This window comes from Citreicoccus inhibens (genome assembly GCF_019039035.1).
Taxonomy (GTDB): Bacteria; Myxococcota; Myxococcia; order Myxococcales; family Myxococcaceae; genus Citreicoccus; species Citreicoccus inhibens.
In genome coordinates this window covers 172,864-230,534 of sequence record NZ_JAHNZT010000010.1, presented here as the reverse complement: position 1 = coordinate 230,534, position 57,671 = coordinate 172,864, and the positions used below count along the sequence as shown (strand labels likewise).

2 protein-coding genes (both only partly in view) are annotated in these 57,671 nt (G+C 70.0%); both read left to right on the top strand.

The genetic code is table 11. The features are described from left to right. Positions 1–38,740: the 3' portion of an amino acid adenylation domain-containing protein gene (locus tag KRR26_RS15205; protein ID WP_217080173.1), read on the top strand. The gene continues 3,788 nt to the left of window position 1, outside the view; 38,740 of the gene's 42,528 nt are visible here — the last part of the coding sequence; the start codon falls outside the window, past its left edge; the stop codon is at positions 38,738–38,740. 1 nt (position 38,741) lies between these two features. Then, positions 38,742–57,671: the 5' portion of a non-ribosomal peptide synthetase gene (locus tag KRR26_RS15200; RefSeq protein ID WP_217080172.1), read on the top strand. It continues 4,134 nt past the right edge of the window; only the first 18,930 of its 23,064 coding nucleotides appear in the window; it begins with the start codon at positions 38,742–38,744; the stop codon falls past the right edge of the window.

Genomic DNA, 57,671 nt, shown 5'->3' with positions numbered 1-57,671 from the left:
GCGGGTCGATGCCCAGATCAAGCTCGCGGGGTATCGCATCGAGCTGGGGGAGATTGAGGCCGCGCTCCAGCGGCTGGAGTCGATCGCGGAGGCCGTGGTCGTCCTGCGCCAGGCTGATGGCCAGGATGATCGGCTGGTCGCCTATGTCCGGCTGGCGCGACCGCGCACGGTGGACTCGCTGGGAGAGGAGCTGCGCCGGTGGCTGCCCGAGCACATGGTGCCCTCTGCCTTTCATGCCGTGGCGCAGTACCCGTTCACGTTGAACCGGAAGATCGACCGCGTCCGGCTCGCGAGAGAGGCTCCCGAGTCCTTTGGCTCCCGCGCGGACGATGGTCCTCGGGCCGCTGACTCGCGGCACTGGGCCGAGGTGCTTCGTGTGCTCGCGCAAGAGGTGGTGCCGAGCGCGGGGGGCATCGCGCTCGATCGGCCCTTGGGTGAATATGGATTCCGCTCGCTTCGATTCACCGCGCTGGCATCTCGGATTCGCGCGCGCTTGGGGGTCGAGCTGTCTCCGACGGCCTTCTATCGCTACACGACGCTGCGGGCGATGGCGGAGCACCTGTCGGGCATGCCTCGCGCGGCGCGCGCGCCCGTGGCCCCTGTGCATTCGCCGGAGCCGAAGGTCGTGCTGCCCGCGCCTCGCGTGACGCCTTCGAAGCCTCGGGAGGGCGAGCCCATCGCCATCATTGGCCTCTCGGGACGATTGCCCGGCGGGGAGGATGTCCCGGCCTTCTGGGCGGCCCTGGCGCGCGGTGCGGAGGGGGTTCGTGAGCCTCCGCGTGGACGACCTGGGATGGAGTCATTCCGCGCCGAGCTGTCGCGCCTCGGTGTCGAGCCTCGCTTTCGCGCGGGGTTCATCGACGACGTGGAGCGCTTCGACGCGGCGTTCTTCGGCATCTCTCCCCGCGAGGCGGAGTTGTTGGATCCGCGCCAGCGCTTGTTGCTGGAGTCCGCGTGGCATTGCATCGAAGACGCGGGCTATGCCCCTACGGCACTGGCCGGCAGCCGTACCGGCGTCTTCATCGGGTCGGCGGGCTCCGAGTATTGGGAGGTCCAGTGCCGCGAGCAGCAGGCCATTGACGCCTACACGCTCTCGGGAGTCTCCGATGCGGTCCTCTGCAATCGCCTCTCGTACTTCCTGAACCTTCGGGGCCCGAGCGCGCCCATCCACACGGCGTGCTCCAGCTCGCTCGTGGCGTTGCATCGTGCACGTCAGTCGATGCTCGCGGGGGAGTGCGAGCTCGCACTGGTGGGAGGTGTCAACCTCCTGCTGGGGCCGCTGTTCCATGCGAGCCTCGCGCGCGGCGGATACCTCAGCCCGCGCTTTCGCTGCGCCACGTTTGATGCGTCCGCCGATGGCTACGTGCGCGGCGAGGGCGTGGCCATGTTGCTGCTCAAGCCACTGCGCCGCGCGGAGCTGGACGGCGACGCCATCCACGCGGTCCTGCTGGGGTCGGCGGAGAATCATGGTGGGCGCGCGCAATCCCTGACCGCGCCGGACCAGGGCGCGCAGGTGGAGTTGCTCCGCGCCGCGTACCGAGAGGCCGCGGTCGACCCAAAGACTGTCTCGTACGTCGAGACGCACGGCACGGGCACGTCGCTCGGGGACCCCATCGAGGTCAATGCGCTCAAGGAAGCCTTCTCGGGCCTCTATGCGGAGTGGGGGCACGCGGTGGAGCGGCCCGTGTGTGCCCTGGGCGCGCTCAAGTCCTCCGTCGGCCACCTGGAGGCCGCGGCGGGCATCGCGGCCGTCATCAAGGTCATCGGGGCGCTGCGCCAGGAGCGCATTCCTCCGAACCTGCACTGCGCCGAGCAGAACCCCCACATCGACCTGAAGGGGAGCCCCTTCTTCCTCGCCACGCAAGCCGTGGAGTGGCCAGCGGGGACCGACGGTGGGCACGTCATGGCTCGACGCGCCGGGGTGAGCTCCTTTGGCTTCGGGGGGTCGAATGCGCACGTCGTGTTGGAGTCACCGCCCGCGTTGGCTCCGACGCCCCAGGACGTAACCGACGGGCCGGAGCTGTTCGTCCTCTCCTCGCGAGATGCCGAAGGGTTGCGCGGCCAGGTGGCGCGCTTGGAGGAGTCCCTGGCCCAGTCTCAAGGGGCGCGGCTCCTCGACGTGGCATACACCCTCCAGGTCGGTCGTGCGGCGATGGAGGAGCGGCTGGCCTTCGTCGCCTCGTCGCGAGCGCAGGCCGTGGAGGCCTTGCGGTGCTTCCGTGAGATGGGGAGCGCGCCTGCGGTGGTGACGGGCAACGCTCGGGCCGCGGGCGGCCTGGCTTCGATGCTCGGGGATGCGGCGGGGCGTGGCTTTGTCGCGGAGGTTGCGGGGCGTGGCGACTTGGAGCGCCTCTCAAAGCTCTGGGTATCAGGCGTTGAGCTGGACTGGATGGCGCTGCCTCGGCGCGCGGCGCCGCGACGGGTGCACTTGCCTGGGTATGCCTTTGCTCGCGAGCGCTACTGGTTGCCTCGGACCCGAGAGCCGTCCCGGGTGGAGATCCGGCTGTCGCGCGAGGACGCGTTCTTCGCGGACCATGTCGTCAAGGGCGAGGTCGTGCTTCCCGCGGCGGCGATGGTCGAGCTGGCGCGCTCAGCCGCGTCGTCCGTGACCGGGAGGCCCTGCACCTGTCTGGAGGGACTGGTCTGGTTCCGCCCGGTGCGAGCCGAGGCGAACGAGACAACGCTCGCCCTCCAGTTCCAGCGCGAGGGCGACGCTTGGTCCTTCGTCATTGAGACGACGGGGCAGGACGGCGGCACCAGACGTCATGCGCAGGGGCGCGTTCCCGCCCCCTCGGCGGATGAGGTGCCACGTCGGCTGGACCTGGAGGGCTTGCGCGCGCGGGTTCAGCCGAGCGTGCAGCAGGCCGAACTCTATTCGAGCCTCCGCGCCTATGGCCTGGAGTTGGGGCCCGCGTACCGGCCGGTGGAGCGGGTGTGGCGGGGCACGGATGAGGCGCTCGGATTGTTGGTCACGCCTCGGCTCGAGTCCGGGCGCGAGGTCGGTGAGTTCTTGCTGCACCCCGGGATGATCGACGGGGCCTTGCAGGTCGCGCTCGCGGGCGTGTGGAGCCACGATACGAAGGAGCTTCATCTCCCGTTCACGATGGGCGAGGTGCGGCTCTCGGGGCCGCTGCCGGAGCGAAGTTGGGTTCACGTCACGCGCTCCAGCAGCGGGGGCGGGATTGACCTCGCGGTGGCGGACGCGAATGGCGAGGTCTCGTTGGAGATTCGAGACTTCTTCCTCCGCCCGGCTCACACGGAGCGCCCGCGTGCCTCGGCGAGTGACATCCTCTACTTCGCGCCGGAGTGGCGTGAGTCCTCGCTGTCACGGGCTGGCGACGAGCCGGACCTCATGCTGTTCGATGACGGGTCCGCGCGCGGGTCGTCGCTGCAAGCGCGGTGGCGGGGGCGCATCGTGCTGGTGGAGTCTGGGAAGCAGTTCCACCGCGCCGATGCGCGCCATTACACGCTGCGGCCCGAGGCACCGGAGGACTATCGGGCGCTGCTCGACGCACTCGCCCGTGATGGCTTGGTGCCCCGCGTGGTGGTGCATGCGTGGCGCGGGCCGGTCGATGATGTCGACCGTGAGCTGGCCGCGGGGCTCGGTGCGTCGCTGTGCCTGATTCAAACGCTGGCGGCTCGCTCGACCGCGCTGGAGCTGCGCCTGCTGTATCTCCATGCCTCCGAGGCCGGCCGACCCAGCGCGTGGACGCGTGCCCTGGTGGGGTTTGGCAAGAGTCTCGCGCTGGAGCACGCGGCTTCGTCCTCGACGGTGCTCTCGGCACCGGACGCCGAGCTGCGCGGAGTGGGGCTCGCGGAGCTCGTTCGGCGTGAGCTTCCTGCATCGGAGGAAGAGGTCCTCTACGCGGAGGGGCGGCGGCACGTTCGCGTGCTGCGGGAGCTGGTGGCGAGCGAGCCAGCGCCTTGGCGAGCGGGCTCGGTGTATCTGATTTCTGGAGGGCTGGGGGGCCTCGGCCGACTGCTCGCCTCTCGCCTCGCGGCGCGGGGAGTCCGGCTCGTGCTGGCCAGTCGGGCTCCGCTGGATGCGGACGGCGAGCGCTTCGTGGCGTCGCTGGCGCGGCATGGCGTTGGGGCGCTCCATGTCCAGGGGGACGTCGGGCGCGAGGCGGACGTCGCGCGATGGGTCGCCGAGGCCAGGCGCTGCTTCGGACGGTTGGATGGCGTGATTCACGCGGCGGGCGTCATTCGGGACGCGCGCTTGACGCGGAAGCAGGCCGCACAGGTCGCGGAGGTGGTTGCCGCGAAGGTGCGTGGGGTCGTCGCGCTCGACCGGGCGCTGCGTGCCGAGCCGCTCGAAGCGTTCCTGGTCTTCTCGTCTGTTGCCGCGCTGGTGGGCAACGTGGGGCAATGCGACTACGCGTTCGCGAATGCCTTCATGGATGGCTTCGTCGAGGACCGCGAGGCCCTGCGCGCCCGAGGCGAGCGCTCCGGAGTCACCCAGTCCATCAACTGGCCACTCTGGCGCGCCGGTGGAATGGCGGTCGATGGGCCCACGGAGACCTGGCTGTCCGAGACCCTGGGCCTCCGGCCCTTGACGACCGAGGCCGGCCTGGACGCGCTCGACGCGGTTCGTGGCCAGCGGGCGTCTCAGGTCTTCGTCGCGGCGGGCGAGGTGGAGCGCATCCGAGCACGCTTCTTGCCTGCTCGCGGAGACGACGCCGCATCGCCCGTGCGTCCGACGCCATCGGTTGGTCGCTCCGAGGAGCTTCGGGAGCGTTTGACCCAGATCGCGGCGCGCATCCTCAAGCACGACCCTCGGAGGATTCATCCGGCCCGCGAGCTGGGCGAGTTTGGCTTCGACTCGTTGTCGTTCACCGAGCTGGCGAACCAACTCAACTCCGAGTTCAAGCTCTCCCTCACGCCCGCGCTGTTCTTCGAGCAGTCGACCGTCGAGCGACTCGTGTCGTACCTGGCTCCGCGGGTCACGAACTCGGCGCCCAAGTCTCCGCCCATCGCGCCGCCCGCCGCTCCCGCGGTGGCTCCTCGCGGGCCTGCTCGGCGCTTGTCGGTCACGCGTCGCGAGGAGCCCATCGCCATCGTGGGCGCGGCGGCGGTGCTCCCTGGCTCGGATACGCTCGATGCGTTCTGGCGCAACCTGGAGGCCGGCAAGGACCTCATCCAGGAGATTCCCCCCGAGCGATGGGATTGGCGCTCGCTGCGGAGCGCGCTGCGTGACGGAGCGAACCCGGAGGCTCTGCGATGGGGCGGCTTCATCGCGGGCGTGGATCAGTTCGATGGTCGCTTCTTCGGCATCTCGCGTCGCGAGGCCGAGCTGATGGATCCGCAACAACGGGTCTTTCTCCAGACGGTGTGGCGGGCAATCGAGGATGCAGGTTGGAACCCCCGCCGCTTGAGCGGCAGTCGCACGGGGCTCTTCGTGGGGGTCTGCACGTCCGACTACGCGGAGCTGCTCGCGCGGTCCGGGGGGCGCGTCGAGGCGCACACGTCGACGGGCAACGCCCGGTCCATCCTGCCCAATCGCATCTCACATCACCTGGGCCTGCGCGGCCCGAGCGAGCCCATCGACACCGCGTGCTCCAGTTCCTTGGTGGCGGTGCAGCACGCCATCCAGTCGCTGCGCAGTGGTGCCTCAGAGGTGGCGATCGCGGGTGGGGTGAACCTCGTGCTGTCCCCGTTCTTCCATCTCTCCTTCGCGCACGCGGGGATGCTGAGCGCTGGGGGCCGATGCCGGACGTTCGACCATCGCGCGGATGGCTATGTGCGCGGAGAGGGCTCCGTCGCCGTGGTCCTCAAGCCCCTCTCCCGCGCCGAGGCGGATGGGGATGCGATCCACGGCCTCATCGTGGGGAGCGCGGTGGGCCATGGCGGCCATGCGAACTCGCTCACCGCGCCGAACGGTGCCTCCCAGGCCGAGCTGCTCGTGGAGGCCTATTCGCGCGCGGGTGTCGATGTCCGCACGGTGGGCTACATCGAGGCGCACGGCACGGCCACGCGCCTGGGTGACCCCGTTGAGGTCCGAGCGCTGCGACAGGCGTTTCGGGAGCTAACGGGCGAGGACTCGGTCGCGACGCCCTGGTGTGGATTGGGCTCGGTCAAGAGCAACTTCGGTCATCTCGAAGCAGCGGCTGGCGTGGCGGGCTTGCTCAAGGTCGTCTTGTCCATGCGCGAGCGGACACTGCCCGCGACGCTGCACGTCGAGCAGCTCAACCCGCATCTGGAGCTGCGTGACAGTCCATTCCATGTCGTCACGCGCACCACGCCGTGGCCTGCGCCGGAGGGTGGGGCGCCTCGTCGCGCGGGCCTCAGCTCCTTTGGATTCGGAGGCGTCAACGCGCACCTCGTGGTGGAGGAGTACCCGCAGGCTCCACGTGAGGACGATGGATGTGAGCAATTGCTGGTGCTGTCGGCTCGAAACGCGGAGCGGCTGAGGGTGCTCGCGGGCGAGTTGTCCGAGTCGCTTCGCGTCCAGGCGGCGGAGAGGGCGAGCCTCGATGACGTCGCCTTGACCCTTCAGACAGGTCGCCCCGAGTTGAGCGTGCGGTTGGCCTTGGTCGCTTCGGATCGGCACCACGCTTCCGCGGTTCTGGAGCGGTTCTCGCGTGGCGATGTCCCGGAGTCCATCTGCTGCGGAGAGGTTCGGGAAGTCTCCTCCGCGGCGACCGAGGCCCTCGCTCCCCAGGTGCGGAAAGGCCAGCTCGGTGCCATCGCGGAGGCGTGGGTGTCGGGGACCGAGGTGGATTGGGACGCGCTGCCTCGGGCTCGGAGACCTCGGCGTGCCCACCTGCCGTCCTCTCCCTTCGCGTGCGAGCGGTACTGGTTCCCCCAGCAAGAGGCGGTGTCGAGCGTGAAGCCCTCCGAGACCGAGGCTCCCACACTCACGCCTCGCGGTGAGGGATTGACCTTCCTTCGTCCCGAGTGGGCGGAGCGGGCCGCGACCGAGACCTCGTCGGGCTCCGACACGTCTTCACGGGTCCTGGTCGTGATGGATGCGGGAGCCGTGGAGCTGGGCCTCGCGTTGGTTCGCCTGCACGGCGCGGGGACGCTCACCGTTCACCTGGGTTCGGAGACGCGCGCGTACTCCGACCGGGTCTGGCACGTGGCCGCGGAGGAGGAGTCCGCGTGGGAGCAGTTGCTGCCTCGATGGGGCGACGTCCATCGGGTCTACTTCGTCGCGAGTGCTGCTGCCGCGCTGACTGAACCGCTCGTGTCGTTACTGCGGTTGTCTCGCGCGCTGATCCGAACCGGGGTCCGCATCGAGTCCCTGACGGTCGTGTCGGCGGGTGCGCATGGGCTTGTCGCCCGTGAGCAGGGAGCGCCGAGCGGCGCGGCCTTGTCGGGCTTCTGCAAGTCGCTGGCGCAGGAAGTGCCTGGGCTGCGGGTCGCCACGGTGGACGTGTCCCACGACGAGGTAGGACCGGGCGCCGCGTTCGAGTCTCGCGAGGCGGTGGCTCGCGCGTTGATGATGGAGCCCGCGAGCGAGCGACCGGTCGAGGTCGCGCTGCGCCGTGGCGCCCGGATGGAGCGCATCCTCGTCCCCCTGGAGTTGGGACCGGTGGCGCAGCCCGCGTTCCGCCGAGGTGGCGTGTACCTCCTCGTGGGAGGCGCGGGTGGGATTGGTCTGGCGCTCGCGCGTCATCTGTCGCGGACCGTGGGGGCGCGCGTGGTCCTGGTGGGGCGTCGCCCGCTGGACACGTCGCTGGAGCACGTCCTCGGGGAGCTGTCACGCGAAGGCGGGGAGGCCGTGTACCTCCAGGCCGACTGCGCGGACCGCGAGCGCATGCGGAGTGTCGTGGAGGAGGTGTCCCGTCGCTGGGGTGCGCTCCATGGGGTCTTCCACGCGGCGCTCGTGCTCCGCGACAGCGCGCTGCGGGACATGGCGACAGCTGAGTTGAGGGCCGTGCTCGCGCCGAAGGTCGAAGGGCTGGAGGCGACGCTCGAGGCGGTGTCGGGGATGCCGCTCGACTTCGTCGCGGTCTTCTCCTCCATGCAATCGTTCCTGGGGAACGCGGGACAGGCGAACTACTCCGCGGCTTGCGCGCTCTCGGATGCGGTGGCGCTTCGTTATCGGGCGCGGCTGCCGGTGAAGCTCATCCACTGGGGCTTCTGGGGCTCCGTGGGTGTCGTCGCCACGCCCGAGCACCGCGAGCGGATGGCTCGGCTCGGCTTTGACTCGATCGAGGCCTCCGATGGGTTCGCGGCGCTGGAGTCCATCCTGGCCTCCGAGGAGCCACGGGTGGCGTGTCTCGCCGCGACGCCGGAGCTGGTGCGTGCGTTGCGCGGTGTGGATGCGGGTCGCCGGCAGGGGGTGGCGCTCCGCTCCCCTGTCGCGTTTCAACCTGCCGTCGCCTCGATTCGTGCCTCCGAGCCGATGACGCTGCGAGACCATCTCCAGGGACTGAAGGCCGTGGAAGAGGAGGGCGCGCGTGCGGTCGGTGCGCTCCTGCGCGGCCTGGGCCTGTGGGGCCGCGTGGGGGAGGACTCGTCCTGGGCGCAGCTCGCGGAGCGGGCGCGGGTCGTCCCGGCGCAGCAGCGACTCTTTCGCGCGCTGCTTGCCTCGGCGGAGGCTTCCGGTTGGCTGCGGCGAGATGGGGCTCGCTATGTCGTCGTGGCTGTGCCTCCAGAGGAGTCCTCCGAGGTCGTCGCTCTGCGTCGGCGAGAGTTGGGGGCGCGTCACCCTTCGCTCCGAGCGCACCTCTCGCTGCTGGACGCCACCTTGAGCGAAACCGTCGCGGTGCTTCGGGGTGACCGAAGCCCGACGGAGGTGCTGTTCCCCTCAGGCTCCATGGCGCGCGTGGCGCCCATCTACGCGGACACGCCTCAAGCCGAGTTTCTCCGAGCGCAGGTCGCGGCGGCCGTGGCCGCGTATGTACGTGCTGTCCCCCGCGAGGAGTCGGCGCCAGTCCGCGTGTTGGAGATCGGGGCGGGGACGGGCGGAACGACCGCCGCGGTGCTCGCGGCCCTGCGGGACTCGGGGCGCGCCGTCGAGTTCGTCTACACGGATGTGTCGCCCGTGTTCCTTCGTCACGGTCAGGAGCGCTTCTCACGCGACTGCCCGTTCCTTCGCTTCAGCCCGCTGGACGTGGAGCGGCCCCCCGGGGCTCAAGGTTTCGAGCGTGGCCAGTTCGACGTGGTCATCGCGGCGAACGTCCTCCATGCCACGCGTTCCATGACGGACTCACTTCGCCACGCCAAGTGGCTGCTCAAGCAGGGCGGGTGGCTGCTGCTGCAGGAGCTGACACTCGCGCAGCGCTTCACGTCGCTGACCTTCGGACTGCTCGAAGGGTGGTGGCGATTCGAGGACGGACACCTGCGGCTGCCCGACTCGCCGTTGCTGGGGAACAGTGAATGGGCGGTGTTGCTGGAGCGTGAGGGCTTCTCTCCGGCCCTCGGGTTGGGGGAGGACATCCCGCTGCTTGCCGAGCGGGTGTGGCTCGCGCGCAGCAACGGCGTGGTCCACGAGGGGGCGCAGGAGCGCGTGCTTGTCCCGACCTCGGTCAGCGAGGCCGGGCGACAGGCGGTGGCTGTCGCCTCGGGAGCGGGCTCGCTCTCCGAGAGGCTTCACGCGTGGATCCGCGCGCAGTTGGCGGAGGAGTTGCGCATCCCACCCGCGGAGCTGGCGGACGATGAGCGCTTCGCCTCGCTGGGGCTCGACTCCATTCTCCTTCAGCGATTCGTGCATCGGCTGAGTCAGGGGTTGGGGCCGGTGCCTCGGACGCTGCCGCTCGAGTACGACACGCTCGCGCGTTTGACCTCCGCGCTGCTTGCCTCGCATCGCGAGCACATCGAGGGACTCGTTGGGCCGCCCGCGCAGGCACTGGGGGCGTCACCGCAGGTCGTGCCCGCGCCGAGGACCTTCTCGGAGGGCCCCGACGTGCGCGCCTCCAAGAGGGAAGAGGGCGTCGCCATCATCGGGATGGCAGGCATCTTCCCTGGGGCGCGGGACACCGCGTCCTTGTGGCGCAACCTCCGCATCGGGACGCGGGCCATTCAAGAGGTCCCCTTGGAGCGCTGGGACTGGCGCGCGTTCCATGGCGAAGCGGCGGCTGCGCAAGGGCGTGACCTTCCTCGCTGGGGCGCGTTCATCGAGGACGTGGGGCACTTTGATCCTGCGTTCTTCGGGATGACGCCACGCGCGGCGCGAGCCCTTCCTCCCGAGGAGCGACTGCTGCTCCAGACGAGCTGGGCGACCCTGGAGGACGCGGGCTACACCCGAGAGTCACTGAGGCGTGAGCGCGTGGGAGTGTTCATCGGGGCTCGGCCGTCCAGCTACACGCAGCGCTCGGAGGGCGCTGTCGCGGTCGATGCCAGCGCGAATGGACTGCCGTGCCGGGTGTCGCACGCCCTGGGCCTCACCGGGCCGAGCATCGCGGTGGACGCGGCCTGCTCCTCCGCATTGGCCGCGCTGCACCTGGCTCGCGAAGCCCTGCTGAGGGGGGACTGCACGCTCGCGCTGGTGGGCGGCGTGAACCTCTACCTGCATTCCTCCCAGTACCAGCGCCTGCGCGAGCTTCGGGTCATCTCCACGCGTGAGGACACGGCGCTCTTCGATGGACAGGGCGAGGGCTTCACTCCCGGCGAGGCGGTGGCCGCGGTCCTGCTGAAGCCCGCCGCGCGCGCGGTGGCGGAGGGTGACTCCATTCGAGGTCTCATTCGGGCAACCTCGCTGAGACACAAGGGAGACGCGTCCGACTATTACCTGCCGTCCCCCGGGACACAGACATCCCATCTCGCGGAGACGCTGCGGAGCGCGAACATTCCCGGGGCGTCCATCGGTCTCTACGCCGCGCAGGCGCAGGGCGCTTCATTGGCCGACCTCACCGAGTGGCGCGCGGCGACTCGGGCGCTCGGTGGCGACGAGGCGGGTGCGCGCGGCTTCTGTGCCTACAGCTCGATCAAGCCGTGGTTGGGGCACTCGGAGGCCGCGTCGGGTGTCGTTCAGTTGATCAGCGTCTTGCTTCAACTCCAGCACGCAGAGCTGCTGCCAATCGCCGTGGCCGAGCAACGGGCGCCTGAAGTGGACCTGTCGCGGTCGCCGTTCTTCTTCCCCACCTCGGTGACGGGTTGGCCCCGTCACACGGAGGGCGCCACGCCTCAGCCGAGGCGTGCCTGCGTCACCGCCTGTGGCGTGGGCGGGGTGGAGTCCTTCGCCGTCATCGAGGAGCACATGGAGGGGTTGAGCCCTGGCACGACGCCCGCGAACCACGTGATACCGCTCTCGGCGCGGACCGCCGAGCAACTGCGCGAAGTCGCGAGTCGCCTGCTGGGCGCTCTGCGGGGCGACACGGGGCAGGCCGCGCTCGCGGATCTCGCGTTCACGCTCCAGGTGGGGCGCGAAGGGCTCGCGGAGCGGTGGGCCGTGGTCGTCGCCTCGACCGTCGAGTTGAGCGCCGCGCTCGAGGGCTTCCTCGCCGGGCGTACCCTCGGCTGGCGAGGCACGGCGCCAAGGCACGCAGCAGAGGGAGACCTCGTCACGAGCGACCTCTCCGTTCTGGCGAGGAGCTGGAGCGAGGGGCGGCGCGTGGACTGGGGGCTCCTGTGGCCGCGAGGTGGCCACCGCGTGCCGCTGCCCACCTATCCGTTCGAGCGACGCGACTGCTCGCTCGTGCCGACCGCCCTCTCCGCTGGAGTGATCGACCCTCCGGCCGCGCCGATGTCTCCTCGTGCGAGCGGCGCGGCCGAGACGGCTCGTCGGGTGGGCGCCTTCTATGACGCGCTCTTCTCGGACCCCGATCCAGGGGACGAGCCACATCTCACGTTCGCTCCGCTGTTGGATCCACCCCCTGGGTTCTCGTGGCTGCTCGCGTATCACGAGCCCGAGAAGTACCCGGCCTTCCGCCAGGCGCTGCGTCGGGGACAGCGTCAGGCGAAGCGATTGCTGCTGGATGGTGTGGACCTGGGCCGGGTGCAGCGGGTGCTCGACATCGGCTGTGGCCTGGGCGTCGATCTCATCGACCTCTTGAGCGGGCTGCCGGAGGCGCAGGGGCACGGCTACAACATCTCCCCGGGACAAGCCGCCAGCGCCTCGCGTCGTGTGGCGGAGGCGGGACTCGCGCAGCGGGTGGAGATCTTCCATCGCGACAGCTCGCGCGATCCCTTCCCATCCACCTACGACCTCGTCGTGGGGTTCGAGGTCTTCCCTCACATTCAGCGCAAGCAGGAGGCGCTGGACAACATCGCCGCGAGCCTTGCTCCTGGCGGGCGTCTCCTGCTGATTGATTCCGTCGCCTCGACCGTGGCCGTGGAGCTTCCCGAGCTGGCCATGTTCAGCTGCTCCATCGCCGAGTGCGCGGCCATGCTGACGAAGTCGAGGCTGCGGCTGCGCCGGTGCATCGACTCGAGCCGGGAGGTCATCCACTTCCTGGGGGACCCACGCTTCGAGGAGAACCTGGCGAGGCTCACGCGCGAGAAGCCGAACACCGCGCGCTTCGAGCCACTGCATCGCAGCTGGACCCACTTCGGCAAGGCGCTGTCGCGTGGCCTCTTCTACTACCTGCTGCTGGACCTTGAAGCCGCAGGGGCGATGGCCGAGCAGCGCCTGCTGGAGGCGAACCTGTCCGCGCTCCGCCACCCCACGCCGTATGCCGAGGCGATGGCCCTGGTCCGGAGCAGTCCGTCGCGGCACCGAGCGGAGCCCGCTCCAGCGTCACCGCGCGAGGCGCGGGCCGACATGGAGCGGACGGTCCAGGAGGTGGCCGCGGAGGTCATGGAGTTGAGCCCCCGCGAGCTCAACCTCGATGCGCGCTTCGCCGAATGGGGCCTGGGTTCATTGGAGGGCCTCGCGCTGATTGACGCGCTCAATCGTCGGCTGGGCGTGACCCTGAAGATCCAGGCGCTCTACGACCATTCGAGCGTTCGCGAGCTGGCCCATCATCTGGCGGAAGCCTTCCCTCGCGCAGCTGCTCCTCGGAGGGAGGCCGTGGTCCCCGACGCACCGCGACCGCCCGAACGCCCCGTGACGCGTTCCGCGGACCAGGACGAGCCCATCGCGGTGATTGGCTATTCGGGACGTTTCCCTGGTGCGAAGAACGCGGAGGAGCTCTGGCGCCTCCTGGCCGCGGGAGAGAGTTCGATTGGCGTCGTTCCGCCGGAGCGATGGGACGCCGAGCGCTTCTTTGACGCTCGAGCCGGAACCCTGGGCCGGAGTCAGAGCCGTTGGGGTGGCTTCCTCTCCGACGTGGACTGCTTCGACCCCGGCTTCTTCGGCCTCTCTCCCGCCGAGGCCGAGGTGATGGATCCGCAGCAGCGGTTGTTCCTGGAGGAGTCATGGAAGGCCCTGGAGGATGCGGGTCAGTCTCCTGCCTCGGTTGGCGCCAGCCGGAGCGGCGTGATTGCCGGCGTCATCAGCAACGAGTACGGCGCGCTGCTCCAGCGCTCGGCGGTGCCTGAGCGGGCCGGGCAGGTGATGTTGGGCAACGCGTCATCCATCCTGGCGGCCCGCATCGCCTACCACCTCAACCTGCGTGGCCCCGCGCTGGCCATCGACACCGCGTGCTCCTCGTCGCTGGTGGCCACTCACATGGCCTGTGGGCTGCTTCAGCGTGGCGAGGCCGACCTCATGCTCGCGGGTGGAGTGACGCTCTACCTCTCGCCCCAGACGTACGTGGAGATGAGCCACGCGGGCATGCTCTCTCCGACGGGCGCGTGCCGGTCCTTCGCTGACGGCGCGGACGGTATCGTCGTAGGGGAAGCTGCCGCGGTCGTGGTCCTCAAGAGGCTCGGGGATGCGCTCCGGGATGGTGACCGGATCCACGGGGTCATTCGAGGCTCGGGCACCAATCAGGACGGGCGCACGAATGGAATCACGGCGCCATCGGGACGCGCGCAGACGGCGCTGGCGCTGGAGGTCTGGCGCCGCGGTGGCGTGGACCCGGCGACCTTGGACTACGTGGAAGCGCATGGGACCGGGACCCCGCTGGGGGACCCGATAGAGGTCGAGGCGCTCGCCACGGCGATGCGGCAGCACACGCCCGAGCGGGGCTTCTGCCTCCTGGGGACGGTGAAGAGCAACATCGGCCATACCTCGGCGGCCTCGGGCGTCGCGGGGCTCATCAAGATCCTCCTGTCGCTGCGCCATGAGCGCATCCCCGCGACGCTTCACGTGGATCGGCCCACGCGTCATCACGACTGGGACGCGAGCCCGCTGCGGTTGGCCCGCGAGGCCACGCCTTGGGTGCGCCGTGAGGACCGACCGCGCCGCGCGGCCCTGAGCTCATTTGGCTTCAGCGGCACGAACTGCCACATGGTCATCGAGGAGGCGCCGCCCGAGGCGCCGAGCCACGCGCCGCCGCGCTCGGACTGGGTGCTGCCGATCTCGGCGAAGTCCGAGGCGCAGCTCCTCACGCAGGCCTCGAAGCTGGTGGCGTGGATCGACGAACAGCGCGCGGCGACGGATGGAGCGCCCCTGCTCGAACGACTCGCCGCGACGTTGCAGGTGCGTCGAGCGGCGCTGCCTGAGCGCCTCGCGGTGGTGGCGTCGAGTCTCGACCAGGCCCGTGATGAACTCGCTGCCTTCGTCCGAGGTGAGTCTCGGGCGAGAGTGCATGGCGGTCGAGTGGGGGCGGGCGCCTCGGCGGTTCGCTTCGAGGGCCCGACGGCCTCGGCGCTCGTCGAGTTGCTCGTGCGCAACGCGGAGTGGGAGCGCTTGGCGCAGCTCTGGGTGTCCGGGTCGGAGGTGGAGTGGCGAGCGCTGTACCCGGGCTCGCTCCCGCTCCCGGTGAGTGCGCCCACGTATCCGTTCGCGCGCGAGCGCTACTGGCTGCTTGGGGGGGCGGCGAGTCCCGCTCCGGTGGTCGAGGCGGCTGCTCCGTCACCGCGTCCGGCTGAGACGGGTGGAGGGCTTCGCGAGCGGACCGAGGTCTTCCTGTGCCAGGTCGTGGCGCGGACGTTGAAAGTGGCTCCGGAGCGCCTCGCTTTGGATCAGCCGCTGGAGGGGTATGGCGTCGATTCGTTGATGGTGCGGCAGCTCGTGCGCGAGCTGGAGCAGCACGTCGGGCCGCTCCCGGCCACGGTCTTCTTCGAGCACCCGCGACTGACTCAGCTCGCGGAGCACTTGCTCGCGGAGCGAGGACCGGCGCTCGCGCGCCTGTTCTCCACCGAAGGGGCTGCCGCGCCAGCGCCGCGCGTGGCGGCTCCGCGCCCCACCGGGGGCGCCTGGGCGGAGCGCATTGCCATCATCGGGATGAGCGGGCGCTATCCCGGCGCGGATGACCTGGGGCAGCTCTGGGAGAACTTGAAGGGCGGGGTCGACTCCGTCAGCGAGATTCCCCTCGAGCGATGGGATGCCTCGCGGTATCCGACTGCGTACTCCAAGTGGGGTGGTTTCATCTCGGACCCCGCGGCGTTCGATCCGTTGTTCTTCCAGGTCTCACCTCGCGAAGCTGCGTCGATTGATCCGCAGGAGCGACTGTTCCTCCAAGAGGCATGGCACTGCGTCGAGGACGCGGGCTACACGCGCAAGGCGCTCGCGGGTTCACGGTTGGGCGTCTTCGTGGGCGTCCTCTACTCGGACTATCAGTTGTTCGGCGTGGATGAGGCGGCGGCGGGGCGCCCTCCGTTGATCTCGCCCCTGTCGTCGATCGCCAACCGTGTCTCTCACTTCCTCGATGTGCACGGGCCCAGCTTCGTGGTCGACACGATGTGCTCCTCGTCGCTCACGGCGCTGCATCTGGCCTGCGCGTCGCTGTTGTCGGGCGAGAGCGAGCTGGCGATCGCCGGAGGCGTGAACCTCTCGCTGCACCCGAACAAGTACCTCCAGATTTGCGGGCGCGGCTTCGCCTCCACGGATGGGCGCTGCCGGAGCTTTGGCGCGGGCGGGGATGGCTACGTGCCTGGCGAAGGCGTGGGGGCCTTGCTGCTCAAGCCGCTGGCCCGCGCGGTCGCCGATGGTGACCTCATCCACGGTGTCATCCTGGGCAGTGCCATCAACCATGGCGGGAAGACGCAGGGGTATACGGTCCCCAATCCTCGCGCCCAGGCGGAGGTCGTTCGGGATGCGCTGCGCGTGGCGGGCGTTCCGGCTCGGAGCCTCGGCTATCTCGAAGCGCATGGCACGGGCACCGCGCTGGGTGACCCCATCGAGCTGGCGGGCTTGCGACGCGCGTTCCGCGAGGAGACGTCCGATATCGGCTTCTGCGCGATGGGCTCCATCAAGTCGAACGTGGGCCACCTGGAGTCGGCCGCTGGCATCGCCGGACTCACCAAGGTCCTGTTGCAGTTCCGCCACGGCTGGCTGGTGCCTTCGCTCCATGCGGAGACGCTGAATCCAAACCTGGAGCTGGCGGACTCGCCCGTTCGCGTCCAGCGGACGCTGGAGCCCTGGCGTCGTGGCGATGCGCCGAGGCGCGCGGCCGTCAGCTCATTTGGTGCGGGGGGAGCCAATGCCCACGTCATCCTGGAAGAGCCGCCGGTACAGGCCGCTGCGTCGAGCACGGCTCCCGAGGCGGAGGTGCTGCTCGTGCTCTCCGCGCGGAATCGCGAGCGACTCCTGGCGAACGCCGCGCGTCTGCACGAGGCCTGGAGCCGCGAGGAGGGGAGCGTCCCGGCCCTGTCGCTTCGCGACGTCGCGTACACGCTCCAGGTCGGGCGTGAGCCCCTGGATGCTCGCGTGGCGGTGCGAGTGCGGACCCGTGAGGAGGCGCTGGCTGTGCTGGCCCGCGTGGCCGCGGGCGACCCGTCGGTGGGCACCTGGGGGGAGCTGGTGCCAGGCGCGGAGGTTCCACGGGTCGAAGACACGGCCATTGCTTCACGCGATCATGCTGCCCTCGCGGGGGCCTTTGTCGCAGGCGCGAACATCCCCTGGGCGCGTTTGCATGACCTGCCGCTGCCGCGTCGCGTGTCGCTGCCGGGCTACGTGTTCGCGCGCACGCGCTACTGGGCGCCTCAGGCTCCCGCGCACACCCTGGTTGGGCCCATTGCACCTCGGACCGACGACGTGGAGTGGACGCTTCGGGCAGAGGAGTGGACGGTCCGCGACCACCGTGTGAAGGGCAGATCGGTCGTTCCTGGGGTCGCGTACCTCGAACTCGTCGCTCGGGCCGCGCGTGCACGGTGGGGGGCGGCGTGCTCGCTGCGGCTCTCCCACATCGTCTGGGTGCGCCCCGCGTTCGTGGACTCGGTGCTGCCGCTCCAGGTCCTGCTGACGGCACGAGACTCAGGGTTGGCCTTCGAGGTGCGCTCCCCCGCGGGCGTGCACGCACGAGGAGAGGTGACGGCGGCGGAGGTCCAGGCGGAGCGCATCGATGTGATGGGGCTCCAGGCCCGACTCCCGCGACGGGTCGAGGGGGCCGCGCTTCGCGAGCGCTATTCCCAGACGGGCATTGCGTATGGCCCGGCCTATCAAGGTCTGGGCCGCGTATGGGTCGGGAACACCGAGGCGCTCGGATGGGTGGAGCTTCCGTCCGAGGCTGAATCGGGTGGGCCGTTCGCGCTGAATCCCGCGGTGCTCGATGCCGCGCTCCACACGGTGGGGGCTCTGGTCTCGTCGACGGATGAGGCACCTCGATTGCCCTACGCGGTGGAGGCGGTGGAGGTGCTGCGGCCCTTGCCCGCGCGGGTGTTCGCTCGCGCTCGGTCCCTGGGGGGCGAGCAGTACGAGGTCATGCTCTTGGACGAATCGGGGGAGGTGCTCGTCGTCCTGCGGGAGCTGAGCCTCCGCGCCATGCGGCCCCAGCCACTGGAGCTCCTCTTCCAGCCACGGTGGCGCGCGCAAGTGGACGAGCGTCCCTGTCCTGTGTCCGGCTCGGGCCGTCGAGTGGTGATCTTGTCGGGCTTCCGAACGGGGGAGCTGGATGCGGCGCTGGTCGCGGCGCATGCGGATGACTTCGTGAGTGCTCGCTCGCTCTCGACGCCGCTCGATGATGCAGCGCTCGCGGACCTCGCACGTGCCGAGCGTGTCTACTTCCTGGGCGTCGATGTGGGTGAGCCTGATGTGCTGGACCGCGCAGCGCTCGAAGCGCAGCAGCGCGCTGGAGCGCTGGCCTTGCTTCGCGTGGGGCAGGCGCTTCAGCGCGCACAGGGGCGCGCGACGCTGAAGGTCGTCACGAACGACACCGTGGCCATCGATGGGACCGAGCACCTTCGTCCCTTCGCGGCGTCGCTGCATGGGTTGGCGCACTCCCTGGCGCGCGAGCTTCGGACTTGCTCGGTGCAGTGTTACGACCTCGCGTCGCGTGAACTCGCCTCGGGAGAGTCGGCGGGGGCGCTGCGGGACTGGCTGCTCACGGACCCCGTGGCCCGGCCTGGGGACGTCATCGCGCTGCGCCACGGTCTGCGGTTCTCGCGTCGGCTCGTGCCGCTGCGCCTCGACGAGGCGGCGGTGCCGCCGTTCCGCGAGCGGGGTGTCTATCTCATCCTCGGCGGTGCGGGCGGCATTGGCCTCGAACTCGGGCGCTACCTCGCGCGAGAGGCCCGCGCGCGCCTCGTGCTCGTAGGTCGCGCAGAGGCCAGCTCCGAGCAGAGGGCCGCCTTCGCGGACATGGAGTCGCTGGGCGGGGAGGTGCTGTACGTCCGCGCCGACGGGCGAGAGCCCGAGCAGCTCCGCGATGTCGTGAAGCGGGCGCGCGAGCGATGGGGTGGTGTTCACGGCGCGTTCCACTCCGCGCTCGTCCTCCAGGACCGCTCGCTGGAGTCGATGAGCGAGGAGGACTTCCTGCGCGCGTTGGAGGCGAAGACCGCGACCAGCCTCGCGCTTGCCCAGGCATTGGCGTCGGAGCCGCTGGACTTCCTGATGTTCTTCTCGTCCGCGCTCTCGTTCAGCGGCAACGCCGGACAGACGAACTACGCGGCGGGGTGCACCTTCGAGGACGCCTTCGCGGCGGCGCTCGCGTCGCGGGTGTCGTTCCCGGTGAAGGTCATCAACTGGGGCTTCTGGGGAACGGTCGGAGTCGTCGCGAAGGAGTCCTACGTCAAGCGGCTGGCGGCCGTGGGCCTGCGCTCCATGGGCCCCGTGGAGGGCTTCGAGGTGCTGCGCCGGGTGTTGGCGTCACCTCTCGCACAGGTCGTGGCGATCGACGCCACGCCGAAATTCCTGGAGCAGTTGGGGGTGGATGCAGGTGCTTCCGTCCACGTGGTCGCGGAGTCCGGGCCCGTGGGCGCGCAGCCTCCGCTGGCAGGGCCCAGGCACGACGCGGCGGTCATGGAGGGGCTGGAGGTCATCGAGCAGTTGTGCGCGCGCCGCCTCGCCGCGCTCCTGCGTGCGGAAGGGGCGCCGCGGGACGGCGAAGCGCTGGATGCGCGGGGCCTGCAACTGCGCCTGCGCGTCGAGCCGGCCTATCAGCGACTGTTGGAAGCGGCCGTCTCCCTGCTCGCGCGGCGGGGCTACCTCGTGGCGCGTGAGGCCGGAACGTGGACGTGGCGCTCCGCTGCGCATCCCGCTCCGACCTTGGAGGAGATGCACGCGCTGGCCGCCGCGCATGGCTCGGTCAAGGCTCAGCTCGAGCTGGCTTGGGCCTCGCTCGATGCCTTCCTCGCGGTCATTCGCGGCGAGAGGCTGGGGACCGAGGCCCTGTTCCCTCAGGGCCGGATGGAGCGGGTCGAGCCGGTCTACAAGAACGCGACGCTCGACCACTTCCATCGCGCCACGGCCTCCGCTGTCGCCGCGCGTGTCGCGGAGGTGAGCGCGAAGCGTGGTCCCGGTCAGCCTGTGCGCATCCTCGAAGTCGGCGCGGGCACCGGCTCCGCGACGGCGTTCGTGCTGCCGGTGCTGGAGTCCCTGGGCTCGCGCGTCGAGTACCACTACACCGATGTCTCGGACGCCTTCGTGCAACTGGGGCGGCGCACGTTCGCGGCGCGGCATCCGTTCGTGCGCTTCGGCTTGTTCGACCTGGAGCGCTCGCCCGAGGCGCAGGGCTTGGAGGCCGGCTCGTTCGATATCGTTCTCGGCACGAACGTCTTTCATGCGACCCGCTCTGTCCGCCGCGCGGTCGCGGGCGCGCACGGCCTCTTGCGGCGCGGCGGCTGGCTCCTCCTCAGTGAGGGGACGCGCAATCAGGACTTCCTCACGCTGACCTTCGGCCTGCTCAAAGGCTGGTGGTCGTATGAGGCCGAGGCCGAGCGGCTCCCCGGGGGGCCACTGCTGAGCGCGTCGATGTGGCGCGCCCTCCTGCACGAGGTGGGTTTCCCACGTGCCTTCAGTCTGTGCGCGCCAGAGTCCGAAGGTGCGCGGGTCTTCCCACAGGACGTCATCGTCGGAGAGAGCGACGGCGTGATGGAGCGCCTCGCGACGAGCGCGCGTGTCGTGGAGGTGGCCGCAGGGCAACGCGAGGCGCCGAAGGACGCCGCGGCTCGGGTCGCTCAGGTGCATGCGGACGACCTGGAGCAGCAGGTCACCGCGCTCATGGCTTCGTGCGTGAAGGGGGCGCTGAACATCACCGAGGAGGAGGTGGATCCGCGCCGGCCTTTCTCCGAGTACGGAGTCGACTCCATCACGGGGGTCGAGGTCGTCGCGAGGTTGAGTGACGCGCTGGGCCTGCGCATCAAGCCCACGACGCTGTTCGACCATCCAGACATCGCGGGACTGGCGCGAGCGCTCTGCGAGGCGCACCGAGATGTCCTCGCGACGAAGCTCCTGAACGCCGCGCCGTCGCGCCCCGCTGAGACGCCAGCACAGAGTTCCACGCTCGCCTCGCTGCCCGAAGAAGTCGAGGGGGGCGTGCGCTCGGTGGTCTTCGTCGGGCCTGGAGCCGAGCGCCTCCAGGTGCGCCGCGTGGCGTCGAGGGGACTCGAGGCGGGGGAGGTGCGCATCCAGGTTCATGCCTTTGGCCTGAACTTTGGAGACCTCCTGTGTCTCCAGGGGCTGTACCCCACGATGCCGGACGACCCGTTCACGCCGGGGTTCGAGGTCGCGGGCGTGGTGCGCGAAGTGGGGCAGGGCGTGACGCGGTGCCGTGTGGGTGACCCGGTGATTGCCCTCACGGGGCGGCGCTACGGAGGTCATGCGGCGGAGGTCTGCGTCCCGGCTGCGTTCGTGGTCCGCAAGCCCGACACGGTGTCCTTCGAGGAGGCCGCTGCATCTCCCGTGGCCTACACGACGATGCGCGAGGTGCTCGCGCAAGCGCGGGTCCGGCGCGGCGATCGCGTGCTGCTCCAGACCGCGGCGGGCGGCGTGGGCCTCTTCGGTCTCCAGCTCGCGTTGCGCGCGGGCGCCGAGGTCTTCGCCACCGCCGGCTCCACCGAGAAGCTTGAGCACCTTCGGGCCGCGGGCGCGCATCACGCCATCAACTACCGCACCGAGGACTTCGCGGCCCGAGCGCGTGAGTTGAGCGGAGGTCGGGGCATGGACGTGGTGGTCAACACGCTCGGAGGCCCGGCCATTCAGCAGGGCATCGACTTGCTGGCCCCGAGCGGTCGATACATCGAGCTGGCCATGGCGGGGCTCAAGAGCCATGGCCGGCTGGATCTGTCGCGCTGGGGCTCTAACCAGTCCTTCACCAGCATCGACATGTCCCGGCTGGGTGACGAGCGCCCGGAGTTGCTCACCGAGGCACTGGAGGCGATGGCGGAAGACCTGGCCTCGGGCCGCGTGCGCCCCACCGTGGCGCGGGTCTTCGACTTCGCGGACGTGGGCGCCGCGTACGCCTACCTCCAGGAGCGGAAGAACATCGGCAAGGTCGTCGTGCGCGTGGAGCAGGTGAACGCCATGGAGACGTCTCGTTCCCAAGTGACTCGGTCGCGGGCTCGCTTCGAAGGCCCCATCGCCATCATCGGCATGTCGGGGCGATTCCCCGGGGCCCCCGACCTGGATTCCCTGTGGAGCAACCTCGCCGCGGGGCGCAGCGCCATCACGGAAGTCCCCGCCGAGCGCTGGGACTGGCGAGCCCACTTCGACGCGCGTCGAGGCCAGCCAGACAAGACGTACAGCAAGTGGGGCGGCTTCCTCGAAGGCATCGACCGCTTCGATGCGGCGTTCTTCCGCATGGCGCCGAAGGAGGCCGCGCTCAGCGATCCCCAGCAACGCCTGTTCCTGGCCGAGTGCTGGAAGGCCCTGGAGAGCGCCGGGCACGCGCTTCGCAGCGCGGCCCATGCTCGGTGCGGTGTCTTCGTGGGCTGCGACCCCGGGGACTACCGCACGCTGCTTCGCGACCACGGCGCGAACTTGCAGGCCCAGGCCTTCTGGGGCAACGCCGCATCGGTCATCGCGTCGCGCATCTCGTATTTCCTCGACCTGCGAGGGCCGAGCCTCGCGGTGGACACGGCGTGCTCCTCGTCGCTGGTCGCGTTGCATCTGGCGTGTGAGAGCCTGCGCGTGGGCGAGTGCGACATGGCGTTGGCGGGAGGTGTCTACGTGGGCGTCACGCCCGCCTTCCACATCATGTCCAGCAGCGCGGAGATGCTCTCTCCAGACGGTCGCTGCAAGGCCTTCGACGATGGGGCGGATGGCTTCGTGCCCGGTGAGGGCGTGGGTGTCGTGGTCCTCAAGCCGCTGGCCCAGGCCGAGCGAGATGGGGACTTCATTCATGCGGTCGTGCTCGGCTCGGGCGTCAATCAGGACGGTCGGACCTACGGCATCACCGCGCCCAGCATGCAGGCTCAGTCCGAGCTGGCGCAGTCCGTCTATCGCGCTTGGGATATCGACCCGCGCACGCTCCAGTACGTGGAGGCGCATGGGACGGGGACTCGGCTGGGAGACCCCATCGAACTCGACGCGCTGACGCAGGCCTTCGGGTCGTTCACCGACGCGCGCCAGTTCTGCGCCATCGGCTCCATCAAGAGCAACATCGGCCACGCCGCCACGGCGGCGGGCATCGCGGGATTGCTCAAGGTCCTCAAGTCGCTGGAGCACGCGCAGCTTCCTCCGTCGCTCCACTTCACCCGGCCCAACGCGCACATCCGCTTCGACGAGAGCCCCTTCTTCGTCAACACGGAGCTTCGGCGGTGGGAGCGGCCGGAGGGCGGGCGTCGGCGCGCGGCGGTCAGTTCGTTTGGGTTCAGCGGCACGAACGCGCACGTCGTCGTGGAGGAGTACGTCCGGCCGGTGGAGGATGGCGTCGCGACAGGGCCTTGGCTCTTCGCGCTGTCGGCGCGAAACGAGGACCGTCTGCGTGAGGTCGCGCGCCGGCTCCATGAGCATGTGGCCGCGACGCTGCGGCTCTCATTGCGCGACATCGCGTCCACGCTCCAGAACGGGCGCGAGGAGATGGAGGAGCGGTGCGCGTTCGTCGCGGACAGTCGTGAGGGGCTGATGGCGATGCTCGCGCGCGTCGCCGCCAAAGACGCGTTGGGGATGGCTCGGGGGCGCGTGGACCGGAGCACCGTGCGCGTGAGTGATGCGGACGCGTCGCTCCTGGAGCAAGGCGGAGCGCCGGGGGCGCTGGTTCGTTTGGCGGCGCTGTGGTGCGAGGGCAAGCGCGTGGAGTGGCGGCGGCTGCCCCAGCAGCGGGGCGCGCGCATGGCGCCTCTGCCCACGTATCCGCTCCAAGAAGAACGGCACTGGATTGCTCCAGCCCAGCCCCCGCAGTCGGTGGCGCAGGTCGTGTTCGAGCCGGTCTGGACGCAGGAGGCCATCGAGCCCGCGTCGCCTCGGGGAACAGGCCCACTCGTCCTCTTTGGCGGGAGCGAGGCCCTCCGCACGGCGATGTTCGAATTGGCTCGACGCGACGGCCTGTCGGACCCGAGGCCCTGGCGGGTCGTGGCGGGCGAGCGCTTCGTCGTTGACTCTGCCTCGCGCACCGTCCAGCTCGACCCGGTTCATCCGGAGTCGTACGCGTCCTTGCTGGAGACCTTGGGGGCGCCACCGCTCGCCGCGCTCCATGCCTGGGCCGTGGGGCGAGACGGCCTGTCACTGGAGCAGCGGCTGGACCTGGGCGCCCGGTCCCTCTTGGGCTGGGGGCGGGCCTTGCAGGCGCGGCGAGAGCGGGGCGCTGTTCGGACCCTGGTCGTGCACGACGCGGCCTCGGAGGCGTTGGCGTGCGCGGCGCTGTGCCGGAGCCTGCAACGTGAGAGTGCGCTCTGGCGCTGGCGGTCGGTGGGCATCGACGGTCCGCTCCCTGAGGCGCGAGCCGAGGCGCTGTGGCGCGAGCTCTGGGGGGATGGTGCTCCGGAGGTCTGGTGCTCCGAGGACGCTCGCTTCGTCCGCGCCCTCCGCCGTGTGGAGTTGGGGATGGGGAGTCCGCCACCGAGGCTCGAGTCGCAGGGCGCGTTCCTGGTGACGGGCGGCGCGGGCGCGCTCGGGGCGGCCGTGGTCCGTCACCTCGTGGCTCGGGGTGCGCGTCAGGTGGTGTTGATGGGGCGAAGCGCGATGTCCTCGCGGATCCGCGCCCAGCTCGATGGGCTGCGGGCATCGGGCGCCGAGGTCCTCTATCAGCAAGGCGATGTGTCGCGCCGGGAGGACGTGGACCTCGCGGTCGCGGAGGCGCGCCGCCAGTTCGGCAAGCTGATGGGAGTCGTGCACCTGGCGGGCGTGGTGCGCGATGGGCTCGTGCGGAACAAGTCGCGCGAGGCCGAGGACGCGGTCCTCGCGCCCAAGGTTCAGGGCTGCCTCCACCTGGATGCCGCCACGGCGAACGAGCCGCTCGCGCACTTCGTCGTGTTCAGCTCGGTCAGCTCGCTCATCGGGAATGCGGGGCAGGCGGACTACGCCTTCGCCAATCGCTTCCTCGATGCCTTCTCGCTGGAGCGCGCCCGCCGGGTGGCGAAGGGCGAGCGGCGAGGCGAGACGCGCTCCATGGCCTGGCCGCACTGGCTCGAGGGCGGCATGCAGCCGGGAGCGGAGTTGGTCGAGGCCGCGCGTGCCCGCGGCATTGAGCCCCTGCGTGAGCAGGAGGGACTGTCCCTGTTTGATCAGGTCCTGCGCCTCCCCGCGGGCGCCTACGCTGTCTTCGCGGGCGACGCAGGGCGAGTGTCCGCGGCGTTGGCAGAGGCAGGGTGGCGCGAAGCCGGGAACGGGCAGCGAGATGTGCCGCGCGGGTCTGGTCGGGGTCGCTCCGAGATGCCTCCTGTCGTGGCGCTGGAGCCCGCGGGGCTCGAGTTCGTCCTGGCCTCCGTCGCGGCGGAGTTGGGCATGGCGCGCGAGTCGCTCTCCGCGTCCGCGCCCTTCGATGAGCTGGGCGCGGACTCCATCATGTTGCGCAGGCTGCGTCGCCGCCTCGAACAGCGCCATGGCGCGCTGCCCGCGACGCTGTTCCTCGATGCGCGCTCGCCCGGCGAACTCGCGGCGATGCTCGCGGCGCGCCCACGAGGAGCGCCCGAGCCTCAGCAGGAAACGCCGCCCGCGGCCCGGCAGGACGCTGCTCCGGAGCCACGGGCCTCCGTGCCCCTCGCGACTCCGCGGGCCTCACCGCCGGCGTCCGAGCCCATCGCCATCATCGGCGTCTCGGGGCGCTACCCGGACGCGGACGACCTGCAACAGCTCTGGTCTCACTTGCGTGAGGGCAGGTCCGCCATTCGCGCCATTCCTCCCGAGCGGTGGGATACGGCGCGCCTGCGTGAGGACACGTGTCGGTTGGGCGCGTTCCTCTCCCGCGTCGATTGCTTCGACCCGTACTTCTTCGGCATCACCCCGGCCGAAGCGCGATGGATGAACCCGGAGGAGCGCCTCCTCCTGGAGGCGGTGTGGCGCTTGTTGGAGGACGCCGCCATTCCGAGGCGGGCGCTTGCTCGGGAGCGCGTCGGCGTGTTCGTGGGCGTGACGTCGATGACCTATCCGCTCGTCACTGCTTCGGCTCAAGCGGACGCTCCCGCCGACAGCACCTTCTTCAGCCTCGCGAACCGAATCTCTCACTGGTTCGACTTCACGGGCCCCAGCCTCGCCATCGACACGGCCTGCTCGTCCGCCGTCGTCGCGATTCACGAGGCGCGCGAGAGTTTGCTGCGAGGCGCCTGCGATGTGGCGGTGGTGGGCGGCGCGAACCTCTACCTGCATCCGAGCAAGTACGTCCGGATGTCGCGCAATCGCCTGGTGTCGTCGACGCAGGAGGGCGTCTTCGCTCGCGGTGGCGAAGGCTTCATCCCAGGTGAGGGGGTTGGGGCGGTGCTCCTCAAGCCGCTCTCCCGAGCACTCCGGGATGGGGACCGGGTGCTGGGGACGGTCATCGGCTCGGGCGTCGCGCACAGCGGCCGGACCCAGGCCTACATGCAGCCCTCGCCCGATGCACAGGCGAACCTCATTCGTCGAGTCGCCCAGGAGGCGGGGGTGGACCTCGCGACCGTGGGCTATTGGGAGGCGCAGGCGATCGGCTCCGAGACCGTGGATGCGGCCGAGTGGGCCTCGCTGCTCCGTGCCGTGAGTGCGTCCGTGCCGGCGGCCTCGCTGTCACTCGGGTCCCTGAAGGCGAACCTTGGACACATGGAGGCGGCGTCGGGCATCGCGCAGCTCACGAAGGTGCTGCTCCAGTTCTCGCACGATGAACTCCTTCCGACCCGCGTCGCCGAGGACCTCCACCCCGACATCACTCCGGAAGGCACTCCCTTCCGACTCCAGCGCCACGCGGAGCCCTGGCCCGCGAAGCCGAATGCGCCTCGGAGGGCGGCTGTCACTTCATTGGGCGCTGGAGGCGCGGCCGCGCACCTGTTGATTGAAGAACCTCCGAAGCGTCCTGCGCTCCGTGCAACCCCTGTCGCGCCGGAGTTGGTGGTGCTCTCCGCACGAAGTGAGGCGTCATTGCGTGCGATGGCGCTCCAGCTCGCGGACGTGGTGCGCTTGTCTGGCGGCCCTCGGCTCTCGGACGTCGCCTGGACGTTGCAGGTCGGGCGCGAGGCTTTCGCGGAGCGCGTCGCATTCATTGTGCGCTCGTCGAGCGAGTTGGCGGATGCCTGCGAGGTCTTCTCCAGCGGTGGAACCATCTCCCCGCCTCATGCACGGGGGCACGCTGACGCGCGGGGAGGTGGCGCGGGAGCGGACCTGGACGCGCTCCCGGCGCGCGGCTCGGACGTGACGGCGCTGTTGCGCTTGGGTGAGGCGTGGTGCGCGGGGGCTGCCCTGGACTGGGTCCGGCTGCGTGGGGACGCGAGCGCCGAGCGCGTCTCGCTGCCCGGTCATCCCTTCGAGTCGGTGCGGTGCTGGGTGGATGCCGTGGTCGAGCCCGCGCAGGAGTCACCTCGCGCGTCGGAGGTGGCCACCTATTACGACCGGCTCGCGGGCGTGTTCGAGAGCGAGTCGGGAACGGGCGGCCTGCATCTGAACTTCGCGCCACTGGCGGCGCCGCTGAAGGGCTTCTCGTGGCTCCTCTCGTATGTGGAGCCGGAGCGTCACCGCGAGCAGCTCGCGTTGGCAACCACGGCGCAGCGTGATGCGAAGGCTCGCTTGTTCTCCGCCGTGGACTTCCAGCAGGCGCAGGCTGTGTTCGACATGGGCTGCGGATACGGCACGGACCTGGTGGAGCTGGCGGTCCGGTATCCACACCTTCGCTGCGAGGGATTCTCGCTGGCGCCTGGACAAGTCCGGATGGGCCAGAGGAGCGCGATGCGCGCCGGCGTGGGTGACCGGGTCCGCCTGGAGTGCCGCGACAGCGCTCATGACGCGTTGCCCGGGACGTACGACGTCGCCCTGGGCTTCGAGGTGTCATTCCATGTCGAGGACAAGGACGGCCTCTTTGGGAACCTCGCGCGACATGTGAAGGCCGGTGGCCGGATGCTCCTCGCCGACGTCGTCGCGCTGACCGCGACCGATGTCCGGGCGGCGCGCTTGGGGCAGTTCACCCCGACGCTGTCGCAGTTCGCGCGCCTGCTGGCCCGCCATGGATTCGAGATCGAGCTGTGCCTCGACGCCAGCCGCGAGGTCGCCCACTTCCTGCACGACCCGGACTTCGAGGGAACGTTGCGCGTGCTGCGCGAGCGTCATCCCGAGATGGCTCCGTTGGAGCCCGAGCACCGAGGCTGGCACCACTTCGGGCTGGCGCTCTCGGAGGGGTTCTTCCGCTACGTGCTCCTGGTCGCCACGCGGCGCGACGCTCCACCGGGCGATGACGTCGCGGCGCGTAACCTCGCGCGACTGGAGAACGCCACGCCGTACACGGGGATGCCTCAGCCGACTCCGCCTCGGGGGCCGGGTCGCCGCGACGAGACCCGGCGTGTCGCGCAGGATGTGAGTGCCATCGAGCACCGTGTGGCCGCGCTCGTGACCGAGGTGCTGGAGATTCCTCCGGAGCGACTGGACCGGGACGCGACCTTCTCCGACATGGGCGTGGGCTCACTCCAGGGGCTGCGGTTGATTGAGCGCATCAGCCGCGCGCTCCAGCTTCCCCTGGGCCTGGAGACCCTCTTCGGTCACCCGAGCATCCGAGCGCTCGCGAGCCACATCGCGACGCTGACCCCGGCACTGCCCGAGCCCGGTGCCCCGCCGTTCGTGGCGCCGAGGCCGCAGGGCGAGGGCGCGGTGGCCATCATCGGCTACGCCTGCCGCTTCGCGGGCGCGAGAGATGCCCGGGAGTTCGCGGAGAACCTCCAGGCCGGGCGCTGCTCCGTGACCGAAGTGCCCGCGTCCCGCTGGGATGTCTCCGCGCATCATGATCCCGCGGGGAGTCACGGCCGCAGTCGCAGCAAGTGGGGCGGCTTCATCGACGACGTCGAGCGATTCGATGCCGCGTTCTTCCAGCTCTCGCCCCGCGAGGCGGAGGTGATGGATCCGCAGCAGCGGCTCTTCCTGGAGACCGCGTGGGCGGCGCTGGAGGCGGCCGGGTATGCGCATCGGCAGCGCTCGCAGCGCTGTGGCGTCATCGCGGGTGTGACGGGCAACGAGTATCAGGCCCTGTTGCCCGCCGCGGCGCTCGAAGACCGGCTCGGCGGCGCGCTCCTGGGGAACACCGGCTCCATCCTCGCCGCGCGCATCGCGTACTTCCTCGACCTGAAGGGCCCCGTGCTGACCTTGGACACGGCGTGCTCGTCGTCGCTGGTCGCGGTTCATGAAGCCTGCCGCAAGCTCCGTGACGGCGAGGCGGACCTCATGCTCGCTGGCGGCGTGACGCTGTTCCTCAATCCGCTGACGTTCTCGATGATGAGTCAGGCGGGCATCCTGTCTCCGAGCGGCCTGTGCCGCCCCTTCGCCGCGGATGCGGATGGCATCGCGGTGGGAGACGGCGTGGGCGTCGTCGTCCTGAAGCCGCTGGAGGCGGCCCTCCGAGACGGCGACCCCATTCACGGCGTGATTCGCGGCTCGGGCGTGAACCATGACGGCCGGACCAATGGCATCACCGCGCCGAGCTTCGATGCGCAGAAGGCGCTCCTGCTGGAGGTCTACCGGCGCCATGGCATCGCGCCGGACTCGATTGGGTTGGTGGAAGCGCATGGAACGGGGACGTCGCTGGGGGACCCCATCGAGGTCTCCGCGCTGACCGCCGCGTTCCGTGAGCACACCTCGCGGCGAGGCTTCTGTGCCATCGGCTCCGTGAAGGGCAACATCGGCCACACGACGGGGGCGGCGGGAGTGGCGGGGCTCATCAAGTGCCTGCTCTCACTGCGGCACCGCACGCTGTATCCGACGCTGCATGCGGAGAAGGAGAACGCGCGGATCGCCTTCGCGGACAGCCCCTTCTTCGTCAACCGCGAGCCCCGGCGATGGGCGCGGGCCGATGGGCCGCTGCGCGCGGCCATCAGCTCGTTTGGCTTCAGCGGAACCAACTGCCACCTCGTCATCGAGGAGGCACCACCGCGCGAGGAGGTTCCCGAGGTCTCTCCGGTGCTGGTTCCGGTCTCGGCCCGGGACGCGCGCGCACTGAAGCTCAGCTTGGAGCGCCTGAGGGCCGCACTCGATGATGCCTCGCTTCGCGTGGATGCCATCGCGGCCACCCTGCAAGGTAGGCAGGACATGGAGCACCGCTGCGCCATTGTGTGCGGGAATCGCGAGGAGTTGATCGCCGCGCTGACCGCCGCAAGCGAAGGCACAGCGCATCCGAATGTTCACGGGGGCCATCTCGGCGGTGAAGCCTCTCCGCCGTGGGGGGATGCCGCCACGGCGGAGGAACTCCTGACGCTTGCCTTGGAGCGTCGTGACCTGGGGCGCGTGGCGCGGCTCTGGACTTCGGGCGTCGCGGTCGATTTCCGCCGCCTCGGGTCGGGGGCGAGGCCGCGGCGGGTGGAGTTGCCCACCTATCCGTTTCAAGGCGAGCGCCTGTGGGCCGTACCGCGGGCCGCGCGCCCCTCGGTGGACTTCCTCCTCCAGCCCGAATGGAGCCCGGCCCCCGCGCCGCTTCCGATGGCGCACAGCTTGGAGGGGGCAGGGAGCACCGTGGTCATCCATGCGCCCGATGGGCGCGACGTGGCGAGCGCACTGGCTCCGCGGGGCGCCGTGCTCGTCGACACTCATGCGGATCCTGAGCGCACGGTGCTCGCGGTGGCCACGCCTCGTCGGATCATCTTCCTGGGGGCGGTGCAGAGAAGCGGCTGCGCGTTGGGGGATGCGGGGGCGCTCGCTTCCTCACGAGAGGAGGGGCTCGTGTCCCTCACTCGCTGGTGGCGAGCGCTGGCGTCACACGGGAAGCTCGTGGGCCTGTCAGAGCTGCTCCTCGTCACGACGGGGACGCAGCGAACTCATCCCGAGTCGCCCGTCCAGCCCGCGGGTTCCTGGCTCTGGGGATTGGGCCGGACACTGGCGCGGGAGCAGCCGGGGCTCTCGGTCACCGTCGTTGATGTCGAGGCCCCGCTGCACGCGCGCGAGACGGCCCGCATCGCCGAGCTGTCGGAGCGACTCTCGCGAGAGCGACATGGCCCCGGCTTCCGAGGCGTGGCCTATCGCGGCCTCGCGCGCCTGACGCCATCACTCCGCCGCATCGAGGCGCCCACGCTGAGCGGAACGCCGTTCCGTGAGCGCGGGGTGTACCTCCTCATCGGGGGCGCGGGTGGAATCGGATTGGAGCTGGCTCGCCATCTATCCCGGACTGTTCGAGCGCGCATCGTGGTGATGGGGCGAGGCGAGCCCACCGCACGGCAACGCGAGCAGCTCGAAGAACTGCGTCGCCTCGGCGGAGAGCCGCTGTACTTGCGCGGGGACGTCAGCGACGTCGAGAGCGTGCGCTCGGTGATGGCCGCCGCGCGCCGTCAGTTCGGCGCGCTCCACGGGATCATCCAGTGCGCCGTCGTCATCCGGATGGCGCAGGTGGCTGAGCTGTCGGAGTCCGATTGGCGCGAGGTCTTCGCGCCGAAGGTCGACGGCATGCGGGCGCTGCGAGAGGCGGTGTCGGGGCAGGCCCTCGACTTCGTGTTGTGCCTCTCTTCCACGCAGGCCCTGTCGGGTGACCCTGGCTTCGGGGCCTATGCGGCGGCCTCGGCGTTCCAGGACGCTTATGCGCTGGCGTGGGCCGCGGAGGGGACGACCCGCGTCCGCCTCATCAGCGTGGGCTACTGGGCTCGCTATGGCGCGCCCGCCACGGTGGAGGCGTACGAGCGGAAGATCGCCACGCTCGGGATCCAATCCATTGCGCCCTCGGAGGGAATGGCGGCCATCGAGGCCTGCCTGGCTGGGCCGTTGGCGCACGTCGCGATGTTCAAGGGGACGCCCGCGGCGCTCTCCGAGTTGGGGCTTGGCAAATCCATGCCCCAGCCTGTCTCGCGCGAGCCGCTGGACTGGCTGGGTACGTCGCTCGCGGTGGCGCCGTCCTTCGATGTGGCCGCGTCACGACGCGCGCTGGAGTCGCTGGACCGTATCGCGCGGCGCTGGCTGCTCAAGACCTTCCGAGACGCGGGGCTGCTGCGGGCAGGGGGCGAGCGGTTCACGTGGGAGTCGCTGGCGGCTCGGGCGAGCGTCCAGGCCGCGAGGACCCGCCAGCTCGATGCCTTGCTGGACATCCTCGTCCGAGATGGCTGGCTCTCGGTGTCCAGCGGGACGTACACGTCCGCCGCATCGCTCGATGCCCCCTCGCTGGACGCGGAGCTCGCGGGTGTCGCAGATGAAGCGCGGAACCTCGCAATGGCGCAGCCCGAGGTGGCGGAGCACATCCGGCTCCTGGGGGCATGCATCCCTCGCTACTTCGATGTGCTCGCCGGCCGGGTGCTCGCGACGGACGTGCTCTTCCCTGGCTCCTCGGTCGAGATGCTGGCCGCGCTCTATCGCGGGAACCCCGTGGCGGATTGGTACAACGGGCTCGCTGCCCGCGCGGTGGAGCGCTACCTGGAGCAGCGCGTGGGCTCGCTCTCCGCGGGCGCGCGGGTCCAGTTGCTCGAGGTGGGCGCAGGCACGGGCGGAACGAGCGCCGCGGTTCTTGATCGATTGCGCGCGCACGAGGGGCGGGTCCACTACCTCTTCACGGACCTCTCCACGGGCTTCCTCCGCCGCGCGCAAGCGCTGTTTGGCCCCAGCCACCCGTGGGTCGACTTCCGTCTCTTCGACCTCGAACGCGATGCCCGTGCGCAGCAACTGGAGGAGAAGTCGTTCGACGTGGTGCTGGGCGCGAACGTCGTCCACGCGACGCGCGACCTGCGCGCGACGCTGCGGAACCTGCGGGGCTTGTTGCGAGAGGGCGGCTGCCTGGTCCTCTACGAGGCCACCGAGGTGCAGGACTTCGCGACCATCGCCTACGGCCTCCTGGACGGTTGGTGGCGGTTCGAGGACCCTGGGTTCCGCATTCCTCGCGCGCCGCTGCTGAGCGCGGCGTCCTGGGCCACGGTGCTCGCCGAGGAGGGGTTCACCAGCCGGAGCTTTGGGGCCACGGATGCCCAAGGCCGGTCTGCTGCCCACATCATCGTCGCGGAGCGAACTGATGCGTCGGCACTGAGCCACCGCGTGGCCACCGCGGCGGAGCCGCCACGCGAGCGCCGACCTGTTCAGCGTGATGCGCTGACCGCGCTCGTGGTGCGCGAGGTCGCGGCCTCCCTGGGCTTCGCGGAGAAGGACATCGACCCTCGGACCGCGTTCCCGCAGTACGGCGTGGACTCCATCACCGGCGTGGGCCTCGTCAACCGGCTCAACCGGGCGTTGGGGCTGACGCTGCGCACCACCGTCATCTTCGACCATGCGAACGTCCATGATCTGGTCGAGGCGCTGCTCCAAGAGCACGGCGACCGACTCTCGTTGGAGCGCGCGGTGCCTGAGCTGCCACCGGCGCCTCCTGCTGTCCCGGCCACTGAACCTCTGCGCGAGGGGCCGACTCCGCGTGCTGGAGTCGAGACGGATGAGGATCAGGCCATCGCCATCATCGGCATGGCCGGTCGCTACCCGGGCGCGGCGAACCTGGACGAACTCTGGGAGGCCATCCTGGCGGGACGCTGCGCCATCACCGAAGTCCCCCCGGAGCGCTGGAGCGCAGCCGAGTCCGCAGGCGCCGCGACCTCGGATGGAGCGAGCACCTCCTGCAAGTGGGGCGGCTTCCTCGACGGCATCGACCGCTTCGACGCGGACTTCTTCAACATGTCCGGGCGAGAGGCGGCGGTCACGGACCCGCAGCAGCGGTTGTTCTTGGAGACCTGCTGGAGCGCACTCGAGGACGCAGGGTACGCGAGCGAGCGCATCGCCCGCGCGCAGTGTGGCGTGTTCGTCGGAGCCTCGGCGGGTGACTACTACACCCAGATGCGCTTCGCCGGACGAGGCCGGGAGCCCCATGCCTTCTGGGGCAACAGCGTCGCGGTGATTCCCGCGCGCATCTCCTATCACCTGGACCTGAAGGGCCCGAGCATCGCGAATGACACTGCGTGCTCCTCTTCGCTCACGGCGCTTCACCTGGCCTGCCAGAGTCTGCGCACCGGCGAGTGCGAGCTGGCGATCTCCGGCGGCGTCTACATCGCGACCACGCCCAATGTGCACATCCTGGCGAGCAACGCGGGGATGACCTCGGCTCGCGGGCAGAACCGGGCGTTCGATGCTGACGCGGATGGCTTCGTCCCCGGCGAAGGAGTGGGTGCGGTCGTCCTCAAGCCGCTGAAGGCCGCGATTCGAGATCGCGACCCCATCCACGGCGTCGTGGTCGCCAGCGGGCTGAACCAGGATGGCCACACCTTTGGCATCACGGCCCCGAGCAGCGCGTCCCAGGCGGCGCTGCTCGCTTCGGTCTACGCGCGCGCGAAGCTCAACCCCGAGACGATCTCCTACGTGGAGTCGCACGGAACGGGGACGCGATTGGGAGACCCCATTGAGTTCGGTGCGCTGACGGATGGGTTCCGGCGCTTCACCCAGCGCGAGCACTTCTGCGCCATTGGCGCGCTGAAGAACAACATCGGCCACACGGCGGCGGCGTCGGGCGTCGCGGGTGTGCTCAAGGTGCTCCTGATGCTGCGCCACCGGGTCATTCCCCCGCTGGCGCGCTTCAATCGGCCGAGCCCGCACCTGAAGGTCGAAGGCAGCCCGTTCTATTTTGCCACCGAGGCGCGCCCCTGGACTCCGATGGACGGCGCACCCCGTCGCGCGGCGGTGAGCGCGTTTGGAGTCGGTGGCACCAATGCCCACGCCGTCATCGAGGAGTACGTCCCTCCGCGCGACGCCCCCCGTCTCTCGCGAGGGCCCTGGCCCATCGTCCTTTCTGCCCGAGACGACGAGGCGCTGCGCCGCATGGCCACGCGTCACTCCGAACACCTGCGGCGTCGCAGTGGGGCGGGCGAGCCCCTCGCACTCGAGGAGGTGGCGTACTCGCTGGCAGTGGGCCGTAAGGGCTTCGAGGTCCGTGCGGCCTTCATCGCCGCCACGATGGACGAGGTGTTGAGTCACCTGGACGCGCTGGCCCGAGGCGAGTCGCGTCCTGAGCTGCTTCGCGGTGTCGTGCGGCTCGATGCGCAGGAGGATGAGAGTCCCCCGCCGCTGGACGCGCGACAGGCCATCGAGGCGTGGGTGCGAGGAGCGTCCCTGCGCTGGGATGGGCTCTGGAGCGCGGCGCGACCGCGCATCCTCTCCTTGCCCACGTATCCGCTGCGAGGAGAGCGGCACTGGTATCAGGAGGCCGCGAAGCCCGCGCCGGTCCACGCGTTCGAGCCAACCTGGCGTGAAGCACGTCACCGCATCGAGCGGTGGCACGGCGGCGCGGTGGTCTTGTTCGACACGGGCACCGAGGCCCGTGACGTGCTGCGAAGCGAGCTGGGGGACGCCGTGCTCGTCCTGGTGGAGCCCGGCGCCCGATACACACGCCTCGCGGACGACCACTACCGCATCGATCCGCTGCGGCCCGAGGACCACTCTCGGCTGAAGTCAGAACTCTCCAGTCGAGGCATCGACCCTGGGCTGTTGCTCCACCGCATGTTCGCGCCGATGGATGGGGGTGGGAGGGAGCAGGCCAGCGAGCTCTTCGCGTCCCTGATGTTCCTCGCGCGGGGCTGGAGGGGTGGGGCGCCTCGGAAGCTCATCCATGTGTTCGAGTCGACGCCGGAGGGGACGCCTCCGGAGCACGCGGCATGCGCGGGGCTGCTGCGGAGCCTCGAACGTGAGAGTTCGGAGTGGCGCTGCGCCAACATCGAGGTGCAGGGCTCGCTTCGCGAGAGCGGAGCGCGCATCGCTCGCTTGCTGCTGGCGGAAGCAAGTCGCGCCACGCCGGAGTCCGAGGTTCGTTTCCGCGACAATCGACGGCTGGTGCGTCGCTTCGCGCCAGTGGTGGGGTCCGTGGAGGTGGAGTCGCTCGCGGGCCTGGACGGCCAGGTCTGCTTGATTGCAGGCGGAGCTGGCGGCATCGGCGCCCAGCTCGCGCGCTTCCTGCTGCGGAGCCGAGGCACCCGTGTCGTGCTGTGCGGCCGAGCGGAGCACGCCTCGGTTCAGTCACGACTCGCGGACCTTCTCGGTGAGCGGTGCCGCTACGTCCAGGCTGACCTGACACGGCCCGCCGACGTCCGGCGCGTCGTCGCGCAGACGCGGGAACGCGTGGGGCGGCTGGATGCCGTCTTCCATGTGGCGGGCACGCTGCGTGACTCGCTGCTCATCAACAAGACTCTCGACGCTGCTCGCGAGGTGTTCGCCGCGAAGATTGAGGGCGCGAGATTGCTCGACGAAGCGACGCGGGACGAGCGGTTGTCCTGCTTCGTGCTGTTCTCCTCCCTCGCCGCGGTGACGGGCGGTGCGGGCCAGTCGGACTATGCCTTCGCCAATCGGTACCTGGACGCGTTCGCGGAGCAGCGCGAGACGCTGCGGAAGCAGGGGGCTCGTGCTGGTCGCACGCTCTCCATCAACTGGCCACTCTGGCGCGATGGCGGAATGCGCATCGACTCGCGGAAGGCCGAGGCGTTGCGTGAGCAGCTCGGCTTGGAGGCGCTGACCACGGAGCAGGGATGCCTGGCGCTCCTGGCCGCCCTCCAAGGCACCGAACCTCAGCGCCTGCTCCTCAGTGGGGACGCCGCGCGGTTCACGCCCGCCTTCCAGCAGGCTGGCGTCCTGGCGACCGCCGAGCCTGAACCTCCCGTCGAGGCGCCGGTGGTGAAGGCTCCTCCGGTCGCGCGGACTGCCACGGCCGGGCGCGAGGATGCGCGGTTGCGCGAGGTCCTCGCTCGGGGCTTGGGGATTCCACCCGAGCGAATCGCACCGGATGAGTCGCTTCAGCGCTACGGCATGGACTCGGTCCTCGCGGTCGCCCTCGCGCGTGACTTGAGCGCGGCGTTCGGTGAGGTGCCGAAGACCTTGCTGTTCGATCAGCCGACCTTGCGCGAGTTGGGGGCGTGGTTGGAGGCGCATCGCAAGGCGGACGTCCCGCTGGCCGCGCAGGAGAGGAGCGCGCCGCCACAGGTTCAGACTGCGCCTGCGCGTGTCGAGGCTCGGCGGACGCACGTGGAGGAGCCGATCGCGATCATCGGCGTGAGTGGCTGCTATCCGGGGGCTGGTCCGGACCTGGAGCGCTTCTGGGCGAACCTGAGGGACGGAAAGAACCTCGTCTCCGAGTGGCCGGGCCATCGCGGCCGTACACGCTCGGATGCGCCGCTCTGGGGTGGGTTCCTTGAAGGGATAGACCTCTTCGACCCGCTGCACTTCGGGCTGTCTCCGGCGGACGCGGCGCTCGTGGATCCCCAAGAGCGCCTCTTCCTGGAGACGGTGTGGCGCCTGTTCGAAGACGCGGCCTACTCACGCTCGGAGCTTCGCGCGGTGCAGGAGCGCGAGGGTGGGGTGGGGGTCTTCGTCGGAGCCGGTGAGCCTCAGTATGCATTCCTGGCGAAGGACCCGGAGACCGCCGCGAACCTCGCGATGTCCACGGCGGCGGGGATCGCCAATCGCGCCTCGGCCTTCTTCGACCTGCGAGGCCCGAGCCTCACCTTGAACACGGCCTGCTCGTCGTCACTCAGCGCGCTGCATCTGGCGTGTGAGAGTCTTCGGAGCGGGGGCAGCAGCATGGCGATCGCGGGGGGGGTCAACCTGGTGCTCCTCCAGGGCCGCTATGCCGCGCTCCGACGCGCGGGGCTGGTGGGGAGCGCGAAGGAGAGCCGGAGCCTGGGGCAAGGCGATGGCTATCTCCCAGGAGAGGGCGCGGGCGCGGTGCTGCTCAAACCGCTCACGGCCGCGCAGGCCGCGGGCGATCGCATCCTCGGGCTCATCCACTCGACCTGGAGTGAGCACGGCGGCTCCACGGCGGGCTACGCCGTGCCGAGTCCCAAGGCGCAGGCGCGGGCGCTCTCACGTGCGCTCGAACGCGCGGGCGTGTCTCCCTCGGCGGTCAGCTACGTGGAGGTCGCTGCGAACGGATCGGAGGCGGGGGACTCCATCGAAGTGGCGGGGCTCGCGCAGGTCTTCGAGGGCGTCGCGCCGGGCGTGGTGTCGCTCGGGAGCGTGAAGTCGAACATCGGCCACCTCGAAGCCGCGTCCGGCATCTCGCAGCTGACCAAGGTGCTCTTCCAACTGCGCGAGGGAGTGCTGGCGCCGACGCTGCACGCCGAGCCGCTCAATCCCCTCATCGACTTGCGCGGCACGCCGTTTCGCATCCAGTCGCGGCTCGCGAAGTGGCCCAGGTTGGACCACGGCGATGGCCAGGGGCCGGTGCCTCGCCATGCGGTCATTAGCAGTCATGGGGCGGGTGGTGCCAGCGCGCACGGGGTCCTCTCGGAAGCACCGGGCGAAGCGAGTCGATGGGAGCACGCGCCTGGGCCGTGGCTGATTCCGCTGTCCGCACGCTCGGCTGAGTTGCTTCGCGAGGACGCCGCGGTGCTCGTGGCCTACCTGCGCACCGAGGCTGGACGAAGCCACGCGCTCTCCGACCTGTCGTTCACGTTGCAGCGACGCGAACCGCTGCCGGCCCGGGCCGCCTTCGTCGCGCAGAATCTCTCCGAGGTGACGCGGGCGCTGGATGCGCTCGCGCGAGGTGAGGCGCTGGCGTCCCTGTACCAGGGCGCCGAAGGGGCGACCTTGGCGAACACCTTGCTCGACGGCGAAGAGGGCCGAGCCTTCGTGGCTGACCTGTTCGCGCGGGGCCGGCTCGACAAGGTCGCGCGGCTGTGGGCGGAGGGGGCGCGGCTCGATTGGGGCGGGTTGGGCCAGGCCCGACGCGTTGGACTGCCACCTCGCTCCCTGCTGCGTCGGCGGTGCTGGATTGATTCGGAGCCCACCGAATCGCCTGTCGTGCCTGCGGTGCCGCTGGCCCCACTTCCGCAGGCGGATGAGGTCACGCGCCTGCTCAGTCGCAGGCTCGCGGAGCTCACCCGCCTCGATGTCTCGGAGATCGACCCTGCTGGGCCCTGGGCCGCGCTTGGGGTGAACTCGTTGACGCTTGTGCGACTGCGCGACGGCATCGAGCGAGACCTCTCGGTGCGTGTGGCCATGTCGGTGATGGGGGCGTGTCGCTCCATCAACGAGCTGGCCGAACAGCTGCGCGCGCTCGCCACCCTGGCCCCTCCTCGCCACGCGTCCCCGGGCACCAACGGGCATTCGACCGAGGGATTGAGTGATGGGGGGCTCGATGAGCTGTTCGCCCGATTGAGTGGCATCCCGTCTCGGAAGGGAGACGCCTGACATGGCCTTCAGGGAGGAACCCTCGCTCGCGGAGTTCCGTCAGCTCTCTCGCGAGGAGAAGCTACAGCGGATCGCCACGCTGCTCGGAGCGGCGCCACCGCGGCGCGAGGCCGAGGCCGCCACAGAGGTGTTCGCGCTGACGGACTTGCAAGAGGCCTTCTCCGCGGGGCGGTTGCTGGGGCGCGCGTCCGAGCGAGTGGGCTGTCACTTCTATCTGGAGCTGAACCTCCCGGCCTTGGATGTCGCGCGTCTGCGCGAATCCTGGCGGGTGCTCCTGGTCCGTCACGGAATGTTGCGTGCGGTCATCCTGCCCGAGGGTCGCCAGCGGATCCGCGCCGACATACCCCGCCTCGACTGGACGGAGTACGACCAGACCGGGGCCAGCGCGCGACAGCTGACCGAGCACCTGGAGCATGTCCGCGAGGAGCTGTCGCACAAGCTCTATGCCCCCGGGGATTGGCCGCTGTACGAGCTGCGCGTCACCCGTGCCTCTGGCGGTTGGGGTGTCGTCCACCTGAGCATGGATGAGTGGATCATCGATGCGACCAGCCTGCGCACGCTGTTGGCCGAGTGGCGTGACCTCTACTTGCATCCGGGAGAGGCGCTCCCGCCGTTGGGCTGCTCCTTCGAGGCGCATGTCGCGGCGTTGCGCGAGAGTGAGGCGACGCATCGGTATCAAGAGGCGCTGAGCTATTGGCTGCGCAAGCTCGCCCCGCTACCGGGAGGCCCGAGTCTGTCGCGGCAGCGCTCGGGCGCGCAGGGGAAGACGCGGGTGCGGCGAGGCGCGTCCTGGGATGCGGCGTCGTGGGCACGTTTGCGGGAGCGGGCGGAGTCGTGGGGTGTGTCTCCCACGGCGTTGGTGCTGGGCGCGTTCACGGAGGCCCTGGCCCGAGATTCGGAGCAGAAGCGCTTCGCCCTGGTCCTGACCTACGCGCACCGTCCGCCGTTTCATCCGCACGTGGAGCGGCTCGTGGGTCCCTTCACCTCCACGGGCCTGTTCGTGGCGGACGAAGGCGCCACGATGAGTCGCGAGGAGCGAGCCCGCGCCTATCAGCGACAGCTCTGGGATGACCTCGATCACGCGCAGGTCAGCAGCGTGCGAGTGTTGCGCGCCCTGAAGGCGGAAGGGCGCCTGCCCGCGGAGGTCTCCTTCCCGGTCGTCTTCACCAGCATGCTGGGCCTCGTCGGTGCAGCGCCGGAGGCGGGGTGGCTGGGGAACATTGGCCACATGGTGTCCCAGACCCCACAGGTCCTCCTGGACTGCCAGGTGGGGCTGCAAGGCGACTGCTTGAAAGTCCACTGGGACGCCGCGCAGGAGGCCTTTGGGGCGGGGACCCTCGACGCGCTGTTCCTCCGATTCCAGGCCGCGCTGGCGGCCTGGGCGGAGCTGCCCGTTCCCCAGCGCCATGTCGCGCGCATCGCGCCTCCCGCGTTGCTGGCCGTGACCGCTGAGCCCGAACGCGAAGGAGACGAGTTCCCGCTCTCCGATGTCCAGCAGGCCTACCTGATGGGGCGAGGCCCGAGCGGCGGCAGCGACACGAGCTGCCAGATCTACCAAGAGTTCGATGCGACGGACCTGGATGTCCCTCGGCTGGAAGCCGCCTGGTGGGCGGTGGTGGCGCGGCACGGGATGTTGCGCGCGGTCATCCTCTCCAATGGTCGGCAGCGCATCGCCGCGAGCGCGAAGGAGACGGCGTTCCCCGTCGTGGACCTTCGGGATGAGCCTTCGCAGGCCACACGTCTGGATGCGCTTCGCCACGAGATGAGTCACACGGCGCTCCCGCTCGGGGAGGGCCCGCTGTTCGATGTCCGGGTGTCACGCCTGGACGTGCGGCGTTGGCGGATCCACTTCACCCTCGACACCTTGGTCGCGGATGGCGCGAGCATCGCGCGGCTGTTCGAGGAGTGGTTCGCGAGGTACGAGGCGCCGGCGCTCACGCTGCCCGGGCTCGCGGTGAACTACCGGGACGTCCGAGTCGCGCTCCAGCGATTTCAGGAGACGCCGCTCGCGGCCGAGCAGCGGGCTCATTGGGAGCGCCGTCTCACCCAGGCGCCGGGAGGCCTGCCTCCAGCCCTTGGGCCTGCCTCGGTGGCATCGAAGACGGGAGTGCCCACCCGAATGAGGCGCACGGGGCGCGTGCCGGAGTGGGCGCGACTCAAGGCGACGGCGGCACGCTGGGGTGTGGATCCGGAAGTCGTCGCGCTGACCGCGTTCTGTGAGGCCTTGGCTCAGCCGGCCCCTGAGAAGTCCTTCACGGTGGTCGTGGTGGACTGGCGCCGCCTCGCGATGCACCCCGAGGTGGACGAGGTGGTGGGGGACTTCACGAGCCTGGGCTGGCTGGTGCGTGAGGCCGACCCGCGGCGCACCTTCTTGGAACGGGTTCTTCAGAACGCCGAGCGACTGGAGGCCGACGCGCGCTGTCGCGCGGTCAGCGGGCTCTCCGCGTTGCGCAAGCTCGCAAGAGAGAGCGCTGGGGCACGTGGTGTCTTTCCGGTGGTCTTCACGCGCTCCCTGCCGCGCCCGCCCGCGAAGCTGCCCGCGACTGTCTCCGCCGGAGTCGGCATCTCGCATACGCCGCAGGTGCTGCTCGACGGCATCCACTTCGAGGTCGATGGGCAGCTCCATTTCCACTGGGACGCGGTGGCGGAGGTCATCCCCGCCGAGAACCTCGAGCGTGCTTTCTCGACGTATCAGCACCTGCTCACTCGGCTCTCCACGGAGCCAGATTGGCGGCGCTTCGCGGTGACGCCAGTCCAGGGCGAGGTACCCGTGCGTGAGACTTCGCTCGAGCCCTGTTTGCCCGATTGGCTCGAAGCACAGGTCGTGCGGACGCCACACGCGGTCGCGGTGCGCGATGGCGCGCGGACGCTCACCTTCCAACAGCTGGACGAAGAGGCTCAGCGCTGGGCGCGGCAGCTCCACGACCTGGGCGTGAGGCAGGACTCGCTCGTCGCCGTCATGGCGGAGCGCTCGGTGGAGCTGGTTGTCGCGCTGGTCGCGATCCTCAAGGCGGGGGGCGCCTACCTCCCCCTGGACCCCGAGTATCCCGAGGCACGCTTGAAGCTCATGGCCGAGGATGCGCGGCCCCGCGTGCTGTTGACCCAGCGGCGCTTCGACTCGGCTCTTCGCTCCTTCGAGGGGCCGCGGCTGCGCCTCGATGAGGCGCCCGCGCCCGGCGGGGCGCCGCCCTCCGTGCCGCTCAATCGCGGAACCTCGCCGGACAGCCTTGCGTACGTGCTCTATACGTCAGGCTCCACGGGGACGCCGAAGGGTTGCATGGTGTCTCACCGAGCCATCTGCAATCGCCTGGGTTGGATGCAGGCGGCGTATCCCCTCTCGAGCACGGACCGGGTGCTCCAGAAGACGCCGTTCACCTTCGATGTCTCGGTCTGGGAGTTCTTCTGGCCGTTGATGACGGGCGCGGAGTTGGTCCTCGCGGCTCCGGGTGGACACCGCGACAGCCGATACCTGGCTCGGTTGATCCAGGAGGCGGAGGTCACCACCTGCCACTTCGTCCCCGGGATGTTGGGGCTCTTCCTGGAGGAGCCCGAGGCGGGGCGGTGTGCCTCGCTCCGGCGGGTCTTCACCAGCGGAGAGGCGCTGCCATCGGCGGTGATGGCGCGAGGACTGCGCACGCTGTCCGCGGAGCTGCACAACCTCTATGGCCCCACCGAGGCGGCCGTCGACGTCACGTTCTGGGCCTGCCAGCCGCGCTCCGATGGGAAGGTCCCCATCGGTCGAGCCATCGCGAACACGCGCATCGTCCTCCTCGACGCGGCGCTGCGTGAGGTTCCCGCCGGTGAGGTGGGCGAGCTTTGCATTGGCGGGGTCAATCTGGCGCGCGGCTACCTGGGCCGGCCAGACCTGACGGGGGAGCGCTTCATTCCGGATCCAACGGGATGCGAGCTGGGAGCGCGGCTGTACCGGACGGGAGACCTCGCGCGCGTCTTGCCTGACGGAGAACTCGAGTTCCTCGGGCGCGCGGACCTTCAGGTGAAGCTGCGCGGCAATCGCATCGAGTTGGGCGAAGTGGAGTCGGCGCTGTGCGCCCATCCGGACGTGGAGGATGCCGTCACGCGGGTGCAGGACCTCACCACGCCCGACCCCAAGTTGGTGGGGTACGTGGTCACCCGCGCGGGCCGAAGCTTTGACCTGGAGGGACTGCGGCGGCATCTGCGGGAGCGGTTGCCGGCCGCGATGATCCCCAACGTGCTCGCTCCGCTTCCCGCGCTGCCGAGGACCCGGCACGGCAAGCTCGATCGCGATGCGCTGCCCTGGCCCGTGACGGTCAACTCGGAGGCTGGTCTCTCCCGAGAGGGCACGGAGGAGGAGATCGCTCGCTTCTTCCGTGACGCGCTTCAGTGCCACGACGTGTCCGTGACGAAGGACGTGTTCGACCTGGGCGCCACGTCGTTCACCATCGTCCGCTTGGCGCAGTGGCTGGAGCAGACGAAGGGCGTCGCGGTTCCCTTGGAGACCTTCCTCAAGAACCCCACCATTCGAGGCATTGCCCAACAGGTGCGCGGTCCCGAGCGCTCGCCACCTCGGGGGGGTGACTCCTCCGCGCTGGCCTCGGAGCAGGTGAGCTTCTTCTCCGCGGAGGAGCGTCAGCGCTTCAAGGACCGGGCGCTTCACCTGCGCCACGATGTCGGCGCGCTTCCCTCGGTATCCCTCGGGGGATTGCCTGACCCGGCAAGTGCCTACACGCGTCGCGGTTGTCCCGAGCACTTCTTGCCTGGGCCCATCCCTCGCGAGCAGTTCCTCGGGTTCCTGTCGCTCTTGCGGCAGGGCGGATCCGCTGAGCATCCGCGCTACCTGTACCCGTCCGCCGGCGCGCTGTACGCGGTGCAGGTCCACGTCTACGTCAAGCCCGGCGCCGTGGAGGGGCTCGCCGAAGGGACGTACTACCTGCACCCTGTGGAGGGGCGGCTGTATCGGCTCTCCACGGAGAGCCTCGGGCGCAATCACCACTTCTATTACAACCGGCCTCACTTCGATGGCGCGGCCTTCGCGCTCTTCCTCGTGGCGCGGCCAGAGGCCATCGCGCCCATCTACGGCGAGGCCGCGCTCGTGCTCTCCGCGCTGGAGGCGGGCTACATCGGTCAGCTGCTCATGCTGCGACAGGCGGAGTTCGGCCTGGGCCTGCGGCCCATTGGCGCCGTCGAGGTCGAACAGCTCCGGCCGGCGCTCGGGCTCGAAGCGTCGCACGTCATCGTGCACAGCCTGCTGGGCGGCCGGGTCGAGTACGGCGACGCGCGTGCAGCGCGTTCGACGGCGACGCCTTCCGAGGTCGCCATCGTCGGAATGGCGGGGCGCTACCCCGAGGCGGAGAACCTTGAACAGCTCTGGGACAACCTGAGCACGGGACACCGCGCGATTCGTCCCATGCCCACGGGGCGACGGAGCGAAGGGGCCTCCCGTCCCGCGGGGTACCTCGATCACATCGACCGGTTTGATCACCTCTTCTTCGGCATCGCCCCAGCCGAGGCCCGCGCCATGGATCCGCAGGAGCGTCTGCTCCTCACGGTGATGTGGGAGGTCCTGGAGGACGCGGGCCATTCACCCGAGAGCCTCAAGGCCGTGGCCCCCAAGGTGGGGGTCTTCGTCGGGGTGATGTGGAGCGACTACCAGAACGTAGGGCAGGCGGAGTGGAGCCGAAGCGGTCAGGCCCGGGCCTATTCCGTCCATTCGGCCATCGCCAACCGCATCTCCCACGTGCTCGACCTGCGAGGGCCGAGCGTCGCGCTCGACACGTCGTGCTCCTCGGCGCTCACGGCGCTCCATCTCGCGCGGGAGAGCCTCCTGCGCGGTGAATGTGATGCCGCGCTCGTGGGCGGCGTGAACCTGCTGGCGCACGGCTATCACCTCAGCCTCCTGTCCAGCCTGGGGCTGGTTTCAGAGCAGGGACGAAGCCACGCCTTCGGCGCCGAGGGCTCTGGCTGGGCGGCCGGGGAGGGCGTGGGCGCCGTGCTCATCCGTCGCTTGAGCGATGCCGAGCGAGACAGGGACTGCATCCACGCGGTGCTCCAAGGCACTTCGGTCGCGCACCTCGGTGGAGGCCGGGGCTTCGGACATCCGAGTCCCTCCGCGCAGGCCGCGTCGATTCGTGCCGCCCTGGCGGCGGCGCATGTCACGCCCGACTCCATCGGCTACGTGGAGACCGCGGCCACGGGCGCGAGCATGGCGGACGCCGCCGAAGTCTCCGCGCTGGGCGAGGTCTTCGCGCCGCGTGCCGAGGCATCGGGGCCGTGCCAGCTGGGTTCCGTGAAGCCCAACATCGGGCATCTCGAAGCGGCCTCGGGCATGTCCCAGCTCGCGAAGGTGCTCCTCCAACTTCGTCACGAGGCGCTCGCTCCGACCATCGACAGCGAGCCCCAGAGTCCGCTGATCCGCCTGGATCCCCAGGTGCTCACCATCACCCGTGCGGGGATCGAGTGGACGCGCCGCCCCGATTCACCCCTGCGCGCGTTGATCAACGCATTCGGGTCCACGGGCTCCTGCGCCCACGCGATCCTCGATGGCTACACGCCGCCACCGCGCGCAGGGAGTGAAGCCGGGCCTCGGGTCATCGTCCTCTCCGCCGCGACAGATGCACGGCTTCAGGACGTAGCCCGGCGCCTCGCCGAGCACCTCGCGACGCTCGCGCCTGCGCGACTCCCCGCGTTGGCGGACGTGGCGCTGACCCTGGGGCAAGGGCGCCGAGGCTTGCGCTGTCGGCTGGCCTTCGTGGCCACGACGATGGACGACCTCATCGCCACGCTGCGCGGCATCGCAGCAGGGGAGCGGGACTCCGCTCGCGTCCATCACGGTGTGGTCGCCGAGCCGGACGCGACGTCGCTTGCCGGAGCCGGCGTCAGCGCGGAGGAACTCGCGCGCGGGTGGGTTCAGGGGCGGGCCATCGACTGGAGCCGTCTCCTGCCGCGTGAGGCCCGCCGTGTTCCACTGCCCACGTATCCCTTCGAGGAGACGGCGCACTGGATTGCGGAGGCGCCCCCGGCCGCGACGACCGACCTGCGCGCCGTGCGCGACTTCCTCGCGCAGGTGTACGCGGAGGAGGCCGAGATCCCCCTCGCGCGGATGGAGCCGCATGTCCGCTTGGAACGCCTGGGACTCAATTCCTATCTCGTTGGGAAGCTGAACGCCCGCCTGTCGCGAGAGGGCTTGCGGAGCCTGTCGCGGACCTTCTTCTACGAGCGACAGACGTTCGAGGAGTTGGCGCTTGAGTTGGTGGAGAAGCACGGCGCGGAGGTCCGGGCGCGCCTCGGGCTGGAGCGTGCGCCCGGGGCCTCCGTGCCTGTGCGCGAGCCTGCGGGGCAGGCGCCACCGACGTCACGAATGGACGAGCCCATTGCCATCATCGGTGTGGCGGGGCGCTACCCGATGGCGGAGGACCTGGAGCAACTCTGGGAGAACCTCGCCGCGGGACGCGACTGCATCGTGGAGGTCCCCCCGCAGCGTTGGGAGGTCGCGCGCTACTTCGATGCGCGCCGAGGCCAGCCCGGGAAGACGTATTGCAAGTGGGGCGGCTTTCTCGACGACATCGACTGCTTCGACCCGCTCTTCTTCGGGATGACCCCGCGCGACGCGGAGTGGATTGATCCGCAGGAGCGCCTGTTCCTCCAGACGGCCTGGGCGGCGATGGAGGACGCCGGTTACACGCGCGAGTCGCTCCAGCGTGGCACCGAGGGGCGCGTGGGGGTGTTCGTCGGCGTCATGTATGGCGAGTACCAACTCCTGGGGACTCCCGAAGGCAACGCTCCCGTGGGGCTGGCCTATGGCTCCATCGCGAATCGCGTCTCGTATTGCCTCGACATCCACGGGCCGAGCTTCGCGGTCGACACGCTGTGCTCCTCGTCGCTGACCGCCATCCACCTCGCGGCGGAGAGCCTTCGTCGAGGCGAGTGCGCTGCCGCCATCGCGGGCGGGGTCAACCTCTCGTTGCATCCCAGCAAGTACCTGCTCCAGGCCCAGGCCCAGATGTCCGCGAGCGATGGGCGGTGCCGCAGCTTCGGCGCAGGCGGGGATGGCTTCGCGCCGGGCGAAGGGGTGGGCGCCGTCCTTCTGAAGCCGCTCTCCCGAGCGGAAGCGGATGGCGATGTCATCCATGCCGTCATCCGCGCCTCCGCCCTCAACCATGGCGGGCGCACGAGCGGCTACACCGTGCCGAATCCACAGGCCCAAGCCGCGTTGATCCGGCAAGCACTCTCGGCGGGGAGGGTGGATCCGAGCAGCGTCTCGTACGTGGAGGCCCACGGCACGGGCACGTCGCTCGGCGACCCCATCGAGGCGGCGGGATTGGTTCAGGCGCTCGGGGTCCCAGGACGAGGACGCTGTGCCGTGGGATCCATCAAGTCGAACATCGGCCATCTGGAAGCCGCGGCGGGCATCGCGGCGCTCAGCAAGGTCTTGCTGCAACTGCGGCACGGGCGCATCGCTCCGTCGCTGCACTCGGAGACGCTCAACCCCCAGCTCCCTTTCGAGGGCACGCCGTTCTACGTACCGCAAGGGCTCGCGGAGTGGCCCGTGGTCCATGACGGTGAAGGACGGGCCGCGCCACGCCGGGCGGGGATCAGTTCGTTCGGTGCAGGGGGCGCCAATGCGCACCTCGTGGTGGAGGAGTACCGGGCGCCGACGACTTCTCGACGAAGTGAGAGTCCGGCGCCTCAACTGCTCGTCCTGTCGGCCCGAACAGAAGAGCGGCTGCGCGCGCACGCTGGCCAGTGGGCCTCATTCCTCGCACGCGAGACTGGCCCGAGCCTCATGGACCTCGCGCACACGTCCCGGGTGGGGCGTGAGGCGCAGTCCTGTCGCATGGCGGTGGTGGCGCGCTCTCGGCGCGAGGCCGCTCGCGCCCTGCGCGCCTTCAGCCGAGGCGAGCCCGCCCCTGAGGTGATTCGAGGCGGACACCCTGCGGGCATCGTCTCGGGGCCTGGGGCGCTGGAGGTCGAGCGACTCGCGAGCGTCGGTGCTCGGTGGGTCTCGGGCGCGCAGTTCGACTGGAACGAAACAGGCTGGGTTGACGGAGCGCGGCGCGTCTCGCTTCCGACGTATCCCTTCGAGCGGCGTCGTTGCTGGTTGCCCACGCCCTCACCCGAGGCGCCCTCCACCGAGGCGCCCTCCACCGAGGCGCCCTCCACCGAGGCGCCCTCCACGGAGGCGAGTCCTGGCGAGACCCTCGTGTACGAGCCGCGGTGGCTCCACGCTCCCGCCGAACTCCGCCACGACGCAATTCGGGAGCCCGTGTTGCTCCTGGATGTGGCGGAGGACTCCTCACGGGGCTGGGACCGCATCTTCCCTGAGGTGATCCGGGTCCTGCCCGGGCGCATCTTCCGGCGCAGGGACGCATCGACCTACGAAGTGGATCCCAGCTCGAAGGAGGACGTGCATCAGCTCCTCTGGGAGTTGGTGCGTCATGGCCGGGTCCCGCGAGTCTGGGTGTATCGCTGGGCGAGTCCCGCGCTGTTCCCGGACGGCGCTGACGAGGAGGCCTTCTTTTCACTGTTCTGGATTGCCAAGGCCCTGCTGGTGGCAAGGCAGGAGCACGTGGACCTGGTCTACGTCCACTCCACTGTGGACGGGGTCGCCACGCCGCGCTTCGCCGCGATGGCGGCCTTCGCTCGCGCCCTGCGGCATGAGCACCCTGGCTTCCGCTTCAAGAGCTTGGAGCTGGAGCCCGGCGTCTCCTCCGAGGCCGTCGCGGCGCACGTCGCCGGGGTGCTGTCCACCCTGGACTCGCCTCAGACCGAGGTCCGCATCGCCGAGGGGCGTCGTTGGGAGAAGGTGCTGAGCCCGCGGCCCCTCTCCGCGGGCGCGTCCGAGGCTCCCCGCTCATCCGAGCGCCCGGTCTATCTGGTGACAGGAGGACTTGGTGGCTTGGGCCTCCTGTTGGCGGAGCACCTGGTGAAGACCGAGGGGGCCCGCCTTACGCTGCTGAGTCGGGCGCAGCCCGATGACGCGCGGGCGAGACGCGTCGATGCACTGCGGCAGCTTGGCGCGGAGGTGCTCGTGCTCCAGGCGGATGTCTCGCGGCGCGAGGAGCTCGCTGCCGCCGTCGCGACGCTCAAACGCCACTACGGAGCGCTGCATGGCGTCTTTCACGCGGCTGGCTCCCTGCGCGATTCGCTGCTGCGCGACAAGACCGCCGAGGACGCGCGCGAGGTTCTCCGCTCCAAGGTCGCGGGCATCGTGGCGCTGGACGAGGTCACCCGTGACGAGCCGCTGCGCTGCTTCGTGTGTGTGTCGTCTCTGTCCGCCGCCACGGGCAACCCGGGGCAGTGTGACTATGCCTATGCCAACGCGTTCCTCGATGCCTTCACCCTCTGGCGAGAGCAGGAGCGGCACGCCGGGCGGCGCCCAGGTGTCTCGCGGTCCATCCTCTGGCCTCCCTGGGCGGACGGAGGCATGCGCGTGCCGCCGTCCTGGCTGGGGGAGGTGACCCGGCGCACGGGACTGGTGTTGCTCCCGAGCGCGGAGGCGCTGCGCGTCGGCACCCGATTGCTTCGCGAGGGCCCACCTGTGTCCGTCGTCGTCTACGGCGAGGCCGCGCGACTGCGGGCCCTGATGGAAGGCCCCGCGTCCGTGCCCGCGATGTCGGCGCGCCTCGCCCCGCCACCATCTGCCCCGCCAGCCTCCGCGCCACCTGCTCAGGCGCTTCCCCGGAACACCCGCGCCCTCCTTACCCGCATCCTCGTCGAGGACACGAAGATCGCGGCCGAGGAGTGGGACCGCGACGCGCACTTCTCGGAGTACGGCCTCGACTCGCTGGCGACGACGCGGCTCACGCGAAGCCTGGAGGCGCATTTCGGGCCGCTGCCTCGGACGCTGTTCCTCGATTACACCTCGGTGAGCGACTTGGGGCGCTACCTGGCCTCATTGCGCCGCGTGCCCGAGCCCTCGCCCGGGGTTCGTGAGCGCCCGCGGCCCGAGCCCCGCCGCGTCAAGGTCAGCGAGGACGAGGCCATTGCCATCGTGGGAATCGACGGCCGCTATCCCGGTGCCGCGAACCCTGATGCGCTCTGGGCCAACCTCCGTGCGGGGGTGCGCTCCATCACCCGCGTGCCCGCCAGTCGCTGGGATGCGGACGCCTTCGCGAACATCTACTGCGGCTCGGGAGGGTTCCTCGACGGCGTCGAGGACTTTGACCCTCGCTTCTTCCACATCAATCCCGCCGAGGCCAAGCACCTCCACCCCGAGGAGCGCCTGCTGTTGCAGTGTGTCTGGTCCACATTGGAGGGCGCGGGTGTGGAGCTGTCGCGCGCGAGAGCGCAGCGCACGGGCGTCTTCGTGGGGGTGACCTCCCTGACCTATCCCCTGCGTGGCGTGGAGCGGTGGGTGACCCATCGCGACGCGCCTCCCGACGTGTCGACCTACAGCCTCGCCAATCGGCTCTCCCACTTCTTCAACTGGGTGGGCCCGAGCCTCGTCGTGGACACTGCCTGTTCGTCCTCGCTGGTCGCGCTGCATCAGGCCTGTGAGAGCCTGCGCCGAGGTGAGTGCGACACCGCGGTGGCCGCTGGCGCGAACCTGTACCTGCATCCCTCCAAGTACCTGCGCATGTGCCAGAACCGACTCCTGGCCACGCACCCGCGCGGAGTCTTCGCGCACGACGGCGATGGCTTCATTCCAGGGGAGGGGATTGGCGCAGTCCTGCTCATGCCGCTGCGCCATGCATTGGACGCGCGTCATACGATTCACGGTGTCATTCGCGCCACGGGCGTGGCTCACAGCGGGCGGACCACGCGCTTTCTTTCTCCGTCCGCATCGGCCCAGGCCGCGTTGCTCCAGCGGGTCGTTGGTGCGTCCGGTCTGGCGGTGGATGCCCTGGGCTACGTGGAGCTTCAAGCCATGGGCTCGCCCGAGGCGGATGTCATCGAGTGGTCCGCGCTCAAGCAGCTCTTTGCCTCGCGGACCTCCCCGGTGCCGTGTGTGCTCGGATCGCTCAAGCCGAACCTCGGTCATCTGGAGTCGGCATCCGGTATGGCGCAGTTGACCAAGGTGCTGCTCCAGCTGCGCCATGGTGAGCTGGCTCCCAGCCACTTCGCGCCGACGCTCCATCGTGACCTCGCGCTGGAGGGCTCTCCGTTTCAGCTCCAGCAGGCGTTGACCCCGTGGGCTCGCGTGGATGGGGCGCCTCGCGCCGCGCTCCTCTCCTCGTTGGGAGCGGGGGGCATGCACGCGTGCGCGGTCATCGAGGAGCATCTGTCGCGGCCCTCATCGCGCAGCACCTCTCCGCGGCCGGAACTCATTCCCCTCTCGGCGCGGACTGAAGCGCAGCTTCGCGAGGTCGCCACTCGACTGCGTGACGCAGTCTCGACCCCGGATGTTTCGCTGGCGGACGTCGCCTTCACGCTGCAAACGGGGCGTGAGGGCTTCGCACATCGGCTCGCGCTGGTGGCCGACGACCCATCGGACCTGCGCGCGGGCCTGGAGGACTTCCTGGCCGGGCGGGCGCAGGGGGCTCGGCGCGTGACGGGCGTCGTGGTGCGTTCCTCCGCGCCGCCCGCGCCCGAGGAACAACGCGCGGCGCTCCAGCGTCGGGACCTCACGAGCCTGGCTTCGTGGTGGGCCCAGGGCGCGTCCTTGGACTGGGAGGCCTTGCACGCAGATGCGGAGCCGCGACGCATCCCTCTGCCGACCTATCCCTTCGCCACCCAGCGCTGCTGGAGCTCCGAGGCGGAGGCGGGGACGGTGGTGAGCCGCTACTACGATCGGTTCGCCGCCGACGACGAGGCGCGAGCGTGGGAGTCTCACCTCGTCTTCGCCCCCCTCCGCGAGCGCGCTCCGGACTTCTCGTGGCTGCGGACGCTCGTGGACCGCGAGGAGCACCGCGTCGACTACGAGCGGGTGGTCGCCGCGCAGCGCGACATGAAGGCGCTGCTCCTCTCGCGCCTCGACGCGGAGTCCCAAGAGGATTTCCGTGTGCTCGATCTGGGGTGCGGTCTGGGGACGGACCTCCTGGGGCTCGCGACGCGATACCCGAAGCTGCGAGGACACGGGCATACGATCTCCTCCAAGCAGGCGGAGGTGTGTCAGCGGCGGATCTCCCGTGAGGGCCTCCAGGAGCGGCTCACGGTGTGGTGCCGCGACAGCGCGCGCGGAGCCTACGCGGACACGTATGACGCCATCCTCGGCTTCGAGGTGACCTTCCACATCGCGGACAAGGAAGGGCTGTTTGGCCTTGTGTCGCGACACCTCAAGCCCGACGGGCGACTCCTGCTTGTGGACGTGGTGACGGCGACCGTCACGGAGGTCGACGCCGCACACTTGGGACAGCACACCGCGACGCAGCAACAGTTCGCGGAGACCCTGGCGACGCATGGACTGGTGATCGCCGAGGTCATCGACGCGAGCACGTCGGTGGGAAGGTTCCTCGACGACCCTCGGTTCGAAGAGAACCTCGCGAGTCTCAGCGCCGCGCATCCCGAGTTGCGCGACGCGGAGCCCGAGCACCGCGGCTGGCACCGCTTCGGCGTGGGCCTGCGCATGGGATTGTTCCGCTACGTCCTGCTGGAGGTTCGCAAATCCAACCTGCCGCGCGCCGTCCTCGCGGAGCGCAACGTGGCCGCCTTCCTCCAGGCGAGCCTCTATCCGGGCGAGGCCGCGCCCCCCCAGGCCCCGCGCGCGTCCCCACGAGAGGCGTCGGAGCCCGGGGACATCGAGCCGCGCCTGTGTGCCCTGGTGGCGCGCATCTTGGAGTACCGCGATGGAGACCTGGACGCCGATGCCCGCTTCACCGAGCTGGGGCTGAGTTCGCTGCAACAGGTGTTGCTCGTCGAAGAGGTGAATCGGACCTTCAGCGCCCGGCTCAAGGCCCACGCCATCTATTCGCACTCCTCGATTCGTGAGCTGGCCCGTCACCTCTCGGACGCGACCCCGCGACGCGAAGCGCGCTTGCCCGAGTCTCCACCCACCCCCACGGCTCTGCCTGAAGCGGAGCCCGTGGCGAGTGACGACGTCGCCGTCATCGGGTTCTCGGCGCGCTTCCCGGGGGCACGCGACGCGACAGCCTTGTGGCGCAATCTCATCCAGGGGGTCGACTCCGTGAGCGAGGTGCCCGCGGACCGGTGGCCGCTCGCGGGATTCCATGACCCGAGCGGAGGTCCGGGGCGCAGTGTGAGCAAGTGGGCCGGGTTCCTCGACGAGGTGGACCGCTTCGACCCGCTGTTCTTCAACATCTCGCCCGCCGAGGCGGAGGTGATGGATCCCCAGCAGCGCCTCTTCCTGGAAGCGTGCTGGCACGCCCTGGAGGACGCAGGGCAGGCGGGGGCTCGGCTCTCGGGGTTGCGGTGTGGCGTCTTCGCGGGAGTGACCTCATCCGACTACGCGTATCGTGTCGGCGCGCCCCAGGTCTCCGAGCAGCTCGCGCAGGCCATGCTCGGCAATGACCACTCCATCCTCGCCGCTCGCATCGCCTATCACCTGGACCTCAAGGGCCCGACGATGGCGCTGAACACCGCGTGCTCGTCCTCCCTCGTCGCCGTGCACCTGGCGTGTCAGAGCCTGCTGCGCGGCGAGACGGACATGATGCTCGCGGGAGGGGTGTCGCTCTATCTCGACCCCACGCCTTTTGTGATCATGAGTCAGGCGGGCATCCTCTCTCCGCGGGGGCGCTGCCGCACCTTCGCCGCGGGCGCGGATGGAATCGCGGTCGGGGAGGGCGTGGGCGTCGTCGTCCTCAAGCGCTTGGACCGTGCCCTCCGAGACGGCGACTTCATCCATGGCGTCATCAAGGGCTCGGGCATCAACCAAGACGGCAAGACCAATGGCATCACCGCGCCGAGCGCCGAGTCCCAGAGCCAGCTCGTGCGCACCGTTCATGAGCGCTTCGGCATCCACCCGGAGACCGTGACGTGCATCGAGGCCCATGGCACCGGGACGCTTCTGGGAGACCCCATCGAGGTCTCGGCCCTCACTTCCGCCTTCGGGGCTCGCACGTCGAGGCGTGGCTTCTGCGCCATTGGCTCCATCAAGAGCAACATCGGACACACGTCCGCGGCGGCGGGCGTCGCGGGGCTCATCAAGGTCCTGCTCTCGCTGAAGCACGGGATGCTGCCGCCCACGCTTCATGTCATCGATGAGAACCCACACATCGATTTCGAGGACAGCCCCTTCTATGTGAACCGCCTGCCGCGTCCGTGGGTCCCCGAGCCTCGCCTGGGCCTGCGTCGTGCGGGCGTGAGCGCCTTCGGGTTCAGCGGGACCAACTGCCATCTCGTCGTGGAGCAACCGCCGCCGAGGCAAACCGGCGAAGCGACGACCGAGGTGGTGCTCCCGCTCTCCGCTCAGACGGACGAGCAGCTCCGCGAACTGGCCGTGCGGTTGCGTGAGCGGTTGTCCGAGGTGGGCAACGCCGGAGACCTCGCGGACATCGCGTTCACCTTACAGACCGGTCGGCGGGAGATGCCGCGACGGCTCGCGGTGGTGGGCAGGAGTCGCCGTGAATGCCAGGAGCGCCTGAAGGCATTCCTCGCGGGGGGAGGTCCCGTAGCGGGGCTCCATCCGCGGGACACCCCACAGGACTTGGGAGAGGTGCCCTCGTCGCTTGGACACGCGCTCGCGGTGCGTTGGGTACAGGGCGAGGCAGTGGACTGGTCGGCGCTGCACGCGGGCGCATCGCGGCGGCGGATGCCTCTGCCGGGCTATCCCTTCGCGCGCCAGCGCTTCTGGGTCGAGTCCACCTCGCGAGGCGCTCGCTCCGCGCCTGGGCCCGTGACGCATGACCTTCGAGGCGACGAGTTCTTCCTGACGGATCACGTCGTCGACGGTCAGAAACTCCTGCCCGGTGTCATGGCGCTGGAGCTGGCTCGGGCCGCGTGTGAGCGCGAGCTGGGGACGGTGTCTCGCATCGAGTCGTGGGTCTGGGTCAAGCCCGTGCGGCACACCGGCGAGCCCGTGTCGCTGGCGGTGCGGCTCAGTCCCGTCACGGGGGGGGCTGACTTCGAGCTCCTGGACGCGAGGACGCAGGACCTCTACTCCCATGGCCGGGTCGTCGTCGGGGAGGTTGCTCCTGCATCCTCGATGAGGCCGGAGGTTGACATTCACGCGGTCCGCCAGCGTGCGACCCGTGAGATTCTGGCAGGGGACCTCTATGCCCTGTTCGCCGCGCGTGGGGTCGCCTATGGCCCGCGCATGCGCGCGCTGGCGCGACTGCATGCGGGACCCGAAGGTGCCCTCGCCGAGTTCGCGCCGCTCACGTTTGATGAGGGCCCTGTCCTCCATCCCTGGTGGCTGGACGGCGCGCTCCAGACCTTGCTCGGGCTCTCTGCGGAGGTCGCGGGTGACGCGTCGATGCTGCGTGTGCCGTTCTCCCTGGGGGCGCTGGAGCTGTTTGCACCCCTGACGACGACGCGCTTCGCGTACGCGCGTCCCACGCCGGGCAGCGGCACGGGGCTGGTGTCGAAGTTCGAGCTGGCGTTGCTCGATGCGGAAGGCCGCGTCCTCGCTCGCATGCGGGAGCTGGCGGTGCGCGCGCTCGTGGCGCCTCCCACCCGCAGTGCCCCAGCCATGGGCGCCGCACAGGCGCTGCGCGGGGACGCGCTAGACGTGCACGTGAGGACGGTCGTTGCGCAGGTGCTCAAGCTGGCGCCGGAGCAACTCGACCCAGCTGAGCCCTTCGAGAAGTACGGCCTGGATTCGCTCCTCGTCACGCGGGTGACGCGCGCATTGGCGAAGGACTTTGGGCCTCTGTCGATGACGCTGCTGTTTGAATGCCAGACGCTGGGCGAGCTGACGCGTCACCTGCGAGAGCATCATGGTGCGGCCGCCGCGCGGCTCGTCCCTCCGTCTCCAGCCTCCGAGGCTCCTGCGCGCATCGAGGCTGTTCCCGAGTCGAAGCCCGTCGTGGCCGACGAGGGCATCGCCATCATCGGTCTGAGCGGGCGCTACCCACAGGCGCCCACGCTGGAGGACTTCTGGACCAACCTGCGCGAGGGCCGCGACTCGGTTGTGCCGGTGCCCGCCGAGCGTTGGGATGTGGAGCGCTACTTCCACCCCGACCGCACTCGCCTGGGTTCCATCTACACGCGCTGGGGTGGATTCCTGGAGGATGTCGACAAGTTCGACCCGCTGTTCTTCCACATCCCTCCCAGTGACGCGGGGCTCTTGGATCCACAAGAGCGTCTGTTCTTGGAGACGGCCTGGGCGACCGTCGAGGACGCGGGCTACACGCGTGCGCGCCTGGGGCGCCGTGTCGGCGTGTTCGTCGGCGTGATGTATGGCGAGTACCAGTTCCAGGGTGTGGAGGATCTCCAGGCCGGAGGTCGCATCGCGCTCAACTCGTCGTATGCGTCCATCGCCAACCGGGTTTCGTACAGCCTGAACTTCCAGGGGCCGAGCCTGGCGGTGGACACGATGTGTTCGTCGGCGTTGACCGCCATTCATCTGGCGTGCTCCGCGCTGCGCCAGGGGGAGTGCGAGGCGGCCATCGCGGGCGGCGTCAACCTCTCACTGCATCCGAACAAGTACCTCAACCTCAGCCAGGGACAGTTCGGTTCCACCGATGGACGCTGCCGCAGCTTTGGCGAGGGCGGAGACGGCTACGTCCCGGGTGAGGGCGTGGGCGCGGTGCTGCTCAAGCCGCTGTCGCGCGCCGTGGCGGACGGAGACCGAGTGCTCGCCGTCATTCGCGGCAGCTCGCTCAACCACGGGGGCAAGACGAACGGTTACACCGTGCCGAACCCCAAGGCGCAGGCGGAGTTGATCGAGACGGCCTTGCGACGCTCGGGTGTGGACCCACGCACCATTGGCTTCGTGGAGGCACACGGAACGGGCACTGCGCTGGGGGACCCCATCGAGGTCGCCGCGCTCACGACCGCGTTCCGCAAGTTCACCGACGCACAGGGCTTCTGTGGTCTGGGTTCAGTGAAGTCGAACATCGGGCACCTCGAATCCGCGGCGGGCATCGCGGCGCTGACCAAAGTGCTGCTCCAGATGCGGCACCGGACGTTGGTGCCCTCGCTCCACTCCGAGCCCCTCAATCCGCACATCGACTTCCGTCCCACACCCTTCCGAGTGCAGCGGACCGTGGAGCCTTGGTTGCCCGTGATGTCCCAGGGGGCGTCCCCGGCGCACGGCCTGCGCGCGGCGATCAGCTCCTTCGGCGCGGGTGGCTCCAATGCCCACCTCGTCATCGAGGAGTGGTTGCCGCCCACCCGGCCCGACGAGCGTCCGGAGCCGCGGGGGGCGTGGGTGATTCCGGTCTCTGCTCGCGACGACGAGCGTTTGGACGCAGCCATCCGCAGGCTGCGGGAGCACCTCCAGGGAGAGGGGGCTTCCCTGCGCCTGGATGACCTTGCGCACACCCTTCGCGTGGGCCGTGAGCCGATGGCCGCGCGGTGGGCGTGTGTCGCGACCTCGCGAGAGGCGTTGCTGGACGCCTTGAGTGCGCGCCTCGACAAGCGACCCGAGCAGCCAGTTCGCGAGGAGCATGCGGAGTGGGCTGTGCAAGCGGAGCGCTGGGTTCGAGGCGGAGAGCTGCCTCCCGAGGCCGTCGCGAGTACGGGCCGGGTCGTGGCGCTCCCGACGTATCCCTTCGCGCGGGAGCGGCACTGGTTCGTCCCAACAGGAACGAAGCAGTCAGAGGAAACACCACGCCTCGGATGGCGACTCGACCACGCCTCGGCGGGTGTGCGAGGCCACGTGGTCGCGGGGCGTGCCGTCGTGCCCGCGGCGACATTGCTGGAGCGGGTCCACGCGCTTGTCTCTCCGGGGCGCGGGCCAGTGCGCTTGCGAAACGTCGCGCTCATCGAGCCCGTGGACGTCACGGGCGAGTCCCGCGACCTGGAGGTCCGAAGGACGGACATTCCAGAGGAGGAGAGCGAGTCGTTCGAGGTCGTCAGTGTCCGCTCTGCCGGTGAGGAACCGCGGCTCCACGTCCAGGGCCGATTGCAGCTCACCGGCAATGCGATTTCAGGCGAGGTTGAACCACTCGAC